General features: G+C 68.5%; 58 protein-coding genes and 1 pseudogene (1 of these 59 only partly in view). 27 read left to right on the top strand and 32 right to left on the bottom strand.

Going from position 1 to position 54288, the window contains the following annotated elements; genetic code table 11:
- Positions 1-147, bottom strand: the beginning of a protein-coding gene (locus AC3A56_RS15575; protein ID WP_487770950.1) for an ATP-binding cassette domain-containing protein. 1620 nt of this gene lie to the left of the window's left edge; only the first 147 of its 1767 coding nucleotides appear in the window; its start codon is at positions 145-147; the stop codon falls past the left edge of the window.
- Positions 144-1277, bottom strand: coding sequence for a phosphoenolpyruvate carboxykinase (ATP) (locus AC3A56_RS15570; protein WP_487771025.1), 1134 nt, complete (start codon positions 1275-1277; stop codon positions 144-146). Before AC3A56_RS15570 ends, AC3A56_RS15575 begins: the two co-directional genes overlap by 4 nt.
- A 151-nt stretch (positions 1278-1428) precedes the next feature.
- Between AC3A56_RS15570 and AC3A56_RS15565 the strand changes: the two genes are divergently transcribed.
- The 3 genes from AC3A56_RS15565 to AC3A56_RS15555 are packed head-to-tail and all read left to right on the top strand — an operon-like array spanning position 1429 to position 5078.
- A complete protein-coding gene (locus AC3A56_RS15565; protein ID WP_487770949.1) occupies positions 1429-2943 on the top strand; it encodes a B12-binding domain-containing radical SAM protein in 1515 nt (504 codons plus the stop codon).
- The gene (locus AC3A56_RS15560) at positions 2918-4135 is read left to right on the top strand and encodes a nucleotidyltransferase family protein (protein ID WP_487771024.1); all 1218 of its coding nucleotides are present in this window, start codon (positions 2918-2920) and stop codon (positions 4133-4135) included. Before AC3A56_RS15565 ends, AC3A56_RS15560 begins: the two co-directional genes overlap by 26 nt.
- Before the next feature lie 13 nt (positions 4136-4148).
- On the top strand, positions 4149-5078 hold the full coding sequence (locus AC3A56_RS15555; protein ID WP_487770948.1) for a class I SAM-dependent methyltransferase: 930 nt from the start codon (positions 4149-4151) through the stop codon (positions 5076-5078).
- Here AC3A56_RS15555 and AC3A56_RS15550 read toward each other — a convergent pair.
- The 15 genes from AC3A56_RS15550 to AC3A56_RS15480 all read right to left on the bottom strand — a co-directional run bounded on the left by AC3A56_RS15550 (position 5040) and on the right by AC3A56_RS15480 (position 20168).
- Complete coding sequence (locus tag AC3A56_RS15550) at positions 5040-6185, bottom strand: glycosyltransferase family 4 protein (RefSeq protein ID WP_487770947.1); 1146 nt, start codon at positions 6183-6185, stop codon at positions 5040-5042. The genes AC3A56_RS15555 and AC3A56_RS15550 overlap by 39 nt on opposite strands.
- Positions 6182-7318 (bottom strand): glycosyltransferase family 4 protein, encoded by a 1137-nt coding sequence (locus AC3A56_RS15545; RefSeq protein ID WP_487770946.1) that lies wholly within the window; start codon positions 7316-7318, stop codon positions 6182-6184. The genes AC3A56_RS15550 and AC3A56_RS15545 overlap by 4 nt, the downstream gene beginning before the upstream one ends.
- A 2-nt stretch (positions 7319-7320) precedes the next feature.
- Complete coding sequence (locus tag AC3A56_RS15540) at positions 7321-8832, bottom strand: B12-binding domain-containing radical SAM protein (RefSeq protein ID WP_487770945.1); 1512 nt, start codon at positions 8830-8832, stop codon at positions 7321-7323.
- Between the two features lie 46 nt (positions 8833-8878).
- On the bottom strand, positions 8879-9580 hold the full coding sequence (locus tag AC3A56_RS15535; protein WP_056714335.1) for a class I SAM-dependent methyltransferase: 702 nt from the start codon (positions 9578-9580) through the stop codon (positions 8879-8881).
- A 2-nt stretch (positions 9581-9582) separates the two neighbouring features.
- The gene (locus AC3A56_RS15530; protein WP_487770944.1) at positions 9583-10803 is read right to left on the bottom strand and encodes an amidohydrolase family protein; all 1221 of its coding nucleotides are present in this window, start codon (positions 10801-10803) and stop codon (positions 9583-9585) included.
- A gap of 4 nt (positions 10804-10807) precedes the next feature.
- Positions 10808-11692 carry a class I SAM-dependent methyltransferase gene (locus tag AC3A56_RS15525; RefSeq protein WP_487770943.1) on the bottom strand — a complete coding sequence of 295 codons (885 nt, stop codon included), beginning with the start codon at positions 11690-11692 and terminating at the stop codon, positions 10808-10810.
- 159 nt (positions 11693-11851) lie between these two features.
- Complete coding sequence (locus AC3A56_RS15520) at positions 11852-12688, bottom strand: Wzz/FepE/Etk N-terminal domain-containing protein (RefSeq protein WP_487770942.1); 837 nt, start codon at positions 12686-12688, stop codon at positions 11852-11854.
- A gap of 10 nt (positions 12689-12698) precedes the next feature.
- Positions 12699-13868 carry a hypothetical protein gene (locus AC3A56_RS15515; protein ID WP_487770941.1) on the bottom strand — a complete coding sequence of 390 codons (1170 nt, stop codon included), beginning with the start codon at positions 13866-13868 and terminating at the stop codon, positions 12699-12701.
- The gene (locus AC3A56_RS15510; protein WP_487771023.1) at positions 13865-14812 is read right to left on the bottom strand and encodes a glycosyltransferase; all 948 of its coding nucleotides are present in this window, start codon (positions 14810-14812) and stop codon (positions 13865-13867) included. Before AC3A56_RS15510 ends, AC3A56_RS15515 begins: the two co-directional genes overlap by 4 nt.
- Positions 14812-16065, bottom strand: a complete 1254-nt coding sequence (locus tag AC3A56_RS15505) for an O-antigen translocase (RefSeq protein WP_056766880.1) — start codon at positions 16063-16065, stop codon at positions 14812-14814. The genes AC3A56_RS15510 and AC3A56_RS15505 overlap by 1 nt, the downstream gene beginning before the upstream one ends.
- A complete protein-coding gene (locus AC3A56_RS15500; protein ID WP_056766879.1) occupies positions 16062-17201 on the bottom strand; it encodes a DegT/DnrJ/EryC1/StrS family aminotransferase in 1140 nt (379 codons plus the stop codon). The genes AC3A56_RS15505 and AC3A56_RS15500 overlap by 4 nt, the downstream gene beginning before the upstream one ends.
- Positions 17201-18133, bottom strand: a complete 933-nt coding sequence (locus tag AC3A56_RS15495; RefSeq protein ID WP_487770940.1) for a GNAT family N-acetyltransferase — start codon at positions 18131-18133, stop codon at positions 17201-17203. The genes AC3A56_RS15500 and AC3A56_RS15495 overlap by 1 nt, the downstream gene beginning before the upstream one ends.
- On the bottom strand, positions 18133-19074 hold the full coding sequence (locus AC3A56_RS15490; RefSeq protein WP_487770939.1) for a hypothetical protein: 942 nt from the start codon (positions 19072-19074) through the stop codon (positions 18133-18135). The genes AC3A56_RS15495 and AC3A56_RS15490 overlap by 1 nt, the downstream gene beginning before the upstream one ends.
- 6 nt (positions 19075-19080) lie before the next feature.
- On the bottom strand, positions 19081-19746 hold the full coding sequence (locus AC3A56_RS15485; protein ID WP_487770938.1) for an acetyltransferase: 666 nt from the start codon (positions 19744-19746) through the stop codon (positions 19081-19083).
- Positions 19731-20168, bottom strand: a complete 438-nt coding sequence (locus AC3A56_RS15480; protein WP_056715508.1) for a sugar 3,4-ketoisomerase — start codon at positions 20166-20168, stop codon at positions 19731-19733. The genes AC3A56_RS15485 and AC3A56_RS15480 overlap by 16 nt, the downstream gene beginning before the upstream one ends.
- A gap of 245 nt (positions 20169-20413) precedes the next feature.
- On the opposite strand from AC3A56_RS15480, the gene AC3A56_RS15475 reads away from it, so the two are divergent.
- The 5 genes from AC3A56_RS15475 (at position 20414) to AC3A56_RS15455 (ending at position 25328) form a co-directional block, all read left to right on the top strand.
- Entirely contained in the window at positions 20414-21772 is a 1359-nt protein-coding gene (locus AC3A56_RS15475; RefSeq protein WP_487770937.1) for a cytochrome C, read from the top strand.
- Between the two features lie 122 nt (positions 21773-21894).
- Entirely contained in the window at positions 21895-22719 is an 825-nt protein-coding gene (locus tag AC3A56_RS15470; RefSeq protein WP_487770936.1) for a TorF family putative porin, read from the top strand.
- 76 nt (positions 22720-22795) lie between these two features.
- Positions 22796-23380, top strand: a complete 585-nt coding sequence (locus AC3A56_RS15465) for an RNA polymerase sigma factor (protein ID WP_056715517.1) — start codon at positions 22796-22798, stop codon at positions 23378-23380.
- A complete protein-coding gene (locus AC3A56_RS15460; protein ID WP_056715519.1) occupies positions 23377-24027 on the top strand; it encodes a hypothetical protein in 651 nt (216 codons plus the stop codon). Before AC3A56_RS15465 ends, AC3A56_RS15460 begins: the two co-directional genes overlap by 4 nt.
- Positions 24024-25328 (top strand): S8 family serine peptidase, encoded by a 1305-nt coding sequence (locus tag AC3A56_RS15455; RefSeq protein WP_056715522.1) that lies wholly within the window; start codon positions 24024-24026, stop codon positions 25326-25328. Before AC3A56_RS15460 ends, AC3A56_RS15455 begins: the two co-directional genes overlap by 4 nt.
- A 96-nt stretch (positions 25329-25424) precedes the next feature.
- Here AC3A56_RS15455 and AC3A56_RS15450 read toward each other — a convergent pair whose 3' ends face one another.
- The 3 genes from AC3A56_RS15450 to AC3A56_RS15440 form a co-directional block, all read right to left on the bottom strand.
- Positions 25425-26297, bottom strand: a complete 873-nt coding sequence (locus tag AC3A56_RS15450; RefSeq protein ID WP_056715525.1) for a YihY/virulence factor BrkB family protein — start codon at positions 26295-26297, stop codon at positions 25425-25427.
- A 34-nt stretch (positions 26298-26331) separates the two neighbouring features.
- Positions 26332-26817: a DUF421 domain-containing protein gene (locus AC3A56_RS15445; RefSeq protein WP_056715528.1), complete on the bottom strand. Its 486-nt coding sequence runs from the start codon at positions 26815-26817 to the stop codon at positions 26332-26334.
- Between the two features lie 105 nt (positions 26818-26922).
- Positions 26923-27084: a hypothetical protein gene (locus AC3A56_RS15440; protein ID WP_157599009.1), complete on the bottom strand. Its 162-nt coding sequence runs from the start codon at positions 27082-27084 to the stop codon at positions 26923-26925.
- Positions 27085-27246: 162 nt separating this feature from the next.
- Here AC3A56_RS15440 and AC3A56_RS15435 point away from each other — a divergent pair.
- Positions 27247-28117 (top strand): annotated as a pseudogene (locus AC3A56_RS15435) (DUF72 domain-containing protein).
- A 9-nt stretch (positions 28118-28126) separates the two neighbouring features.
- On the opposite strand, the gene AC3A56_RS15430 reads toward AC3A56_RS15435, so the two are convergent.
- Positions 28127-28510 (bottom strand): hypothetical protein, encoded by a 384-nt coding sequence (locus AC3A56_RS15430; protein ID WP_487770935.1) that lies wholly within the window; start codon positions 28508-28510, stop codon positions 28127-28129.
- 197 nt (positions 28511-28707) lie between these two features.
- On the opposite strand from AC3A56_RS15430, the gene AC3A56_RS15425 reads away from it, so the two are divergent.
- The gene (locus AC3A56_RS15425; RefSeq protein WP_487770934.1) at positions 28708-29181 is read left to right on the top strand and encodes a PA2171 family ribosome-binding persister protein; all 474 of its coding nucleotides are present in this window, start codon (positions 28708-28710) and stop codon (positions 29179-29181) included.
- A 214-nt stretch (positions 29182-29395) separates the two neighbouring features.
- Positions 29396-29782, top strand: coding sequence for a hypothetical protein (locus AC3A56_RS15420; RefSeq protein WP_487770933.1), 387 nt, complete (start codon positions 29396-29398; stop codon positions 29780-29782).
- On the opposite strand, the gene AC3A56_RS15415 is transcribed toward AC3A56_RS15420, so the two are convergent.
- Positions 29779-32907, bottom strand: coding sequence for a PAS domain S-box protein (locus AC3A56_RS15415; protein ID WP_255357987.1), 3129 nt, complete (start codon positions 32905-32907; stop codon positions 29779-29781). The two genes, AC3A56_RS15420 and AC3A56_RS15415, sit on opposite strands and share 4 nt — an antisense overlap.
- Positions 32908-33092: 185 nt before the next feature.
- Here AC3A56_RS15415 and AC3A56_RS15410 point away from each other — a divergent pair, with 185 nt between their 5' ends.
- From AC3A56_RS15410 to AC3A56_RS15390, 5 genes are all read left to right on the top strand, one after another.
- A complete protein-coding gene (locus AC3A56_RS15410) occupies positions 33093-33869 on the top strand; it encodes a DUF72 domain-containing protein (RefSeq protein ID WP_056715546.1) in 777 nt (258 codons plus the stop codon).
- 102 nt (positions 33870-33971) lie between these two features.
- Entirely contained in the window at positions 33972-34712 is a 741-nt protein-coding gene (locus AC3A56_RS15405; protein WP_056715549.1) for a DNA-formamidopyrimidine glycosylase family protein, read from the top strand.
- A 3-nt stretch (positions 34713-34715) separates the two neighbouring features.
- On the top strand, positions 34716-35678 hold the full coding sequence (locus AC3A56_RS15400; protein WP_487770932.1) for a cation diffusion facilitator family transporter: 963 nt from the start codon (positions 34716-34718) through the stop codon (positions 35676-35678).
- A 108-nt stretch (positions 35679-35786) separates the two neighbouring features.
- Positions 35787-36266 carry a DUF421 domain-containing protein gene (locus AC3A56_RS15395; protein ID WP_056715552.1) on the top strand — a complete coding sequence of 160 codons (480 nt, stop codon included), beginning with the start codon at positions 35787-35789 and terminating at the stop codon, positions 36264-36266.
- A 25-nt stretch (positions 36267-36291) separates the two neighbouring features.
- Complete coding sequence (locus tag AC3A56_RS15390; RefSeq protein ID WP_487770931.1) at positions 36292-36879, top strand: alpha-ketoglutarate-dependent dioxygenase AlkB; 588 nt, start codon at positions 36292-36294, stop codon at positions 36877-36879.
- Between the two features lie 24 nt (positions 36880-36903).
- Here AC3A56_RS15390 and AC3A56_RS15385 read toward each other — a convergent pair whose 3' ends face one another.
- On the bottom strand, positions 36904-37116 hold the full coding sequence (locus AC3A56_RS15385) for a hypothetical protein (RefSeq protein ID WP_056766846.1): 213 nt from the start codon (positions 37114-37116) through the stop codon (positions 36904-36906).
- An 80-nt stretch (positions 37117-37196) separates the two neighbouring features.
- Entirely contained in the window at positions 37197-37385 is a 189-nt protein-coding gene (locus AC3A56_RS15380) for a hypothetical protein (RefSeq protein ID WP_487770930.1), read from the bottom strand.
- Positions 37386-37533: 148 nt separating this feature from the next.
- Between AC3A56_RS15380 and AC3A56_RS15375 the strand changes: the two genes are divergently transcribed.
- The 5 genes from AC3A56_RS15375 to AC3A56_RS15355 all read left to right on the top strand — a co-directional run bounded on the left by AC3A56_RS15375 (position 37534) and on the right by AC3A56_RS15355 (position 40570).
- Positions 37534-37722 (top strand): hypothetical protein, encoded by a 189-nt coding sequence (locus AC3A56_RS15375; protein ID WP_056715608.1) that lies wholly within the window; start codon positions 37534-37536, stop codon positions 37720-37722.
- A gap of 86 nt (positions 37723-37808) precedes the next feature.
- Entirely contained in the window at positions 37809-39191 is a 1383-nt protein-coding gene (locus tag AC3A56_RS15370; protein ID WP_487770929.1) for a cation:proton antiporter, read from the top strand.
- Between the two features lie 204 nt (positions 39192-39395).
- Positions 39396-39527, top strand: a complete 132-nt coding sequence (locus AC3A56_RS15365) for a hypothetical protein (RefSeq protein ID WP_487770928.1) — start codon at positions 39396-39398, stop codon at positions 39525-39527.
- 176 nt (positions 39528-39703) lie between these two features.
- The gene (locus tag AC3A56_RS15360; RefSeq protein WP_487770927.1) at positions 39704-40372 is read left to right on the top strand and encodes a DUF4142 domain-containing protein; all 669 of its coding nucleotides are present in this window, start codon (positions 39704-39706) and stop codon (positions 40370-40372) included.
- The gene (locus tag AC3A56_RS15355) at positions 40373-40570 is read left to right on the top strand and encodes a hypothetical protein (RefSeq protein WP_487770926.1); all 198 of its coding nucleotides are present in this window, start codon (positions 40373-40375) and stop codon (positions 40568-40570) included.
- Here AC3A56_RS15355 and AC3A56_RS15350 read toward each other — a convergent pair.
- On the bottom strand, positions 40552-41178 hold the full coding sequence (locus AC3A56_RS15350; protein ID WP_487770925.1) for a GIY-YIG nuclease family protein: 627 nt from the start codon (positions 41176-41178) through the stop codon (positions 40552-40554). The genes AC3A56_RS15355 and AC3A56_RS15350 overlap by 19 nt on opposite strands.
- An 86-nt stretch (positions 41179-41264) precedes the next feature.
- On the opposite strand from AC3A56_RS15350, the gene AC3A56_RS15345 reads away from it, so the two are divergent.
- Positions 41265-41897, top strand: coding sequence for a flavodoxin family protein (locus AC3A56_RS15345; protein WP_487770924.1), 633 nt, complete (start codon positions 41265-41267; stop codon positions 41895-41897).
- Between the two features lie 31 nt (positions 41898-41928).
- Here the strand turns inward: AC3A56_RS15345 and AC3A56_RS15340 are convergent, their stop codons facing one another.
- Together AC3A56_RS15340 and ku are read right to left on the bottom strand one after the other, a co-directional pair.
- Entirely contained in the window at positions 41929-42162 is a 234-nt protein-coding gene (locus AC3A56_RS15340; RefSeq protein ID WP_056715573.1) for a hypothetical protein, read from the bottom strand.
- 126 nt (positions 42163-42288) lie between these two features.
- Positions 42289-43245: a non-homologous end joining protein Ku gene (ku, locus tag AC3A56_RS15335; protein WP_056715577.1), complete on the bottom strand. Its 957-nt coding sequence runs from the start codon at positions 43243-43245 to the stop codon at positions 42289-42291.
- Positions 43246-43453: 208 nt separating this feature from the next.
- On the opposite strand from ku, the gene AC3A56_RS15330 reads away from it, so the two are divergent.
- Both AC3A56_RS15330 and ligD read left to right on the top strand, forming a co-directional pair.
- Positions 43454-44461 (top strand): SDR family oxidoreductase, encoded by a 1008-nt coding sequence (locus AC3A56_RS15330; protein WP_487770923.1) that lies wholly within the window; start codon positions 43454-43456, stop codon positions 44459-44461.
- 12 nt (positions 44462-44473) lie between these two features.
- Positions 44474-47017: a DNA ligase D gene (gene ligD, locus AC3A56_RS15325; RefSeq protein WP_487770922.1), complete on the top strand. Its 2544-nt coding sequence runs from the start codon at positions 44474-44476 to the stop codon at positions 47015-47017.
- Positions 47018-47038: 21 nt separating this feature from the next.
- Here the strand turns inward: ligD and AC3A56_RS15320 are convergent, their stop codons facing one another.
- A complete protein-coding gene (locus tag AC3A56_RS15320; RefSeq protein WP_487770921.1) occupies positions 47039-47587 on the bottom strand; it encodes a type 1 glutamine amidotransferase domain-containing protein in 549 nt (182 codons plus the stop codon).
- Between the two features lie 260 nt (positions 47588-47847).
- Between AC3A56_RS15320 and AC3A56_RS15315 the strand changes: the two genes are divergently transcribed.
- On the top strand, positions 47848-48471 hold the full coding sequence (locus AC3A56_RS15315) for a UdgX family uracil-DNA binding protein (protein WP_487770920.1): 624 nt from the start codon (positions 47848-47850) through the stop codon (positions 48469-48471).
- Positions 48468-48608 (top strand): hypothetical protein, encoded by a 141-nt coding sequence (locus tag AC3A56_RS15310; RefSeq protein ID WP_204109532.1) that lies wholly within the window; start codon positions 48468-48470, stop codon positions 48606-48608. The genes AC3A56_RS15315 and AC3A56_RS15310 overlap by 4 nt, the downstream gene beginning before the upstream one ends.
- 58 nt (positions 48609-48666) lie before the next feature.
- Here AC3A56_RS15310 and AC3A56_RS15305 read toward each other — a convergent pair whose 3' ends face one another.
- The 4 genes from AC3A56_RS15305 to AC3A56_RS15290 form a co-directional block, all read right to left on the bottom strand.
- Positions 48667-49728: a DNA topoisomerase IB gene (locus AC3A56_RS15305; protein ID WP_487770919.1), complete on the bottom strand. Its 1062-nt coding sequence runs from the start codon at positions 49726-49728 to the stop codon at positions 48667-48669.
- Positions 49729-49835: 107 nt separating this feature from the next.
- Positions 49836-50366, bottom strand: coding sequence for a single-stranded DNA-binding protein (gene ssb / locus AC3A56_RS15300; protein ID WP_487770918.1), 531 nt, complete (start codon positions 50364-50366; stop codon positions 49836-49838).
- Between the two features lie 162 nt (positions 50367-50528).
- A complete protein-coding gene (locus AC3A56_RS15295) occupies positions 50529-51512 on the bottom strand; it encodes a DedA family protein/thiosulfate sulfurtransferase GlpE (protein WP_487770917.1) in 984 nt (327 codons plus the stop codon).
- A gap of 107 nt (positions 51513-51619) precedes the next feature.
- Positions 51620-52822, bottom strand: coding sequence for an MFS transporter (locus AC3A56_RS15290; RefSeq protein ID WP_487770916.1), 1203 nt, complete (start codon positions 52820-52822; stop codon positions 51620-51622).
- 131 nt (positions 52823-52953) lie between these two features.
- Between AC3A56_RS15290 and AC3A56_RS15285 the strand changes: the two genes are divergently transcribed.
- A complete protein-coding gene (locus AC3A56_RS15285; protein ID WP_487770915.1) occupies positions 52954-53955 on the top strand; it encodes a polyprenyl synthetase family protein in 1002 nt (333 codons plus the stop codon).
- The last annotated feature ends 333 nt before the right edge of the window (positions 53956-54288 follow it).

Genomic DNA, 54288 nt, shown 5'->3' with positions numbered 1-54288 from the left:
GAGGCTGCCGGCCAGCGCGCTGGCCAGCGACAGCAGCACGTAGGCCGCGGTTTCCACCGTGTCGACGCGCGTGAACGTGCGTACCAGCGACCGCAGCATGTCGTAGCTGCGGTCGCGCGCCGGCCGTGCTTCGGCAGACCGCTTCATGCGGGTGCGCCGACGGCAGGCAGCAGTTGGCGCAAGGCATCGACCGAAGAACGCGGATGGCGCCCGCGACGCAGTTCGTGCACGCCTTGCGCGATCAGCTGCTGCTCGAAACGATGCCAGCCGGGCTGGCCGGACGCATACGGCTGATCCGCGCGCAGTCGTGCGGCGATCTCGCGGGCGGGAATCGGCGTGAGCAGGGCGGCGGGATCGTCGGCCAGCTGGCTGGACACGAACACCGCGCCGGCCAGCGCCAGCGGCTGTGGCGCCAGCCGGCCACGGGCCTGCCTCAGGTCGGCCTCGAATTTCTCGACGCCGCTGCGGCGGCGGATGACTGGCGCGCTCGCCACCCAGCGGCGGCTGCGCTCGTCATCGACGAACCGCAGCGCATCGGCCTGCACGTGCAGGAAGTTGGCGACGCCGGTGGCCAGCATGCGTTCGGGCTGCACGAAGACGGCATCCTCGGCGAGGAAGTCCAGGCCGAGCAGCAGACTGTGCAGAGCCAGCGTCGACTTGCCCGCGCCGCTCGCGCCCAGCAGCAGGACGCCACGCCCGTCGCGGCCGACGCAGGCGCCATGCAGCGGCACCAGCCCCAGTCCACGCGTGGCCAGGGTGAACACCGCGAACTCGATGAGCTCGTAGCGCAGGTGGTAGGGGTGCAGCAGCATGTCGTCCGAGGCCACCACCAGCGCCTGCCGCTGCGCGGGGTCCAGCACCACGTAGTTCGCGGCGTCCATCACGCCGCAGATCAGGCCCGCGCCGGACTGCACCTGCACCGGCGGGGGTTCGGCCGTGGGTGATGGAGCCGGCCGCGATACCAGGCGCAGCTCGATGCGGAACGCCGCATCGGCCACCGGCAACCGCTGCGACGGCAAACCCGCGTAGGCGGCATCGACCAGGGCGAGCAGCGCCTCGCTGCCGCTCTTGAAGCGGAAACGGCCGCCCAGGATCTGTCGCTCCACGCAGGACACGGGGCCGCGCCGCTCCTCGAACGGGTCGGCAGGGATTTCGTGGACACCGGCGCAGGGAGTCAAGGTCATCGTCTCGATCAGGGTCCTGGTGGCGCGCCATGGCGAGGCCGAGGCGCCGCACGTAGCGGGCGTCTTCCTGCTGAGTGTCGCCGCGGGCGGCAAAGGTTGTGCCTGCACACCCCTGCGGACTTTTTTGCCGCGCGGGGCAACCGAAGCGGCGCGCTGGCGCACTCACCGGCAGCCAGCGCGGAAGCGGGAGCCGACGCGGCCCATGGCTGCCGTTGCTTCCCACGATGATCGAGGCCTCCAGCAGATGCTCAAGATTCAGGTCGGCCACTCCTACTTCCTGGCTTACGACCCGAAGCAGTGGGAGCGCGGCAAGCCTTATCCGCCGCTCGCCACGATCCAGGTCGCCGCCCTGCTGCGGCAGATGGGGCACCAGGTCGCGCTGTTCGACGCGATGCTGGCCACGGGCGTGGAGGACTACCAGGCCGCGCTGCAGAGCACGCGGCCGGATGTGGTGGTCCTCTACGAGGACAATTTCAACTATCTGACCAAGATGTGCCTGGGCCGCATGCGCGAGGCGGCCTGCCAGATGATCGCCGAGGCCCGTGCCGACGGCGCGCGGGTGATCGTCGCCGGCTCCGACGCATCCGACCACCCGGACGCCTTCCTGGCGGCGGGCGCGGATGCCGTGCTGATCGGCGAAGGCATCGCGGCCCTGATCGAACTGGTCGGGCGGCTGCAGCGCGACCCGGCCATCGACACGCCGCGCTGGGTCGCGGGCATCGCCGGCGTGGCCACGCTGAGCAACGGGCAGACACAGCTGACCCGCGTGGGCGTGCTGCCGCCGGACCCGCGGCTGGTCGGCCATCCCGCCTGGGACCTGGTCGACGTCGAACGCTACCGCGCGATGTGGCTCGAACGGCACGGTTACTTCAGCCTCAACATGGCGGCCTCGCGCGGCTGCCCGTTCCGCTGCAACTGGTGCGCCAAGCCGATCTGGGGCAACCACTACAACCAGCGCAGCGCCAGCGACGTGGCGGCGGAAATGACCTACCTGAAACGGACATTCCAGCCCGACCACATCTGGCTGGCGGACGACATCTTCGGCTTCCGCGTCGACTGGGTCGGCGAATTCGCCGCGCACCTGGCCGACGCCGATGGCTCGGTGCCGTTCACCATCCAGACCCGCGCCGACCTGATCAGCGAGCGGATGGCCGCGGCGCTGGAACACGCCGGCTGCGCCGAGGCGTGGATCGGCGCGGAGAGCGGCAGCCAGCGCGTGCTGGATGCGATGAACAAGGGCACCCGCGTGGCCGACCTCATCGCCGCCCGCGCGCGGCTGGGCGAACACGGCATCCGGGTGGGCTTCTTCATCCAGCTCGGCTATCAGGGCGAACAACTCGTCGACTTGCTGGCGACCCGCGAGCTGATCACGCAGGCCGTGCCGGACGACATCGGCGTCAGCGTGTCGTATCCGTTGCCGGGCACGAAATTCTACGAACAGGTGAAGGCCCAGCTCGGCGCGAAGACGCATTGGCAGGACAGCGGCGACCTGGCCATGATGTTCCGCGGCGCCTACGACTCGGACTTCTATCGTCACGTGCGCGACCTGCTGCACGAGCAGGTCGTGTTGCAGCAGTCGAAAGCCGCCCAATCGCCGCAGCAGCATCGTGAAGCCCGCGCGGCGTTCGAGGCGCGATGGGTCGCGCTGATCGCCGACGAGCGCGCGCACCGCAGCGAAGACGCCACCGCCCCAGCGCCCGCGACGACGCCCGACCATGCCGAACCGGCCCGCCATGCTGCCACCGCTCAACATCGTTAGGGCGGGCCTGCGCCGCACCACCGAGGCGCTCGCCGTGGAGCTGGCGCTGTCGCGGCCGGGCGGCGTCACGCCGCCGTGGAGCGAACTCGAATGGCAGCTGGCCGCGGCGGTTGCCGCCGCGCACGGCGTGTCGCCGCTGCTCAGCCAGTGCTCGACCTGGCAGTGCCCGTCGTGGCGCCGGTTCCTCGACAGCCAGCGCGAGCATGTCGAACTGCGCCATCGGCGCATCGGCACCCTGCTGCAACGCATCGACGCCGCCGCGCGCGCCGCCGGGCTGGCCGTCGTGCCGTTGAAGGGTTCCGCCCTGCATGCGCTGGGACTCTACGCGCCGGGCGAACGACCGATGGCGGACATCGACCTGCTGGTGCGCGAAAGCGATGCCGCGGCGACGATCGCCCTGCTGCAGGAGCTCGGCTACGTGGAGTCGTTCGTGCAGTGGAAGCACCGCGTGTTCAAGCCGGCCGAGGGCGCGCCCGTTCCCGGGCTGGGCGAACACCGCGACACGCCGGTCAACATCGAGCTGCACACGCGCATCCAGGAGCGGCTGCCGGTCTCCACCGTCGACATCACCGGGCAGACCTATCCGCGCGTGCCGCAAGCGGGCTTGAACGACTACCCGTCGACCGGTGCACTGATGAGCCACCTGCTGCTGCACGCGGCGGGCAACATCTGCGGTCGCAGCCTGCGCCTGCTGCACCTGCATGACATCTCGCTGCTGGCCACGCGGATGGTCGCCGCTGACTGGGACGTCCTGTGGGAAGCCGCCGAGCCGCCCTGGTGGGCGCTGCCGCCGCTGCGGCTGGTGGCGCGCTACTACAGGAACGCGGTGCCCGACGCGGTATTCGCCCGGCTCGAACGCGACTGCCCGCGCCTGCTGCGCACGGTCTCGCGGCGCCAGACCCTGACCCGGGTGTCGTGCTCGGAGCTGTGGCTGCATGCGCTGCCCGGCATCGAGTGGTCGCGCTCCGTGGGTGAAGTCGGGCGCTACGTCAGGAACCGGCTGCGACCGACGGAGGAAGCGATCCGGGAACGGGCCGACATGGTGCGGACCCAGTTGTGGCTGCAGGACCAGAGCTGGGTCACTACGAACCATCTGCGGCGCATCCTGACCTGGCTGACCCGGCCGGTGCCGCGGATGGACACCTTGTACGCGGTGCGCGCGGCGCTGGACTCCGCGGCGCCGGCGCCCTAGGCGCGACCCGCCCATGACCGGAAAGCGAGCCGCGACGGATGCACGACGGTGGGACATCCGGCTGCGCTGTCCCCGTTGCGGCAACGCCATCGACACGCCGGACTGTGCGAACTGCGGATTTTCCATCGCGATGGACGATGGCATCGCCCACGCGCTGCTGCCGGAATCGGCCGCGCGCCTGGCCCGCTTCATCGCGGATTACGAGCGAATCAGGACGTCGGAAGGTCGCGGCAGCGAAAGCGAGGCGTTCTACCTCGCCCTGCCCTACCGCGATACCACGGCAAGGGATCGCGACCAGTGGCGGATGCGTGCGCGCAGCTACGACTACATCGTGCGGCATCTGCTGGCAGGCAGTCGCGTGCTCGACCTCGGTGCGGGCAACGGCTGGATGAGTTATCGCCTGGCACTGGCCGGGTATCAGCCGGTCGCGGTCGACCTGCTCACCAACGATCGTGATGGGCTGGGCGCGGCCCGCCATTACCGGACGCGGCTGCGGACACTGTTCCCGCGCTTCCGGGCCGAGATGCGCCACCTGCCGTTCGCCGACGCGCAGTTCGACGTCGCGGTGTTCAACGCCTCCTTCCACTACGCCGAAGACGCCGAGGCCTGCCTGCGCGAAGCGCTGCGCTGCGTGAAGGTCGGCGGCATGCTGATCATCGCCGACACGCCGTGGTACGCCCGCGACGAAAGCGGCCGGCAGATGCTGGCCGAGCGTCGCGAATTCTTCCTGCGCCGTCATGGCGTCGCGGCGGACGCGATCGCCAGCCTCGGCTACCTCACCGACGAGCGTCTGCGCCACATGGCGGACGCGCTGTCGATCCGCTGGGAAGTGCATCGCCCGTGGTACGGCCCGCGCTGGGCGCTGCGCCCGCTCATCGCGAAACTTCGCGGCCGCCGCGAGCCATCAAGGTTTCGGCTCTACGTCGCCCGCAAACCGGGCTGATGCCCGCGCGTCCGTGCACAGGTGGCGGTACAGCGCCTCGAACAGTCGCCCGGTGCAGTCGGCGTCCTCCGCCAGCGCCCGGTGCTGCGCGGCCCCGGCCATGCGCTGGCGCCGCGGTTCGTCGGCAAGCAGCGCCCCGATCGCATCGGCCAGCGCGCCCGCGTCACCGATGGGCACGCTGCACGCTGCCGCGGGCGACCACTCCACGAAGTGCCCGACCGCCGTGCCCACCGCCGGCACGCCGGCCACCGCGGCCTCCAGCAACACCAGCGGGCCGGTCTCGTGCAGCGACGACATCACCAGCAGGTCGGCCGCCTCCATCAGCGGACGCAGTTCGCGTTGCGTCCGGAATCCGAGAAATTCGACGCAGTGTTTCAGTCCAAACTGTTCGGCCAGCCGTTGCATCTCGCCCTGCAAGGTGTCCACGCCGACGATCTCCATGCGGAACGCCAGCCCGGCGTTGCGAAGAACGGCCAGTGCGCGCAGCAGGGTCGGCTGATCCTTCACCCGGTTGAGGCTGGCGACGTGGATCAGCCGCGCCGGCCCGCCGCGCCGCGCGCGCGGTGCGAGCGGCGGCCACGCCTGCAGATCGACGCCGAGCGGCGCGCGTTGCGCCTCGATGCCGAGCGCCCGCAGTGCGTCGATGATCGGCGCGCTGGCGGCCGTGACGACATCGGCGACGCGCAGCACGCAGGCCTCGCGCAGGCGTCCCTTCCATTTTCGGCGTCCGCCGTAGTCGATCGCGTGCAGCGCGACCAGCTCGCCGCCGGCGACATGCACCAGGCTGGGCAGCCGCAACAGTCTGGCCGCGGCCACCGCGACCAGGCTGCACGAACCGGAGAAGATCGCCTGGACCACGTCGAACGGCGCGCGGCGATGCTCGGCGCGGATCGCCGCGATCGCGCGCCACCGGGTCCAGCCGCTGCCGATGTTGTGGATGTTCGCGCCGGCGAGTTCCCAGCGACCCGGCGCAGCTTCCTGGTGCAGCGCGAAGACATGCACCTCGTGCGTGCGCGCCAGCCGTTCGATCAGCGCCAGCAAGGCCGGAATCACCCGGACCTCGCCGCTGCGATCCACCCCGCCCGGCAGCACCAGGGCGAGTTTCACGACGCGCTCCGGCGCCGCTCGGCGTGGACTTGCGCATAGGCGTCGGCCCATTGCCGGCCCACCGCGGCGAACGACAGCGCGGCGTCGAAATGCGCGCGCACCTGCGCTGGCGATGGCCGGCTGGCGGCGGCAGCGACCAGCGCTTCGGCCAGTTGCGCCGCATCACCACAGGGCCACAAGTGGCCGACGCCACTGCCGCCGAGCAGCGCGCGGAAGGAGGGAATATCCGTGACCACCGGCGTGACGCCGCAGGCCAGCGCTTCGAGCACGGCGTAGCCGCAGCTCTCGGCGCGGCTGCCCGAGACAAACAGATCCGCCGCGCGCATCAGCCCCTCGACCTGCGCGTGCGCCACCTTGCCCAGCAGATGCACGCGTTGGGCAAGTTGCGGATCGCGCGCGATGCGCGCCTGCACCTCGCCGAGCAGCGGCGCGCTGCCGAAGGCGCACCACAACTGCAGGCCGGGCAGTTGTCGCGCCGCCAGCGACACGCCGTCGAGCACGCTCAACGGGTCCTTGCCGGGATTCAGGTGGCCCACCCACAGCACGCAGGGATCACCACGAAGACCTGTCTGTGCGCGCGCATCGGCGCGACTGCCCAGGCTGAAGCGGCTGCTGGATTCGGGTATCGCGAAGTGCCGTGTATGCGGCCCGAACAGCCCGGCCCGGGTGAACGGTCGGGCCAGCTCGGGCGCGGTGAAGGCCACGCCGGCCAGCGCCGCATACCAGCGTCGCCACGGCGAACGGCGCCACCAGTGCGGCGGCCGATCGGCGTGGTCCTGCAGGATGATCGGCAGCCGCGGCAGGCATTGCGCAATGGCAAAGGCATCCTCGGCGAAACCCAGGCTGTGCCCGTGCAGCACGTCGGCGTCGATGTCGCCGAGCAGGCTGGCGAAACGGCGGCCCCGGTTGGTCGCCGTTTCCAGTCCACGGATGTCGACGAAGTGATAGTCGATGCCGTTGCGGGTGATCAGCTCTTCCCGCGCCGCCGCCTGAACCACCGACACCCGGGTGCCGGCGCTGGCCGCCGCCTCGGCGACGTCCACCAGCGAGTGCCACTGCTCAAGCACCTGGTTCGGCGCGAGGTCCTCGGGGGCCGGCAGGAAGTTGAGCTGCGCGACGTGCAGGGCCGCCATCGCTACGCGCCGGTGATTTGCGGCGTGCGCAGTTGCACGAAGCGATTGGCGATGTTGAGTTCCCACGGATGGTTGTAGCGCCGATGGCGATAACGCCACGACGCCATCGCGCTCAGGCTGCGCTTGGCCCAGTGGGGTGAACGCACATCCTGCACGGTGGGATAGCGACAGCGCAGCACGGTGACGAAGTCGTAGATGCGCTGGCGCAGCTTGTCGCTGAGCCACGGCGCATCGGCATGGCAGGCGTAGTCCACCCAGCGACGTTGCGTCCATTCGTCCGGCGTGGAGGGAAACACCACCGGCTCGCCGTGAAGGTCGAGCAGGGGCGCGGCAGGATGCTTGCCGCGCTCCTTCTCGTGCTTGCTGCCCTCCGGCAGCGGCGTGTAGATGTAGGTGATGATTTCCGAGGCGGGATTGATCCGTTTCAGTTCGCGGATGAACTCGAAGGTCAGTTCGGTTTCCTCTTCGGTGTTCACCGGCGGCGCCAGCATGAAGGAGAACTCGGGGATCACGCCGTGGCGCTGACACAGCTCGGCCACCGCCAGGGTCTGGTCCGGCCGCGTGCCCTTGCGGATTTCCTTGAGCATCGCGCCGCTCGGTGATTCGGCGCCGATGTAGGCCATGCGCAACCTGCTCTTGCGCACCAGTTCCCAGGTGCTTTCGGAAAGCTTGAGCAGGGCATCGGCGCGTGCGAAACACCACCAGGGCATTTCGAGCCGGGCCATGATCTCGAGCAGCGGGATCATGTCCTGTTCGCGGTCGAAGAAGTTGTGGTCGTAGAACAGGATGGAATCGGCACCGAGTTCGTACTTGAGGTAATTCAGTTCGCGCTCCAGCCGATCCGCCGGCGGCAGCGAGGTCGCACCGCCGAACATCGCCGCCACGCCGCAGAACGTGCAGCGGAAGCGACAACCGATCGAGGCCTGGTGCACGGCGGTACGCCGGCCGAGAAAGGTGCTTGCCAGATACTTGTCCGGGTCGCCCAGCTTTTCATACGGCAGCACCAGCGCGGCATCGCCGTGCCGGAAGCTGCGATTGGGGTTGTGCACGACCTCGCCATCGCGGCGCCAGGACAAGCCACCGATCCTGGCCAGCGCCTCGTCGCCGCCGCCGCGGGCCAGCGCCGAGACCAGCTCGACCAGGCTTTCCTCGCCCTGCCCGCGCACCGCGTAGTCCACATAGGGCGCAGCCAGCGTGGTGTCGGTATACAGCGTGGGGAAGTAGCCGCCCCAGATGATCGACATCGACGGATGATGCTCGCGGATCGCCTTCGACACGGCGATCGCCGGCGCCAGCTGCGGGCCGCCCATGATGCCGATGCCGATGGCGTCGTAATGCTGTTTCCCGGCGGCGGCCAGGGTCGCGTTCACCAGGTCCCGATCGATGTTGCCGTCCACGATGTGGCTGTCGCCGAAGCGATCCAGTGCCGCGGCCAGGTTCAGCAGCGACAGCGGAAAGCGCGGACGCGTGGTGACCGTCGGGTTGACCAGCAATGTACTGGGGCGATTAGGCATGGGGCGATCAGGCATGGGGCGATGAGTCATCGGACGTCTCGGGTATTCAAACCGGCCGCCGCAGCCGGAACACCAGCGCCACGGGAACCTCCAGCGCGGCGCGGTCGAAGCGCGCCGTGGCGGGGATGTCGGCCGGATCGAGCATCGGCTCCAGCACCTGCTCGATGCGCAGCCCGAGCGCGGCGCAGGCCGCGTGCCAGTGGCTGTACAGGTGCTGGGTGTGCTGCACGGCGTAGTGCCGGCCGTCCGACTTGAAATCGCGCAACCAGCCCAGCGCGTGCCCGATCGGATGCACGTCGCTGCACAACAGCGTGCCGCCGGGCCGGGTTACCCGGCACAGCTCGGCCAGCGCTCGCTGCAGATCGTCGAGATGGCCGACGACCAGGCCGCAGAGGGTCAGGTTCGCTCGCGCGTCCGGCACGGGCAGCGCCGCCAGGCTGCCCTGGATCAGGTCGACGTCCGCGGCGGCCTGCAACGCGGCCAGCTCCGCGTCGGCGCGCGCGAGCATCGGCGCCGACAGGTCCACGCCGATCACGCGCGCCGCGCCGCGGCGCAGCGCGTGCAGCATGTAGCGCCCGCTGCCGCAGCCGACATCGAGCACGGCCGCTCCATGCAGCGTGTCCGGCATCAGCGCGAGCATGGCGCGCTCCTCCGCCCGCATCACCGGGTTGTGGGCGCGGGCAGGATAGCTGGATGCCCACAGCGCATACGCCTCGGCCGGCATCAGCATCGAAGGACGCGGCCGCATGGCTAGCCGGCCTCCATGACGAGGTCGCGCGCGCGGTGGGCGGCAGCCAGTTCGAGGCCGGGTTCGAGCGCCACCAGCGCCGCTTCGGCCAGCGGTTTGGCCAGCAGTTTCGGCTTGCCGTCCAGCGTCACCGGCACGGTTTCCATGCCGGCGACGTCGAACCATTCGGCGAAATCCGGATCGGCGATGCGCGGCACGCCGTGGCGCACCACCGCACGGATCTCGCTGCGCCCGAGGCCGACCAGGCCGCAGCGTTCGTCGCCGCCGCGATCCTCGACGATCACCAGGTCCGCCGGCGTTCCCGCTGCCAGGCTGCCGCTCGAAGGCAAGCGCAGGATGCGCGCGGCGTGGCTGGTGACCAGGCCGAGCAACTGGTCGGGACTCAGCTCGCCGCGAACGGCGATGCCGCGCATTTCGTCGAGCAGGTCGCGGGCGCCGCTGAGCCGCGAGTCGCTGCCCAGTGCAAGCCGGCCCGCCGCGCACAGCCGTCGCGGGTCCAGCGAGCGGCCGAGCAGGTTGCGATTGCTGGTCGGACACCAGACCACCGCCGCGTCGCGCTCGATCACCCGGTCGATGTCCTGCTCGCCCAGGCCGACGCCGTGGACCAGCACGCTGTTCGCCGCCAGGCAGCCCATCTCGTCGAGCCGGGCCAGCTCCGCCTGCGCGATCGCGTCGGTGCCCTCGGCCAGGTGGATCAGCCAGGGTCGGTCGGCGGGCGTGGCGGCGAAGCTCGGTTGCACCGGCGGACCGTAATCGGGCCAGCCCAGCGCGTAGCTCCAGCCGTAGTTGCGCAACAGCGTCACCGGAAAATTCGACTCGTCCAGCACCGGATGCCAGGGATCGTGATGCACCACGCAGGTGCTGCCGGCGAGCAGGTTCTTCAGCGCGCCGTGGCGCAGTCGCAAGGCCTTCGGTACCTGCAGCGCGGCAACCACCGCGGGCTCCGCGAAATGCTCACGGAAGGCGGCGATCCAGGCATAGCTGTTGGGGAACGGCGCGCTGGATGGCAGCGGCGGCACCGCGTTGACGTGCAGATGTTCGTGCGCGTTGATCAGGCCGGGAAAGACCAGGTGGTCGCGCAGGTCGATCCGGTACGCCCGCGCCGCCAGCGAGGAACCGATCCGTCCGGCGCGGATCGGCAGCGGCACGCGCGAGCTGGCCTGTGCCGTGACCGAGACGGCCCGGCACAGGCTGACGTCCATCGCGGCCTGCAGGAAGTCCATGCGCTCAGCGCCGCCGCATCACGATCAGGAAATGGTCGCCCATGTCGCGCAGCAGCGGCAGCGCGCCCAGGCGGTCGTCGAGCCGGCCCAGCCGTTCGTACCAGCGGCGCCGGCGACGGTAGTAGTCCACCAGGTACGGCGGCGGCATGAACAGGCTCAGCGCGCGATAGCCCTCCAGCGAAAAGTGTTCGGCAAACGCGCGATAGAACTCGCGCGGCAGGTAGTAGCGGGTCCAGATCGTGTGACGGTTCATGCCCACCGCCGTCGCGCCCCGCGCGGCGCGCACGCCGGCACGCCGGAAGCGGCCGCGCAGAGCGTAGTGCCCCAGCTCCCACGGACAGATCCGGCCCATCACCGAAAACACCAGGCTGCCGCCGGGGCGCAGCAGGCGCGCGCATTCGGCCGCGACGGCGGCGAGATCCGGTACGCAGTTCAGCGGGCCGAAGTTCGAGTAGATGCCGTCGAACTCGCCCTCGAGCCGATCGAGCTGCTGCACGCCCAGATGCATGGCCGTGACGCGCGACTGCAGCGCCGCTGCCGCCGCCCGTGCCCGCGCCCGCTCGACCATCAGCGGCGACCAGTCGGTGGCGACGACGTGAAAGCCGCGCCGGGCGAATTCGAGCGCGTCGATGCCTGTGCCGCAGCCCAGGTCGAGCAGGCGGGCGCCGGGCTTCACCTCGCTGTGCACGACATCCCACAACGTCGTGCGCATGCGCTGGATCAGTTCGTTGTTGCCGCGCGGTCCGTCGTAGTCGGCGGCGACACTGTCGAACGCGCGCTGCGTGTCGAGCAGTTGCGCCTCGTCCAGCGGCGCGCGCCGCGGAGGATGGCGGACGCTGCCGGCAGGTGCCTCGCGCCGCCCTGTTTCCAGCTTGTGCCATCCGCGCATATCGAACCCACTCCGTTCCACCGTGATGCAGCCGTCCATTCGCCACGCCATCCGCGCACCCGTCACGGAGCGGTCCCGGCAACTTCATGGAGCTGATCCGTGAGTGCCGGCCAGCGCCGTTTTGGTTGAATGGCGCCGGCGCCGGATGCATCGCCTGCGTCAGGCGGGCCGCCGCCTTCGTGCCATGACCACGGTCACGAAGGCGCCCAGGAACAGGCCCAGCAGGAGGCCGATGCCCCAGGTCAGTTCGGGATTGGGAAACGCCTGCTTGTCGGGCACGTAGGCCGGCCACATCATCGACGTGCTGTAGGTGTAGGTGGGCCCGAGACGTTCCAGCAGATCGATCCGCCCTGCCCGCAGGCCGCGGATCTCTTCGCTCTTGTTGGCCAGCAGCAGGCTGGCCAGCATCGGGTTCTGCACGTCCTTGCTGTCCGCCCCGCCCTGGTTTCCCGGCATCGCCGCCTGCCGGTAGCGGGCCTGGTCGGCCAGCGCCGTCTGCAGGTCGGCCTCGAGCTGGCTGAGGCGCGCCCGCGCCGCCTTCAACGGCACCTCCTCGAGTTGCCGATGGACCTCGCTCAGCCGGGCGACCGTCGCGTTGGCCAGTTCGATCGCCTGCTGGCGCGAATACGCCCGCACCGTGAGGCGGATCAGCGGGCCGGCATAGGGCATCGGCTCCAGCTTCAGGCTGTTGCGATAGAGCCTGGCCACCGGCGAGGTGTCGGCGTAGCCGGCGCTTTTCAGGATCTCGTTTTCGAACGGCACCCGTTCCAGCCGCTCGATCACCCGCAGCAGCGGCTCGACCTTCGGGTCCTGGCCGGACATGACCTGCCCGACCTGGCCGATCTGGATCCACGCGGTCGCCTGCCATTGCCGCTTCACCGTGTGCGCGAAGACGTAGGTGCAGGCCAGGGTCAGCAGCAGCACCCCGACGAACCACATCCAGCCACGGGTGAAGATCCGCCACAGATCGATCAGATAGATTTCGTCTTGTTCCATGGTTCTGCGCTCAGCGGGAAGAGGAAGGGAGAAAGGTGTGCGCGGCCGTCGCGGGCACCGGTTCGGGCGACCGCCGGTTCGGCAGCCACGCGGCGAAAACCTGCAGGACCAGGCACAGGCCGATGAAGCCGGCGTTCGTCCACGTGTAAGCCTGCGGCGCGAACGGCGCCATCACGCAGACGTAGGAAACCCGCAGGAAGATCAGCAGGGAAAACAGCGGCACCGTGGGCCGCAGGCGCTGCACGCTCCACAGCAGCATCGCGTACAGCCCCACGATGGAAACCACCGCGCCGAACGGGCCGAGCGCCATCAGGAACGGGAAGAACTCCGTGCCCACGTTGATGTTCGACGCATCCAGCGGGATCGTCGTGCCGGCCGTCGCGACCGAACCGCTCAGCGGCACGACCTGGTGGATCAGGAAGTCGGCGTTGAGGTAACCCTTGGCCAGGATCGCGCTGAAGTTGTAAGGCCCGGCGCTGACGTAGAGCAGCAGCCACTTGATCCCTTCCGGCGCCGCGCGGTACATCGCGCCGAACGGCAGGGTGACGTGATCCAGCGGCCCCGAGCGCAGCATGCCGAGAACCGAGAAGACGCTGACGCCGACGAAGCCCAGCAGGCCGACGGCCTTCCACGGCAGGGGCCTGGCCTCGTCCCGCCGCAGCATGATCAGCAGCGCAAACGCGAACACCGTGGCGAACACCCGGTTGCGATCGATCACCAGCACCGGGAACAGGAAGCCGACGGCGATCAGCGTGTTGCGCAGCCAGCGGTTCCTCGCGCACAGCAGCCCGATCGGCGGCAGCACCCAGCACATGTCCGACACGTGCCGGATGTGTTCATGGCCGCCTTCCATCACCGCGTAGGCCGACGGATTATTGAACAGCGGGATCGGGAACAACGCCAGGTCGAGCAGGCAGAAGGCGGCGACCAGCCCGGCCAAGGCCAGCGCCACGAAGGCATCGCGCGTGCCGCCGTAGCGGCGGGCGCGGAACCGCGCGGCCGGCGGAATCCTGACCCCCGCCTGCACGTCGAACAGCAGGATCGCCGCGGCCATCACCGCCAGCAGCAGCACGCCCGGCAGGTAGTCGAGCGGAAGCTCGTAGGTGAACAGCGTCACCGCGCAGGCCAGCAGCAGCGGCAGCGCGAGATACGCCGAGGGCAGGCACACCAGGCGTTTCATGTCGCCTCCGCGCGGTGGTTCGCCGAGGGCGACGCCAGCCTCGACATCGCGGCCAGCCAGGCATACGCCAGCAGGTGCGCGGCCATCGGCAACGGCTGCCGCTGGAGGAACGAGATCTTGGCCCCGATGTAGTGCGACTGGGCCTGCAGCAGGGTCTTGTACGGTTCGTCGAACAGGCAGGCCCGGCGCTGCGCCACCTGCCGCGACTCGGCCAGGTTGGCGATCCGGGTCGCGGTGTGTCGCGTCTTGCTCAGGTTTGCCCCGTGGATGCGGTAGGCGCAGACGCTGACGTCGATGAAGCCCAGCGCATCCGCTGCGGCCAGGCGCAGGAACAGGTCCCAGTCCTCGATGCGCAGGCCTTCGCTCCAGCGGTCGACGGTGTCCAGCGCGCTTCGTCGCATCAGCGCCACCGGCCCGCCGATGGCCCAGTGGCTGATGATGGCGCGGCGGATGCCGTCATCGGATCGATACAGCCGCTTGTCGGCACGGTGCAGCACGCGCATGCCGCTGTCGTGCATCCGGTTGCCATGCTGGTCGACGACGACCGAGTCACCGATCACCGCGCCCTTGTCCGGATGCGCCAGCAGGTAGCGCATCTGGGCGTCGAGTCCGCCGGGCAGCAGGTAGTCGTCGCTGGCGCCCGGGCGCAGGAAGTCGCCGTTGGCGCGCGCCGCCAGTTCGTTCAGCGTCGCCGCGATGCCGCGGTTCTCCCGTCGCACGTACTCGATCGGGATGTCCATGCAATGCATCGCCACCCAGTCGGCGATGCGCTCGGCGGTGCGGTCGGTGGAGCCGTCGTCGATGACGATGAGCTCCTTGGCCGGATACGGATCTTCCAGCACGCTGTCCAGGCAGCGCTGCACGAAGCGCTCGTGGTTGAACGCCGGTATCAACACGGACACCAGCGGCATCGCCGCCACGTCCCCCGGCACGTCGCCGTCCATCATCGCAGACCTCCCAGGTAGCGCCGGGCCACCAGCAGGTTGAAGCCCAGATACAGCAGGTAGTTGAGCGCGAACGCATACATCGCACCGACCAGGCCGAAGCGCGCGGCAAGCACCCAGACCAGCACGACATAGCTGGCGGCGAACACGCATTCGGAAACGACGAACAGCTTCGTCATCGCCTTGGCCAGCATCAGGTAGGAAAGGATGAAGGAGGCGATCTTGATCACGTCGCCGACCAGCTGCGGCCCGTACAGCGCGTTGGCGGCGGCGAAGTCCGGCGTGAACAGCAGCCGCGTCACCCATTCCCGTGCCGCGTAGACCACCGCCGCCAGCACGACGACCGCCGGCAGCAGGATGCGGCAGGCGGTGCGCAGTTCGGCCAGCAGGGCCGCGCGCTCGTGCGTCGACGCCAGCCTGGGCAGGTAGTGGATGTTGATCGCCGTGGTGAAGAACAGCAGGTAGGCGTCCGACACCTTGCTCACGGCCTGCCAGTAGCCGACCGGCTCCCAGCCGAACTGCAGCGCCAGGTGATCGCGCACCGCGATGTTGACCAGCGGCGGCAGCAGGGCGGAGCTGAGCGTCATCACCGAGAACGTGGCCAGCCGCAAGCTCATCTCGCGGTCGTAGCGCAGCCGCAGCATGCCGCGGCGGAAGTACGAGCTGCGCCACCACGCCGGCAGGCCCACCAGCAGCCACGACAACTGGCCCAGCACCAGCGCCAGCAGCGCACCATCCAGGTGCTGCCAGCGCGCCAGCCAGACCATCATCACGATGCCGATGAGCGAGCCGCTGACCTGGATGAAGGCCAGCCGGCGCACGTCCATGAAGCCGTTGACCACCGCAAGGACGTAGTTGAGCAGCGCAATGCCGAGCTGCGCGACGGCGAGCACGCGGATCAGCCCGGCGTACTGCGGATCGCCCAGCAGCCATGTCGCGAGCTGCCGGCTGAGCAGCAGCGCCACGCCACCCATCAGGCAGGACGCGCAGAACGCGTAGCACAGCGCGGCGGACAGCAGGCGCGACAGCCGCTGCGGATCGTCGCGGTACTCGGCGACATGTTTCACGATGGCCGCGCCGATGCCGCCGCCGGCCAGCACCGCCAGCAGCGACATCAGGCTCATGAACTGGCCGAGCTTGCCCACGCCCTCGGGCCCGGCGAACCACGCCACCAGCTTGATTGCCACCAGCCCGGCGAGCAGCCGCGCCGCGGTGGCGATGCTGGTGTAGAAACCGGTGCGGACGATGTTCATGCGCCGCGCCCGAACGCGTTGCAGGCGTCGATCACGCGATCCACGTCGTCATCGCGCAAGGTCGGTCCCATCGGCAGGCTCAGCACTTCCCCGCACAGCCGCTCGGTCAGCGGCAGGTGGACGTGCTGCAACGACGGGTACGCAGGCTGCCGATGCACCGGCACCGGATAGTGCACCAGGGTCTGGATGCCCCGCGCGCGCAGATGCCGCTGCAACGCATCGCGCTGCGCGCAGCGCAGCACGAACAGGTGCCAGGCGTGCTGTTCCCCGCGAACCACGTGCGGCAGCCGGATCTGCGGATGGTGGATGCCATCGCGATAGCGACGCGCCACGTGGCGGCGCCACGCCACATCCGCATCGAGATGCTTCAGCTTCACCCGCAGCATGGCCGCCTGCATTTCGTCGAGTCGTGAGTTCACGCCCTGGTAGAGGTGGCGGTATTTCACGTCGGAGCCGTAGTTGCGCAGCGCCGCGATCCGTCGCGCCAGCGCGTCGTCGTCGGTCACCACCGCGCCGCCGTCGCCCAGCGCGCCAAGGTTCTTGGCCGGGAAGAAGCTGAAGGCCGCGGCATCGCCGAACGCGCCGGCCCGGCAGCCGTCGCGCATCGCGCCATGGGCCTGCGCCGCATCCTCGATCAGCAGCAGCCCGTGCTGCCTGGCCAGCGCCTGCAGCGCCGGCATGTCGGCCAGCTGGCCATACAGATGCACCGCCATGATCGCCCGCGTGCGCGGACCGATCGCCGCTGCCACGCAGGCCGGATCGATATTGAACGTCGCCGCGTCCGGCTCCACCGGCACCGGCACCAGCCGGTTCTCGCTGATCGCCAGGAAGCTGGCGATGAAGGTGTTGCCGGGCACGATGACCTCGTCGCCCTCGGCGAGCAGGCCGAGTTCCCGGTAGCCGCGCAGGATCAGCGACAACGCATCCAGCCCGTTGCCCGCGCCCACGGCATGGCGCACGCCGCACCAGGCGGCGAACTCCCGCTCGAACGCCGCCAGCTCCTCGCCCAGCACATACCAGCCCGAATCGATGACGCGCGCCGCCGCGGCCTTCAGCTCGTCGGCGTAACGCGCGTTGACCTCACCGAGATCCAGGAACGGTACGTCGACCCGGCGGGTATCCGCGATGGCGTCCATCACAGCGGCCACTCGTAGACATCGTGGACGATGGCGCGCGCGCCGAAATATTCCTTCTGCGTGACCAACCCGCCGTTGAGCACGGTGCCGGCCTGCTCGGTGGAGACACCGAAGGAAAAGTGATGCCGGTCCGCATACGTGTCGCCGATCAGCGCGGCGAGCAGGAAGCTGAGCGCATCGAGCGGCCGCCCCTGCTCCGAGGCGGCCAGATACTGGGTGTGCACCACGCGGCCAAAGTCGTAGACCAGGGCGCCGGCCAGCAGCACGCCGTTCCTGCGCGCCTCGTGCAGCACGATCTGCCCGGGGAAGCGCGCCTGCAGCAGGCGCAGCTCCTCCAGGCTGTGGGTCGGTGCGACGTGGTGCCTTTCCAGCACCTTCACCAGCAAGGCGTGGAAGTCGGCCGGGTCGGCGCCGACCTGCAGGTCGATGCCCGCCCGCGACGCCTTCCTGACCGAACGCCGGCGCGCCTCGGTAAACCGGAACGGCTCCTGCAGGGCGATCACCGACGACAGGTCGCGACGGATCAGCCGCGCGCCCATGCGTTGCAGGGCGTACAGATCCTCCTCGGCCGGATACGCATGGAACACATGGGGCACCGCCTTGTAGACGAGGCGCTCCACGCCGAGCGCTCGATAGTGCCCGGCGATCTGCCCGAACACGGCCAGCGTCGCTTCGGCGCGCAGGGCCTGGCTGCTGATCAGCCCGGCGTAGGTGAGGCCGCCGTGGCTGGTCGCCAGCTTGCCCGCGAGGTTCGCCGGGAACACCGCCACGACTTCGCCATCGCGCTCGACCAGCACGGAGGCGTCGACGAAGCGGTCGGCGTGATAGTCCATGTAGCCGCGCCGATGCAGCAGGTTGCCGTTGCGCGAGCGCGCCACCAGCGCATCCCAGGCGCTCGCGTCGGTAGGCGCATAGGGCCTGATGGTGAGCATCACGCGCCACCCTCGACGGGGGACAGGCGCGCCTCGGCCACGCCGAAGCCGTCCACGCCCATGTCGTTGCCGTTGTAGAACATCAGCAGCTTGTCGCGCTGGCGGATCAGCGCGGGATAGCAGAGGGTGCGCGAGTCCCAGCCGCTGGCAGAAAGCGTCAGCCCCAGCGACTCGTCATGGCGTTCCCAGTGGATGCCGTCGTCGCTGCAGGCCACGCCGGGAAAGTATTCGCCGGTGAGGTTGCCCCGGGTGAAGTACATGAGGTATCTGCCGCCAATCCGATAGACGCGCGGCCGACCGATGCGATACTCGCTGCCGCGCGGCAGCAGGCAGACCTGGTCTTCGCGGGGCATGACGCGTAGATCATCCGTCTCCGCATGGCGAATGTGGTAACGCGGAAACGGCTGGCCGCCGATGGTTTCCCAGTCGTCGCCCACGGCATACCACAGCCGCCAGCGACCGTTCTCGTGGAGGGCCGCATGCACCGCACCGATGGTGCTGCGACCGGGCGCCCGATCCAGGATCGGCGTTTCCTGCACGCGCCGAAAGTGATCGCCGCCGTCGGTCGAGACAGCCAGGCCGGTGAAGGCCAGGAACTTGGCCCGCGCCACGCGCTGGAAGCCGACGTAGAACATGTGCAGGCCGCCCGGCGCGTCGACCACGTCGCCCAGGATCATCCCGTTGTCGTCGAAGCAGCCGGGGCGGCCGATGTCGAGCACCGGTTCGGCACCGACCCGCACGATCGTCGCCGGATCGTCCGCCCGCACGTCGACGTGGCCGATGCGACTGACGCCTTCGTCGTCGCGAAACCCCGCGTAGACGCGGATGGTCTCGTCGTCGAGGCGATACGGCGTGGGCGTGAGCGCGGAGTGGCGCATCCAGCCGCCCACGCCCTGTCGCGCGGTTTCGAACACAAGCCCCTTTTTCCTCCACGCGTACATGCGCGCTCAGAGCTTCACGTCGAAGCTGGACTTGTCCGGCACGGCGCGCGCGGGCGAGCCCACGTAGATCCGCCCCGGCTCGGTATCGCGCGTCACCAGCGCACCGGCGCCGATCACGTTGTCGGACGCCACCCTGACGTGGTCGTTGAAGGTGCTGTTCACGCCGATGAAGCTGTTCGCGCCGATCTCGCAATAGCCGGAAATGACCGCGTGCGAAGCGATGAACACGTTGTCGTTCACCACCGTGCGATGGCCCACGTGGTTGCCGCTCCACAGGATGCAGTTGTTGCCGACGCGCACGAACGGCTGGATCACGTTGCCTTCGAAGATGAAGCTGTTCTCGCCCACCTCGGCGTTGCGCCACACGAAGGCGCGCGTGCTGACATAGGTGGCGAGCCGATAGCCGCGGCGCTTCATGTCGAGGTAGAGGCGGGTGCGCAGGCGGTTGAGCTGGCTGGAGGGGACGGCGACAAACACGTCCACCTCGGCCGGCGGGTAATCCGCCTCGAGTGTTTCGAAGGCCACCACGGGACGCCCTGCCAGCGCCGGCTGCGCCAGGTAGTCGCGCTCGACACTGAAGGCCACCACGTCGTGGTCGCTGTCGTGCTCGAAGTATTCGCAGGCGATCTCCGCGAACTCGCCCGCGCCGATGAGGACTAGCGGCCTTGGCATGCCGTCATGCCCTCCAGCTGCGCGGCGCCGTTGACCTCGCGCTGGAAGTCGCCGTAGTCGGTGATGTAGTCGTCCGGGTCGTACGGATGGTCGGCCAGCACCATCAGCACGCAGTCGTCGCTGAAGTCGTACAGCTCGCGCCACACCATGCTGCCCAGCAGCAGGCCACGCGCGGGGTCGTCCAGCACGACCTCCGCCACGCCGTTGCCATCGTCCAGCAGGAAGGTCACCGATCCGCGTACCGCCACCGCCAGCTGGTTGAGGTGGCGATGCGCGTGCCGGCCACGATGCACGTCGCGCCCGGTGGCGAAGATGTAGTACACGCGGCGGATCGCGAACGGCACGTTGCCGTCCTGCTCCAGCGCGACGAGCATGCCCCGGCTGTCGCCATGTTTGTGCAACTGGACACACTGGATTTCCATGTTTCAGGCCCGGCTGCAAATCATGGGATGACGACTTACATCGCTGAGTGCCGCCTGGCCGGACAAAGGTTGCGTGGTGCATCGAAGGCGCGAACGACGACGCCTTGCCGACGCCGGCGCAACCTTTCGCGGCCGGCTCGGCACTTACCCGCATTCCTGCAGCGCGGCTGGCATGACCGGAGCGCCGGCGCTGACGGGCACATGACGCTTCGTTCATCGCCGTCCGATCACGACAAGGAAATCCCATGCTGCCTTTCCTGAACCGACCTGCGAACCGCCGTCCCCTGAACCCGTGGCTGTTGCGCGGCCTCGCGCTGTTGCTGCTGGTCGCCGGCAACAGCGCGCAGGCGACTCCCTCGTTTGCCCGGCAGACCGGCTACGTCTGCGCGGTCTGCCACGCCAGCGCCTACGGCGGCGGCGACAACGGCCCGGCGCTGACGCCGACCGGCATGCGCTTCAAGATCAACGGCTACACCGAGGCGAACATCCCCGGTGCACTGCCGCTGGCCGCGCAGCTCACGCTGGCGCATACCAACCCTGCCCGCGGCGAGGACCGGACCCGGCTGACGGAAGCCGACATCTACCTGGCCGGACGACTGACCGATCATGTCGGCGGCTTCGTCAAGATCGAGACCGACAATGTCGGCGGCGGCAAGTACAACACCAAGCTGAGCAACCTCGACCTGCGCTTCGTCGCCAAGTCGCTCAAGCTCGGCGGCAAGGACCTGACGCTCGGCGTGAGCGTCAACAACAACCCGGCCTTCAACGATCCGCTCGCCGTCCTGCCAGCCGCTTCGACGCTGGGCCCGCCGGGAGTCACCGGCACCCTGCTGAATCTTTCCAGCCCCGCCGCACCGGCCAACCACGTGATCGGCGCCACGGTCTACGGCCTGTATGACTCGAACTGGTATGGCGAAGTCGGCACCTACAACTCGCTGCAGCCGTCGGTGCAGGATCGCCTGGGCTATTCCCTCGGCAGCGACCCGGGCAGGCTCAGCGACACCGGGTATTTCCGCTTTGCCTACATGAAGGAATTCAAGACCCAGTTCTTCTCCGCCGGCGTGGTCGGCTTGTCGACCCGCCGCCAGCGTCCGCGCCTGGGGCCGGCCGACGACATCACCGACCTGGGTTACGACCTGAGTTACCAGTACCTGGGCAACCGGCAACACATCGTGCAGCTCAGCTACGTGAACATCTTCGAGAAGCGCGATTACGGCAGCACGCCGCCCAGTCCGGTGGTGCCGGGCCTGCTGGCGCTGTCGCACGGCGACGCCCGCGACCAGATCGCCACCGCCATCTATACCTTCAAGCAGAGCTACGGCATCGCCGTGTCCCACATGGTCAGCACGGGCTCGCGCGATCCCGCCCGTTACATCCCGTATGGCAGCCCGGACACCACCAGCAATCTCGTCAGCGTGTTCTGGGTGCCTTTCGGCAAGGAGTCCTTCAACTCGCTGGCCAATCTGAGGATCTACGGCACCTGGTTCCGCTTCAGCCGGTTCAACGGCGCCGGCACGAACATCTTCGGTGCGCCGCCCGGAGCGCCGGCGACCAACGCCAGGGACCTGGACGCCTTCACGATTTCCGTGAGCGCGGCGTTCTGAAGGGCGCGGGCGACACCGGCGGGACATCCATCGCTCGCAAATCGGTTATAAGGCAGGCATGCCCCGGTGGTGCGGCAAGACCACCGGAGGCAACCCCGCCCGGTCGAGCGACTGACGAGACGATGTGGTTCAAACGCATGCAGCCCGATGCTCCTGCTGCCACGCGCCGCGACCACGCGCGTTCGCGGCACGGCCCTGCCGTCAGCGGCTCCGCCCGCAGCCGGGCGGGTCTGCTTGTCCTGGCCATCGTCGGCTGCCACCCCGCGCCGGCGCATGCCGGGTCGTCCGCCACGAACGGCACGGTCGCGCTCAGTTCGCAGCTGGTCGACCGCGGCCTGGCGATCACGCCGGCCACGCCCATCATCCAGGCGGCCGTTTCGTGGGCGTCGCCGGCGGGCTGGTCATTGGGCCTGTCCGGCAGTACCGAACTGCGCTCGCCACGACGCATCACCCAGAGCCTGCTGCAGGGGTCGCGCTCCTGGTCGCTTTCCGGCGACTGGCAGATGCAGGCCAGCGTGCTCTACTACCGCCACTCCGGCGACGCCCGTTCGACCGCCTACGACCGCGGGGAGGCGGGGATCAACTGGCTCTACCGCGACACCCTGACCTTCGGCGTGTCGGCCATCCGCCTCATCGGCGCGGGCGACCGCCGGACGCGTGCGGCCGCCGACCTCGATGTCCACTGGCCGCTGACGGAGCACCTGTTCCTTTCCGGCGGCGCCGGCGTGGCGCACGCTCCGCCGGTGCGTTACAGCTATAGCCGCTACCGGCACTACCGCTACCACGATCGCGAAGGCTTCTACCGCTACGGCCATGTCGGCCTGATGTGGGTTGACGGGCCATGGCGGGTCGAACTTGATCGCGTCGCCACGGACCTGGAGTCGTCGCGCTCGACGCCGGACCCCGGCGCATCGCCGTGGATGGCCACCATCTCGCGATCCTTTTGATGCGACGGCAACCTTTTGGGGCTGAAACGTCACCTACGCACTGACCGACCGGGGTCCGACCGCAAGCTGCGAAGCCATGAACGACGCTGATACCGATGCCGACACCGCCGACCGCATGCTGCTCCAGCGCATGGCGGCGGGTGACCGCGCCGCGCTGGCGGTGCTCTACCGCGGCTACCACGGCAGGTTGTGCCGCTTCCTGTCCCGTCTGACGCGGCGCGCCGATGTCATCGAGGAAGTCATCAACGACTGCTTCTGGATCGCCTGGCAGAAAGCGGACAACTTCCACGGCGACTCGCGGGTTTCCACCTGGATCATGGGCATCGCCTACCGCTGCGGCCTGAAGGCCCTGCGCCAGCATGGCGACGAACCGGTCGCGGACGACGCCGTACCGGAAGACCGCGTCCCCGCCCACAACCCGGATGAGGACCGCGAGCTGCGCGACTGGCTGGGCAAGGGACTCGTCCACCTGTCGGTCGACCAGCGCGTCGTGATCGAACTGGTCTACGGCGTGGGACACTCGCTGGACGAGGTGGCCGCCATCATGCAGTGCCCGGTCGGCACGGTGAAGGCGCGGCTGTTCCATGCGCGCGTGAAGTTGCGCAACGTGTTGCCCTCCCTGGCTGGCGACTCGCCGATACGTGAAGAGAGCGTGCCATGATGTTCCAGACAAATTCCGGCCGGGACTGCGCCCGCGCCTGGGAAGCCATGCCCTGGGTACTGCAGGGCAGCGCCCCGCAGGAACAGGGTGAATCACTGATGAGCCACCTGGTGCATTGCGAGGCGTGCCGCACCGAGTTTGCGCGGCAGAGCCGGCTGCAGCTGGCGCTGTCGCTGCCCTCGGACATTCCGCTGGACGCCAACGTGGGACTGAAGCACCTGCTGGGTCGCCTGGATGCGCCCGCCCCGCTGGAAGCGCCCGCCCGCTCGCGCACCGCAGGCTGGCTGACCCGCGCCCTGGTCGCCGCCGTGCTGGTCCAGGCGATCGGCCTCGGTGCGCTGGGCATGCGACTGTGGTCCGAAGACGCCAGCCCCCGCTACCGCACGCTCAGCGAATCGCCCGTGCCCGGCACGCCGGGCTCGATCGCAGCGGGCTCCATCCACGTCGTGCCCGACGCCGGCATGAAGCTCGCCGACTGGGATGCGTTGCTGCATGCCCTTGGCCTGCAGGTGGTCGCCGGTCCCAATGAGGTCGGCGCCTATACGGTCGTGCCGCGAGGCCCGAACTCGACCCGGCAGCACGTGCTGCAGCAGCTGCGCGCCACCCGCGGCATCCGCCTGGCCGAACCGGTGACCACCACGCCATGAAATGCGGCGTCCTGGTCCTCGCTGCCGCGATGGCCCTGAGTGCCTGCGCGCGCCTGCCGTCGGTGGCGTCGGCCGGCGATCACGCCGCTCCGGGCCGCGCCACGCTGGCCAGCGTGTCTACCATGGACAGCCAGCGCGACATCGTGCTGGCGGTGGCCAATCCGCTGGCGCCGCCTGCCACGCACGCGGGTTCCAGCCTGCTCGGTTACCTGCCATCGGCGAACTACGGGATCGGCCAGCGGGCGGCATCGACCCTCGCGGCGCTGAAGAAGATCTATGGCTGGCAGGAGGTGACCGGCTGGCCGATCAAGGCGCTGGACGTGTACTGCATCGTGCTGACGCCGCCCCCCGGCATGTCCCGCGACACGCTGCTCAAGGCGCTGGCCGCGGACGCCCGGGTGCGACTCGCCCAGCCGCTGCAAAGCTATTCGACCTACGCCGACCCGCCGCCACCGGATGCCCGTCGATACAACGATCCCTACGCCGACCTGCAGCGCGGCTTCGTCGAGACCGATGCCGCCGTTGCGCACAACCTCAGCCGCGGCGACGGGGTTCGTGTCGCGATCATCGATACCGGCGCCGACCTGGCCCACCCCGACCTGCAGGGGCGCATCGGCGACACGCAGAACCTGGTCGACGCGGACCGCACGGCGTTCGACCGCGACAACCACGGCACCGAAGTCGCCGGGGTGATCGCCGCCACCGCCGACAACCACCGGGGCATCGTGGGGATCGCGCCCGGCGCGGTACTGAGCGTCTACAAGGCCTGCTGGTATCCGCCGGTGCCCGGCGCGGGCGCCCGCTGCAACACCTTCACCCTGGCCAAGGCGCTGGCGGCGGTAATCGACACCGATACGCGCATCATCAACCTGAGCCTGGGCGGCCCCGCCGATCCCCTGCTCGACGAATTGCTGAGCCGTCTGCTCGAGCAGGGCCGCATCGTGATCACGGCGATGCCGCCGGACGGCAACGTCGGCGGATTTCCCGACCGCGCGACGGGCGTCATCGTGGTGCGCACCAGCCGTGCGACGGAGGCGCCGCCCGGCGTGCTGAGCGCCCCGGGCAGCGACATCCTCACCACCCAACCCGGCGGCGGCTACGACTTCACCTCCGGCTCGTCGATGGCGGCGGCACATGTCAGCGGCATCACCGCCCTGCTGCTGGCGATGGCCCCCGCGCTGGATGCACGTTCGGTCCACGACCTGCTGCTGCAGAGCAGCCGCGTTTCCGACGGCATGCTCCAGGTGAATGCGGCGGCGGCCATGGCGCGCCTGCGCGAGAGGCGGAAAGCCGGCCGCTGACCCGGACCGCCACATCAGCGAGGCCGTGATCTTGCGCCCCGCGCGTCGTGTCGCCTGCGGGCATCTTCGCCGGCACCCACGGATGGACACCACGGCTCAGCCGCTGCGTATTTCCCTGTCGTTCGAACGTTCCGCCTGCTGCTCGGGCCGCGCCTTTTCGCCGCGGGCGGCGGACAGTCCGTGGGTGAGTTCGGCGCCCATCAGCACGATGGTCGAGGCGTAGTAGACCCAGGTGAGCAACACCACCAGCGCGCCCGCCGGCCCGTAGGCGCCGCCCACGCTGGCGTGGCGGATGTACAGGTCGATCGCGTACTTGCCGGCGATGAACAGCACGGTGGTCAGCAAGGCGCCGCGCCAGGCATCCGCCCACGCGATGCGCGCATCGGGCAGGACGCGATACATCGCGCCGAACGCCGCGATGAACACCAGCAGCGAAATCACCTGCTCGGCGATGCTCCAGATCCACGAATCCGTCGGCACGAAGAAGCGGATCAGCGTGCTGACCACGAACGACACGATCAGCAGGAAGGTGACGCCGACCAGCAGCGCGATCGCCCGGGCGCGCGCCCACAACCAGGCGGTGATGGCCTTGCCGGGGCGAGCCTGGACATCCCAGATGACGTTGAGCGCGCCCTGCAACTGGGCGAAAACCACCGAGGCACTGAACAGCGTGATCAGCAGGCCCACCACCCCGGCGACGTTGCCCAGCGTCGGCCTGGACTTCGCGTTCTGCAGCACCAGGGTGATCGCGCCGGCGGCCTTTGCGCCCAGTATCCCGGCCAGCCCGTCGGTCAGCTGTTGCTGCCACTCCGGCCGCAACGCGGCCAGCAGCCACAGCAACAACACGATCAGCGGTGCGAACGACAGCGCGGAGTAAAACGCGATGGCCGCCGCACGGGTCAGCAGCGCGTCGTCGCCGATCCCTCCGATCGTCTTGCGCAGGATGCTGGCCAGTCGCGACAGCTGCATGGACTTCCCCGGTGGTTGACCGTTGGCGGCGCGTCTACGCAGAGCGCTTCTTCTTCAGCACGCTGAAGGAGCCGTCGCTTTCCAGGTACATCGCCCTGACCTCGTCGAGCCGCTCGACGTCGGACAGCCGCAACTGCGCTTCGATCTCCTGCTCGGTGAGGTTTTCGCGGCGCATGTTGCCGCGCTGCAGGCGACCGTGGCGGATCATGAGCACCGGCGGTGCGTCGGTCAGCCGCGAGATCAGCGCGTAACGGCAACCCAGGTAATCCAGCAGATAGTTCCAGCAGACCAGGGTGGCGATCAGGGTCGCGCCGTCGGCCACCGTCTGGCCGTCGCCGATCATGGCGTTCTGCGCCGCGTCGCCCAGCAGCACCACGAACAGGATGTCCGCGATCCCGGCCGATCCCGCGTTGCGGCGCAGGACGAAGCGGAAGATCACGAACAGGAACCAGTACATCAGGCTGCCCCGGACCAGTATCTCCAGGGGCGACATGCTGAACGCGAGAAAGGACATGTTCATCGGTCTGTCCACGGATGGACGCGAGTTCGTGCGGCCCCACGCGGGCATCCGGCGGCGACGGTCACGGCCGGAAACATGAAGCGGATGCCGGCGGGCATCGACGGATCAACCCGCACCCGTCTTGCGGCGGGACTCGCTGTCGATGTCCTGCTGGTCTTCGCGGACCTCGCGGTCGCGCTCTTTCTGGTTGGGGGCGTCCTTCTTCGCGACATCGTCGTCGTTGCGATCGCCGTCGCCATGCCTGCGGTTTCGAACCGGCTCGACCATGTCTGCGCTCTCCTGTCGAAAGCTGCACCTTGCACGCGGTCGCATCAAGAAAGGGTGACCACAAACCGCCCCCCAATCCGGTACCCGGCACCACCCGTCTTCATCATCGAACCACGGCCGGCGCGGTAGCGTCATCACCCATCGATGACTTGTGGAAGCTCCATGGCCAGACTGCGCATCGGCATTTCCGGCTGGCGCTACGCGCCATGGCGTGGAAGGTTCTATCCGCAGGACCTGCCGCAGCGACTGGAACTCCACTACGCCTCACGCCAGCTCGACACCATCGAGATCAACGGTTCGTTCTATTCGCTGCAGCGCCCCGACAGCTGGCGCAGCTGGTATCGCGACACGCCGCCCGGTTTCGTCTTCGCCGTGAAGGCGCCACGCTTCATTACCCACGTGCGCCGGCTGCGTGAGGTGGACAAGCCCCTGGCCAATTTCTTTGCCTCCGGTGTGCTGGAGCTGCGCCAGAAACTGGGACCGCTGCTGTGGCAGTTTCCGCCGAACCTGAAATACGACCACGGGCTGTTCGATGCCTTCCTGGCCTCGCTGCCGCGCGACAGCCAGTCCGCCCTGCGACTGGCCAGGCAACACGACCATCACGCCCGCTTCGTCGGCGACCTCTCGCCACGACGCAATCACTGCCTTCGGCACGCCATCGAAACGCCACGACAGCTTCAGCAATCCGGCCTTCATCGCCCTGTTGCGCAGGCATCGCGTGGCCCTGGTGGTCTCCGACGCGGCCACGACGTGGCCCCAGCTGCATGACCTGACCGGAGGCTTCGTCTACATGCGCATGCATGGCGACCAGGTCCTCTATTCCAGCGGCTATTCCGATGCCGCACTGGACGGATGGGCCCGACGCATCCGCGCATGGATGAGTGGCGGGCAGTCCGCCGACGACGGCCATCGCGCCAGCAGCATGCCCCCGCCGCCGCGGAAGTCGCGCGACGTGTACTGCTACTTCGACAACGACGCCAAGGTGAAGGCGCCGTTCGACGCGATGAAGCTGCGCCGGCGCCTGCGGGCCTGACAGTCGCCTTCAGCGCACCGTGAAGCGCTCGCCGTACTTGTCGGCGTGGGCGATCAGATAGGCGTTGAAGAACTCCTGGTCGCTGTAGCCTTCGCCCCGTATCCGCTCCAACAGGTCCGGGTCCATCTGGGAACGGATTTGTGCCAGGTCGTGACGGCGTCCTTCATGGACGATGCCATGACCCTTGGCGGCGTCCGTCGCCTCGACCTCGGGCACCTTCGCCGGCACGAAGGGCGAAACCGGATCGCTGGCCGGGAAGGTTTCTTCCAGCGCCTCGTCCTGGTTGTCGCTTTCCCTGGCCTTGCGTTGCGCACGCATGGCCGGCGTTTCCGGCGCGGCCGGGGTGTCCTTGCAATCGGGATGTGCCGGATCTTTGCGGTCATGACTGGACATGGGCGTCTCTGCTGCGGGAGGGGATCGCAGCGTGCCGGCCGGGCGGTTAAATCCCGATGTGCGTTCTGTCTAGAGCATGTGCCGACGAATCCGCGCAAAGGGAAAGCTCGGCGGGCGTGACGCCGTCTGCGCAAACCTTGCACGACCCATTCACCGGTGGGTGGGCATTGTCGGTTTTCCCCCAACCGGAGCTCCCCATGGACGCGATCACCCTGCTCAAGAACGACCACGATGCGGTGGAAAAGCTGCTCGACGAACTGGCGCAAAGCACACCCCGCGGCGTCAAGAAGCGCACCGAACTGCTGGAGAAGATCCGGGTGGAGCTGAAGGCCCACACCACCATCGAGGAAGAGATCTTCTACCCCGCGTTCAAGGCCCGCGGCGACCAGTCCGATGATGACAAGATGTACTTCGAGGCGCTGGAGGAACACCGGGCCGCCGGTGACCTGGTGCTGCCCGATCTGCTGGCCACGCCCGTGGGCAACGAGAAGTTCTCCGGACGCGCCAAGGTGCTCAAGGAGCTGGTGACCCACCACGCGGACGAGGAAGAGAAGGAGATGTTCCCCCGCGCGAAGAAGTTGCTCGACAAGGCGACCCTGGCTTCGCTCGGCGAAACGATGGCGATGCGCAAGGCCGAACTGGTCAAGCAGTTGAAGTCGGATCGGGGATGAACCCTTCCCACCGCGTCTGATGGATCGCGTGGTGCCGTCGATGGCCTTCAGCACCGTTCGTCCGCTTTCCCCTGGCTACCCGACGACCCGATGACCGCGCCGATGACCGCAGCGGCGCGAACCCATCGCGCAATTCCGCCCGGCATGATCAGCATTCCGTTTTCCTCGGGAAGGCTTACACTCGTCAGGAAATGCACGAGCGCTGGGGCCGGGGATGATGTCGTTCGAAAAAGGAAAGCGGATCCTCGTGGTCGAGGACGATCCCGTCGTTGCCATGGTGGTGGAAGACAGCTTGCGCGACATGGGGTTGGAGGTGTTCGTCGACCTCTCGCTCATCGACGCGCTGGGCGACATCGAGAGCACCGACTTCGATGCGGCGCTGCTCGACGTGGGGGTTGCGTGGCGAGACCGCGCATCCGGTGATGCTCGCGCTGCAGCAGCGGAGCGTGCCATTCATGGTGATGTCGGGCGGCGACCTGCAGGCACTGGCGGTGGAGTTCCCCGGCGTCCGGATGATGTCGAAGCCGCTGGACATGAAGTCGCTGTGCACGGCCGTGCAGGATCTGCTGGCCTGATCCGCTGGGTGGCCGTCGGCGTTTAGCTGACTGACGGCCCATGCGATTCAGAGCAGACCCCTGTCCGGGAATCCCCCAGCATCCTGCGCAGCCGGCTGGCCAGCGCCTCGACGGTGAACGGCTTGGTGATCAGCTCCATCCCCGCGGCAAACCCTTCGGATGCCGAGGCGTCGGACGCGTAGCCGGTCATCAGCAGGACTTTGAGGTCGGGCCGCAGGGCCCGCGACGCATCGGCCAGGGCCCGACCGTTCATGCCGGGCAGGCCGATGTCGGAAATCAGCAGGTGGACGTCTTCGCAGGACCTCAGCGCGGCCAGCCCTGCTTCGCCGTCGGCGGCCTCCAGCACCATGTAGCCCAGTTGATGCAGCACCTCGACCACCACGTGGCGCACCACTTCTTCATCCTCCACCACCAGCACGATCTCGCCATGGCCGGGCGTGGCCGGCGCGTGCCGTGTCGCCGGTGAGGTTTCCTGCCCGGCCTCGTCCAGGTGATACGGCAGATACAGCACCACGGTGCTGCCCTGGCCCGGCGTACTGCGGATGTCGCAGTAGCCGTTTGACTGCCGCGCAAACCCGTACACCATCGACAGGCCCAGTCCCGTACCCTGGCCCACCGCCTTGGTGGTGAAGAAGGGCTCGAACGCGCGGTCGATCACCTCGGGACTCATGCCGGCGCCGGTGTCGACGACCTCGATGCAGATGTAGCGGTCGCTGTTCACTTCGTGCCACTGGCGCGTCTTGACGTCATCGACGGTCACGTTGCGCGAGCGGATGATCAGCCGGCCACCCTCGGGCATCGCGTCGCGGGCATTGATCGACAGGTTCAGTACGGCGCTTTCGAGCTGGTTGGGGTCGCACAGCGTCGGCCAGAGGTCGGGCGCCAGATCGAATTCCAGGCCGATCTGTTCACCCAGAGTGCGTTGCAGCAGGTCGGCCATCGACAGCATCAGCGGATTGGCCTGTACGGGTCGCGGGTCCAGTGGCTGGCGGCGCGAAAAGGCCAGCAGCCGATGGGTCATTGCCGCCGCGCGGTTGGCCGAGTTCAACGCGCCATCGACGAAACGCGTCACCTCGCCCGTCCTGCCCGCATCCACCCGCAGCTGGATCAGGTCGAGCGAACCGATGATCCCCTGCAGAAGATTGTTGAAGTCGTGGGCAAGCCCGCCGGTCAGCTGGCCCACCGCCTCCATCTTCTGCGCCTGGCGCAGTTGCGCCTCGATCAGCACCTTCTCGCTGAGGTCGCGGATGAAGATGTTGGTGCGGTAGCCCTGGTGCAGGGACAGCGAGCTGACGCTGATCTCCACCGGAATCCTGCGACCATCACGACTGACCATCTCGATCGGCCGCACGGCCGCGCCCGAGGCACCCCGCGCGGACGGCGAGCGCAGGCTGTCCTCGAAACGCTGGCGGTCCGGCTCCGCCACCACCAGGGCGGACAGCGGCTGGCCGATGGCCTGTTCCCGCTGCCAGCCGAACAGGCTTTCCGCGCGCGGATTCCAGCGGACGATCAGGCCGCCCTCGTCCAGTTGCGCGAAGCCGTCGAGCGCGGTGTCGATCACGCCGCGAGCCAGGTATTCGCTTTCCACCAGCGCCGTCTCGGCCTGCATCCGCTCGGTGACGTCGCGGGTGATCTTGGCAAAACCGATCAGCCTGCCGCCGTCGTGGATCGGATCGACCACCACGTTGGCCCAGAAGCGGCTGCCATCCTTGCGCACGCGCCACCCTTCCGCGTTGTAGCGTCCTTCGCGGCGGGCGGTCTCCAGGGCGGCCGCCGGCATGCCCCTGGCACAATCCTCGGGCGTGTAGAAGCGGGAGAAATGCGTGCCGATGACCTCCTCGGCGGTGTATCCCTTGATGCGTTCGGCGCCGGCGTTCCAGTTGGTGATCACGCCCTGCGGATCGAGCATGTAGATCGCGTAGTCGATCACGCTGCCCACCAGCAGGGCGAAATTGCGCTCGCTGCGATGCAGGTTCATCGACGTCGTTTCCGCCACCCGGATGCGTTCGGACACGCGCTGTTCCAGCCGGGCGTTGCGCCCCTGCAGGGCTTGCTCGGCTTCCTTTTGTCCGGTGACGTCGAGCAGCATGTTCACGCCGCCGCTGAGGCTGCCGTCGTCATCGAACAGCGGCGTGGGGTAAGTCGCCAGCGTGAGCCGGCTGCCATCGGACCGTTCGGCCACCACCATCTCGCCGTGCAACGGCCGTGCCTCGCGGAGCGCGATGGCCATCGGATACTGCTCTTGAGGCAGCGGCGTGCCGTCCAGTCCGGAAAGCTTCCACGAGGCCGCCCAGTTCTCGCCCAGCGAGGGGCGCCATCCGGCGAGATCGATCGCCGCCTCGTTGAAGAAGGTGAGCCTGCCTGCGGCATCGGTGGTGTAGACCGCCACCGGCAGGGCCTGCAGCACCTGGCCGGAAAACTGCTCGCGCTTGCGGATCGTCCGGCTCAGCTGCTCCTGCCCGGAGACGTCGACAGTGAAGCAGCGCGAGTGGACGAACTGGCCATCGGCAAAGCGGCCGCTGGAGCTGATCTGCACGTGCCGCACGCGACCGTCCGCACCCACCAGCCGGGCCGGATACCGGTCCACCGATTCACCCGCGCGAACCCGTTCGAGCAGCCGGGCCAGGTGGTCGCCGTCGGCATCGAACTCGCCCAGCTTGTGGCCCACGTATTCGTCGCGCCGGTAGCCAAGCAGGTCCAGTTCCGTCCGGTTCGCGCGCAGTATCGTGCCGTCCGCCGCGACCAGGCGCAGCCCCACCGCGCCGTTCTCGAAAAGGTCCTCCGCATCGTCGCTGGCGCGAGCCAGCTGGAAGCACTTCAGCAGAACGCCGGAAGGAAGCTCGCCGCCCATCACGGCCGACACGCTGAGCGAAGCGCGCAGTCGCTCGCCGGCGGCGGCTTCCAGCACGATGTCGATGTCATCCGCAGCATCGCTGGCCTGTGCTGCATGCGGCGATGCCCCGGCCGCGGTCCACAACGCGTGGTCGCTGCCGCCGATCCGCAGGGCATCACCCCACAGCCGGGCGGCCTTCGCATTGCAGGCAAGCACCACGCCGCTGCCATCGCACAGATAGGCAGGCATCGGCATCGCCTCCAGCAATGCCTGGAAAGATCCGGTGAAATCCCCGCCCGCGGCAACCGTCCCAGCCATTCGGATAACCCCATGCCCATGTTTCATGCTTGTCGATCCGATTCGAAGACTCACCCACGGCGTGGTGTCGCCGGGTCGCGCGAGGCATTCACGACCCTCTCACGCGGCGTCTTCAATCTTCGATCTTCAACTATAACGCCCGCCCTTCGCGCCCCGCCAAGCATGCTGCCGTGACTGTTCACACGATGTGTCGACCCGAGCTGTTGATCGGCTGCGCCGGCTGGTCGATCCCTGCCGCCCACGCCGATCGCTTCCCCGCGGGAAGCAGCCATCTCGAACGCTATGCGCAGCGCTTCAACTGCGTGGAGATCAATTCGTCGTTCTATCGCCCGCATCGACCGGCCACATGGCGTCGCTGGGCGGCCAGCGTGCCGCGGGATTTCCGTTTCGCGGTGAAGATGCCCCGCACCATCAGCCATGAAGCCCGCCTGCGCCACGCCGAACCGGCATTGCGGGATTTTCTGGCTCAGGTCGATGAGCTCGGCGTGAAGCTGGGTTGCCTGCTGCTGCAATTGCCGCCAAGCCTCGTCTACAAGCCGCTGGAGGTGCTGCCGTTCCTCGATCAGCTGAGGCGCCTGCACGCAGGCCCGGTGGCCTGCGAGCCGCGGCATCCGTCGTGGTTCCATCCTGCCGTGAGCCGCGCCTTGCGCGAACGCGGCGTCGCGCGGGTGGCCGCCGATCCCGCCCGGCACCCTCGCGCTGCCGTGCCGGCGGGCGATCGCCGTCTGCAGTATTTCCGTCTGCACGGCTCGCCGCGGATCTATTACGACGCGTATTCCGAAGCGGCCCTGCGCCGGATCGAGCGCCGCCTGCGACGCCCCGACCCGGAGCCTGCCCGGCACTGGTGCATCTTCGACAACACGGCACTGGGTCACGCGGTAGCCAACGCGCTGGAGCTGAGGTCGCGACTGGGCGATGCCACGGACGTGAGCACGTCCGCGCGTGTACCGGACGTGCGATAGAAGAAAGCCACAGGAAGTGGTTTTCTTCACAGGCTCCGGGCGCTTCACCTTTCCTGCTCGTTGCCCGTTGCACGATGGCCATCCTCATGTGCGGAAGCATCGATGCCGGAAGGTCCTTCCATCGTCATCCTGCGCGAACAGTCAGCCGCGTTCGCCGGGCGCACCATCCGGCGCGCCACCGGCAACGCGAAGATCGACCTGCAGCGCCTGCCCGGTCGCCGGGTGCTGGCCTTGCGCAGCTTCGGCAAGCAGTTCCTCGTCGAGCTGTCCGGCGAGCTGAACGTGCGCGTCCACCTGCTGATGTTCGGCAGCTACCGCATCGACGAAGAACGGGACATCGCGCCGCGACTCGGCCTGGGTTTCGACGAGGGTGAGCTGAACTTCTACAACTGCTCGGTGCGTCTGCTGGAGGGCAGGCTCGACGAGTTGTACGACTGGCGCGGTGACGTGATGTCGGAGCACTGGGACCCGAAACTGGCCAGGGCGAAGCTGCGCGCCATGCCGCACACCCTGGTGTGCGACGCCCTGCTCGACCAGACCGTGTTCGCCGGCGTCGGCAACATCATCAAGAACGAGGTGCTGTTCCGCATCCGCGTCCACCCGCTTTCCACCATCGGCGCGCTGTCGCCGTACAAGCTGGCCCAGCTGGTGGAGCAGGCCCGCGTCTACGCGTTCGAATTCCTGGCCTGGAAAAAGGCCTTCGTGCTGGCCAGGCACTGGCTGGTGCACAACCGCGGGCGTTGCCCGCGCCACGACATTCCGCTGCAGCGCGCGTACCTGGGCAAGACCCATCGGCGCAGCTTCTTCTGCCTGCGCTGCCAGAAGCTGTACACGGACGACTGACCGGTGCCCGCGTCCGGCTCGCACAAGGTGGTCCTTGTCGCCCTGGGCGGCAACCTGATGATCGCGATCGCCAAGTTCGTGGCTGCCGGAATCACCGGCAGCTCGGCGATGCTCAGCGAAGGCGTGCATTCGCTGGTCGACACGGTCAACGAATTGCTGCTCCTCTACGGCTTGCGCCGCGCGGCGCGGCCAGCGGATCGCACCCACCCGTTCGGCTATGGCAGGGAGCTGTATTTCTGGAGTTTCATCGTGGCCCTGCTGGTGCTGGCGATGGGCGCGGGCGTGTCGTTCTACGAGGGCGTGATGCACATCCGCCAGCCCGAACCGGTCGCACGGCCGTTGATGAATTACCTGGTGCTGGCGGTGTCGTTCGTGTTCGAAGGCAGCTCGTGGTGGGTGGCGCTGCGCGAGTTCCGCGCGCGCAAGGGCAGGCTGGGTTATTTCGAGGCGTTCCGCCTCAGCAAGGACCCCGCCACGTTCACCGTGCTGCTGGAGGACAGCGCGGCCTTGCTGGGTCTGCTGGTGGCGCTGGCCGGGCTGGTCAGCGCGCAACTGCTCGCCCAGCCCGTGCTGGATGGCGTCGCCTCGATCGGCATTGCCGCCGTGCTGTCGCTGTCGGCGCTGCTGCTGGCCCGCGAGACCAAGGGACTGCTGATCGGCGAACCCGCCCATCCGGTGGTGGGCGAGGCGATTCTCGCCATCGCGGCGGGCGACGCCGGCGTGCGTTGCGCCAACGGCGTGCTGACCGTGCAGATGGGGCCGAGCCAGGTGGTCGCCACGCTGAGCGCCGAGTTCGAGGATGCGCTGACCACGCCGCAGATCGAGGCCTGCATCAACCGCATCGAGAAGCAGGCCAAGCAGGCCCACCCGGAAATCGTCTCGCTGTTCATCAAGCCGCAGACCGCCGAAACCTGGCGCGCGCGGCGCCACATGATCGAGGCCGAAGGCCGGCACCGGGTCCCGTGAAGCAGCACCACGCCGATAGCGCCGACGCACGCCTTGCCGTTTCTTCACGCTGTCTGGCGCCATCGCGGCGGTAGCCTCGTGCACCCGTGGCCTGCAGGAGTCGGTTCGATGAATTCGCTGATGCACTTGTCCATGCCATGGTGGCATTTCGCGCTGCGTGGCGCGGCGGTCTATCTCATCCTGCTGTGCCTGCTGCGCCTGGCCGGCAAGCGCTCGTTCGGCGAGATGTCGGCTTTCGACGTGGTAGTGCTGATCCTCGTCGGCGGAACGATGCGCACTTCCATCATCGGTTCGGATACCTCCTTCCTCGGCGGCATCATCGCGGTGGCCAGCATCCTGGCGGTCGATCGCGGCCTGGCCTGGATCTGCACGCGCAGCGCCCCGCTCAATCGCCTGGTCGAAGGCTGGCCGTCCATCCTTGCCCGCAACGGCCAGCGCAGCCCGGAAGCCCTGCGCCGCTGCAATTTGCCCGAAGCGGCGTTCGAACGGGCACTGCATGCTGCGGGGCTGGAGAACGAAGCCACCGTCATCACCGCGCGACTCGAACCCAATGGGCGGATCACCCTGATCCGCGAGCACCAGTCGTGATCACCGGAATAGCGAGCACGCCGCCATGGCGCAACTGAGCCTGTTCGACCGTGGCCCGCAACGGCTGCTGGACGACGCCAGCGGTCGCATCGTGCTCACCCCGGAGCTGGTGGATGGGGAGACTGCGGGGCGCTGGTTCGAGCAACTGCAGACCGGCGTGCAGTGGAAGGGCGGGACGCGACTGATGTACGAGCGCGAGGTGGACGTACCGCGCCTGCGAGCCCATTTCCGGCTGAACGATCCCGCACTGCCCAAGGCGCTGCAGGAGGCTCGCGACGTGACGACCGCCGCGGTCGGCGCGCCGTTCGACAGCGTGGGACTCAACCTCTATCGCGATGAACGCGACAGCGTCGCGCCGCACAACGACAAGCTGGCCGACCTGATGCGCGGCGAGCCGATCGCCCTGCTCTCGCTGGGCGCCACGCGCCGCCTGACCGTGCGGGCCAGGCAGCCGCCGCGCCGGGTGCTGCACATCGACCTGGAAGCCGGCAGCCTGCTGGTGATGAGCTGGGACACCCAACTGCACTATGACCACGCGATTCCCAAGCAGCGCACGCCGGTGGGTCCGCGCATCAGCCTGGCTTTCCGCGTGCGCGGCGAGCACCTCGCGTGAGGCGCCATCCGCCAGCGCCCGCGTCTAGCGTTCTCCTTGCTTCGCGCGTTCGCCTTGCTTCGCGGCTGGTTGCTTCGTGGCCGGGCGCCGCCGCGGGATGCGGCGCGAGGCGTCCGGGTCCGCTGCGTCGGGCAGGTGTTTCTGCCATTCGAGCGGCTCGGGAATCGGTGGATGACGGCCGTCCAGCACCGGCGGCACCGAGGACGGCGAATGGCTGCATGTGGGGTCGGCTTTCATGTCGATACTCCGCGTGGCAAGGTTTCGAAACCATCGATGCGCGGCCGCGGCGGAACAGCGCCCGGAGCGCGGGGACCGGATCACGCACGGGTGGGCGGTTGCGGCGGATCGGCCGGTGGATCAGGCGGCGGCACTTCGGGCTCGGCCGGGGCCTGGGGCGAGGGTTCGCTGGGATCGGGATAGGTGGGCGGCGGCGGATCGGGCGGCCGGTACTCGGGATCGCCTGGTGTGTTGGCGGCCACGGCTGCGGCTGGACGGTATGGATGCATGACCGGTCTCCCGTGCGAGGTGCTGCCGATCCTCGCCTCTTGCGCGCCCAGCCCGCGTGATATTCATGCAATGCCTTCGTGAGTGCCGTCGCCCGGGCCGGCCTCGCGGCTGGATCGAAACTCGGGCATCCGCCACGAGGACTCGCCGATGACTCCGCTGAACAAACTGCTGCGACGCGAACTGGCGATCGACGATCGCCGTTACACGCTGAGCATCGATCCCGCCGGGCTGAAGCTGGTGGAAAAGGGACACCGCAAGGGCGTGACGCTCGCCTGGAAGGATCTGCTCAACGGGGACGCCGCGCTCGCGGCGGCGCTGAAGGCGTCGCTGTCGTAGCGGCGGCTTGCTCTTCGCGCCCGCGTTTGCCGCGAATTTCATGGCGGGGAAGACATGCTCGTGCAGCACCCTCGAACGGCCGCTCCATGAACCTGCTTGGCTGGACCGCATCCATCGGATTCCTCCTGTTGCTGATGTCGCTGGCGTCGGGCTGGATCAGGCATCTGCCGGTGACCACCTTCAGCCTGTACCTCGCCGCCGGCATCGTGGCCGGCCCCTGGTGCCTGAAGCTGCTGGACATCGAGCTCACCGCGCACGCGCACGGCATCGCCCGGCTGACCGAGATCGCGCTGGTGGTGTCGTTGTTCATGACCGGGCTGAAGCTGCGCCTGGGCTTTTCCGATCCATCCTGGCGCACCGCCGCGCGACTGGCCTTGCCCGCGATGGTGCTGACCGTGGCAGGCGTAGGCGTGGTGGCGCACTGGCTGTTCGCGCTGCCGTGGCCACTGGCCATGCTGACTGGCGCGATCCTCGCGCCCACCGATCCGGTGCTGGCCAGCATGGTCGCGGTGGACGACGCCAGCGATCGCGATCGCCTGCGCCTCGCGCTGTCCGGAGAGGCCGGCCTGAACGACGGCACCGCCCTGCCCTTCGTGGTGCTGGCCTTGCTGTTGCTGGGCGGCCATGGCTCGGCCAGCGCGCTGGGAAAATGGCTGGGTCAGGACTTCGCCTGGCCGCTGGCCGGTGGCCTGGGCATCGGTTTCGCGCTGGGCTGGCTCATCGGCTGGATCGGCGTACGGATGAAGACCGCCAGCGCGGACGTCACGCCGAACGATGTTCTGGCGCTGGCCCTGATGGCGCTTTCGTATGCCGCGGCCACGGCGCTGTCGGCCTCGGGTTTCCTGGCCGCCTTCGCCGCGGGACTCGGCCTGCGCCATGTGGAGCTGCACGTGGTCAGGCGCCATCCGCATCCGGACCTGGGCAAGGACGACGGTCGCGGGACGGCAATCCATCCGCCAGCCGAAGTGCTCATCGATCCCCGCAGCCGCAATCCGGAGCAGGCACGCAAGCCGGTGGCGTCGATGGGCATGGTGCTCTCGGACGCGCTGTCCTTCGGCGATACGCTCGAGCGCCTGATCGCCGCCGCGCTGGTCTTCCTGCTCGGCGCCGCGTTCGCCAACCACTGGCACCCGGCCGCCACGCTGCTGGCGCTGCTGCTGTTTGCCGTGGTGCGACCGCTGGCGATCTGGCTGGCAACGATCGGTTCGCAGATCCCCCGTTCGCGACGCCTGCTGATCGGATGGATCGGCATCCGTGGCATCGGCAGCCTGAACTACCTGGCCTACGCCGCCACACATGGCCTGAGTCCGGCAGCGACATCGGTGGTGGCGGAATTCGTGATCACCACGGTGGTGCTGAGCATCGTCCTGCATGGCATCACCACGCCGCCGCTGATGGCGTGGCGGCAAGCCGGCATGCATGGGCGTTGCGCATCGACGTCTTCCGTGAACATCTCGCGCGAGTCCTGAACGCGGGTGTTTCATCCACGTTCCGGCGACGCTTTGATTGCGATGCAATCTTCATGCGGGCTTGACAATCAGGGGTCAGCTCCATGCTCGCCAGCCGGGTTCTTCTGGTCGAAGACGACGCCGACATTCGCGAGCTCGCTGTGCTGTTGCTGGATCACGCCGCCTGCGAGGTGATCGTGGCGGCAGCCGGACGTCGGCGTCCTGATGAGCGACATGCACCTGGGTCGCGGCCAGATGGAAACTTCGTTCATCCGCACGCTGCGCGACGATGGCCTGCGCAGGTCCATCGTGCCCACCTCGGCCAACAGTGAGCCTTCGCCGAAGCGCGCGAGCTGAACGCGACATCCTGCCCAAGCCCTGCGGTCGACAGACTCTGCTGTCGGTGGTCGCCATGGCCAGCGCCAGTGGTATTCGAGGCTCCGCCCGTCATCGTCATTGCACGCAGGCATCACGCCCGCTTCCCGTGGCAAGCGGTTTCATCAACGCTCCCCATGCAAACGAGGAAGCCCATCATGTTGATGCGACCCTTCATGCGAGCGGCGGCTGGCCTGCTGCTGTGCGGCCTTGCCTTCGCCGCCTGCGCACAGTCCGGCCGCGACAAGACCCCACTGGTTGCCAACGCCGCGGACAGCAAGTTCATGACAAGCGCCGCCAGCGATGGCATGGCCGAAGTCGCGATGGGGCAGCTTGCGCTGGAAAAGTCCTCCCAGGCCAGCGTGAAACAGCTGGCCCAACGCATCGTGGACGACCACACCATGGCCAATGACAAGCTACGGGCGTTGGCGCAGGCCAAACAGGTCGCCCTGCCCGCGGCGCCGGGCGACGAGGCGCAACAATCGGCCAGCGCCACGAAGGCGCTCGACGCGAAGAAGTTCGACAAGGCATGGGCCGCGACGATGGTCAAGGATCATCAGAAAGCCGTTGCGCTGTTCACCGCCGAAGCCCGGCGAACGCAGGACCCCGAGGTGCGCGCGTTTGCCCAGGCCACCCTGCCCACGCTGAAGACGCACCTGGAGCTGGCGCGTCAGCTGCAGGATCAGCTGGACATGCCTGCCGCACGGGACGATGCGATGAGACACCGCGCCGCCATGGACGCCAGCTTCGACCACACTCGCCCGGCTGGCGCCACCACGGCCGCCACGCCCGCGGCGGCCGGCTCGACATCAACCGGGAGCCACTGAATGAACACGACCGACAAGCAGCGTTGCGCCCATCCCGCCTGCACCTGTGCGATTCCCGCCGGTGACGCCTATTGCAGCGAACACTGCCGCAAGCGGGTGGAATCGCCCACCTCCGACCAGTCCTCGGGCTGCCAATGCGGCCACGCCGAATGCCGGGGCAACCAGGCGACGCCGTCGGCTCAGCGCGAGCCGAAGTAGTCGGCGCTGCGATACCAGTCCAGCACTTCGACGGGCACCAACACGGACAGATCCATGCCGAGCGCCGCGCAGGTGTCCAGCGTATCGCGCAGCGCAGCGGCGCCGCGGCTGCTGCCCGCCATGGCCGGCGCGTTGAAGTATTCGTACTCCAGCGCATCGAGCATGCGCGCGGACCAGCCGAACAGCGCTTCGGCGCGTTCGTCCAGGCGCGCCCGCAGCCACGTGGCCAGCGGCGCGTGCAAGGTGTAGCCCTGCTCGTCGCGCAGCCGGTGCGCCAGCGCCTCGGCTTCGGGCGCGATGCCGCGAAACCATTCGGTATGCCCCGCCGCGGCCTGGCGCACCACCAGCGGCGCCGGCGCCCGCTGTTCGGCGAACGTGGTGATGAACAGGCGCTCGACCTGGCGGGCCTCGCGCAGGCGTTCGGTGTCGATCAGCAGGCCGCGATCCAGGTCGAAGAACTCGAAGAAGCGCCGATGCAGGGTGCGGAAGCGCTCCAGCGGATCGCGCGAGTAGCCGACCTTGAGGATGTCCTCGTGGCGGCACGGCAGCACGTAGACGAAGGTGCGTCCGCGGCTGACATGACGGGTGGGAGGCGCTTCATCTTCCAAGGGATGTCCTGCTCGCGCGTTCATCGGAGCGTGACAACGCCCGCCCTAGTCTCGGTCGTCATCCCCCAGGCTGCAAGGCAACGATCATGGAAAAACGCGGCGAATCCGCAGCGTCCGGACTCAGCGCATTCGGCATGAACTGCACGCTCAAGCGCGGTCCGAAAACCTCCTCGACCCAGAAAATCCTCGACCAGGTCCTGCAGGGCCTGCACTCGTTCGGCGTCGACATATCCGATACCCGCGTCGTCGATCACGACGTCAAGCCGGGCGTGAAAACCGACGAAGGCGACGGCGACGCGTGGCCTGCACTGCGCCGCAAGGTGCTGGATGCCAACATCCTGGTGCTCGCCACGCCGATCTGGATGGGCCAGCCTTCCAGCGTGGCCAAGCGCGTGCTGGAACGGATGGACGCGTTCCTTGGCGAAATCGATGAACAGGGGCGCTATCCCACCTTCGGCCGCGTCGCGGTGGTCGCCGTGGTGGGCAACGAGGACGGCGCGCATCACGTGACCGCAGAGCTCTACCAGGCGCTGGCCGACGTGGGCTTCACGATCCCCGGGGGCAGCTCCGCCTACTGGGTCGGCGAGGCGATGGGCAGCGTCAACTACGTCGATCTCGAGAAGACGCCGCCGAAACTCGCCGACACGATCCGCACGCTGGCCTGCAATGCCGCGCATCTGGCGGGCTTGTTGAAGCAACATCCCTACCCGGCACCGTGACGGCTTTGGCGCGCGGCAGCGGCGGCGTTGCTCAGGTGGCATCCGACGGGGAATGACCCGTGTTGGCGTGACCCGTATAAGCGGCCATGTCTGCGTCCCTGCCCGCTTTCACGGGCGGGTCTTTCGGCCGGTCCGGGGGCGTGAGCTCCTGTCCGTCATCGCCTTCCCTGCGCTGCCGCCCCGTGAGCTGGTCCGCCCCGCCCAGGGTATCCCTGCTGTTGCCGGTGTCCGCAGCGCCGGCCTGCGGCAGATTCGTGTTGCCCATGGTGTTTCTCCGTGCGACTGAAAACCAGGGCAAACAGTATGGCGCTCCCGTCGTTGCCGAAGCGTGCATGTCGAGGGTGCATCTGCCGGATGGATCGACGCGTCGTCGGCATGCCCGCACGAACGCTCAACCTGCCTTGCGGGTTGCCGCGCGCTTTTTGGCAGGCGTTTTTTTAGCGGCGGACTTCTTCCCTGCCGTCGACTTGCCCGCCGGCTTGTCCGTGCTCTTGCCGCGGGCGGTTTTGCCGGCGGATTTCGCCGCGGTCTTCTTCGCGGGCGTGCGCTTGTTGCTTGCCAGGCTCTTCTGCAGCAGCGACATGAAGTCGACCACGTTGGTGGTGGCGTTCTCCGGCATGTCGGCTTCGTCTTCCGATTCGGTGGTCACCACACCCTTCGACTTCATCCGCTTCTCGATCACCTTGCGCAGGCGGTCGCGGAATTCGTCGCGGTACTCGGCCGGATTCCACTCGTCGCTCATCGATTCGATCAGCTGTTCGGCCATCTGGATCTCCCTGGGCGAGATCCGGTATTGCGACGCGGCGCCTTCGGGAATCTTGTAATCCTCCGCGTCGACCAGCTCCTGCGGATAGCGCAGCAGCATCAGCACCAGCGCATTGCCGCGCGGCATCACCGCGGAAAGATATTCGCGGGTGCGGATCACCACCCGCGCGATGCCGATGCGGCCGGTGCGCTTGAGCACTTCGCGCAGCAGCACGTAGCCCTTCTCCGCCTTCTTGCCGGGCACCAGGAAGTACGGCTTCTCGAAATACTCGGGGCCGATCGAATCGGCCTCGACGAAGGCCTTCACGTCGACCACCTCGCGTCCGTCGGCGGCGGCGGACTTGATGTCCTCCGGCTCCAGCACGACGTAGCTTCCCTTGGCGTATTCGAAGGCCTTGACGATCTCCTTCCACGGCACCTCTTCGCCGGTTTCGGCATTGACGCGCTCGTAGCGCACCGGCGTGTTGCTGCGGCTGTCCAGCATGCGGAAATGCAGGTCGACGCTGCGCTCGCCGGACATCAGCGACACGGGGACGTTGAGCAGGCCGAACGAAAGGGTTCCGGTCCAGATGGGACGTGCCATGCGGGCGCTCTCCGGCGAGGGTTGGTTGGACCAGAACGCCGGCGCGTCGCGTTCCCACGCCGACGGCGGCACAACCTGGCGTTGAGCGCGGACTATCGCGGGGCGCGCGTGGACGCGCTGTCAAATGCGCCCTGACCCTTGCTTCACCTGTGGCGTACGCCGTAGCCGCTAGCGTGGTTTCCGTCCCCACGCAACGGAGTACCGAACCATGGCAGCAACCACGCGCACCGCCAAGGCGGCCAGGGCGACGGTGGAGCGCCAGCGCGCGATCCAGGCCGCGACCGATCGCGACGACCAGCGCAAGAAGGCGTCCAGAGGTCCGGCGTCGAAGAAGTCGGCTCCGCAAAAGCCGACGGCCACAACGAAGAAGCCGGCAAACCCGCTGCCGCGGCAGCACCAGAAAAAGCCCGGCAGCGAGCAGGACCTCGACCCGCGCCCCCAGTTCATGGCGCCCAACTACGCCGGCTCGGGCAAGCTGGCCGGCATGTCCGCCCTGATCACCGGCGGCGACTCCGGCATCGGGCGGGCGGTGGCGGTGCTGTTCGCCCGCGAAGGCGCTGACGTGGCCATCGTCTACCTGAGCGAGCATGCCGATGCCGAGGAAACCCGCGACTATGTCGAGGGCGAAGGCCAGCGCTGCCTGCTGATTCCGGGCGACGTCAGGGACCCGGCGTTCTGCCGTAAGGCGGTGGCGAAGACGGTGAAGGCGTTCGGCAAGCTGTCCGTGCTGGTCAACAACGCCGCCTTCCAGGAACATGCCGATTCGATCGAGGACATCACCGACGCGCATTTCGACGAGACCCTGCGCACCAATCTGTACGGCTATTTCCAGATGGCCAGGGCCGCCTCGCCGCACCTGGGCAGCGGCTGCTCGATCATCAACACCGGCTCGGAGACCGGGCTGTTCGGCAATGACAAGCTGCTCGACTATTCGATGACCAAGGGCGGCATCCATGCGTTCACCAGGGCGCTGGCCTCGAACATGGTGTCGCGCGGCATCCGGGTGAACGCCGTCGCGCCCGGCCCGGTGTGGACGCCGCTGAATCCCGCCGACCAGCCCGCCGAACGCGTGCGCGAGTTCGGCAAGTCCAGCGCGATGGGTCGCCCCGCACAACCGGAGGAACTCGCCCCCGCCTACGTCTTTCTCGCCGCGCCCTCGTGCGCCAGCTACATCTCCGGCGCGGTGCTGCCGGTGATGGGCGGACCGACCAGCTGATCCGGAGCGATCATGGGCAACCTGCGGGATTACCAGCGCAAGCGTGACTTTTCGAAGACGCGCGAACCGGCCGACAACGCAGCGGGCAAGGCCAACGGCCGGGCCATCTTCGTGGTGCAACTGCATCACGCCAGCCGCCGCCATTTCGATTTCCGCCTGCAGGTCGGCGATACGCTGAAGAGCTGGGCGGTGCCCAAGGGTCCGAGCTACGACCCCGAGGTGAAACGCCTGGCGGTGGAGGTGGAGGATCACCCGATTTCCTACGCGGGTTTCGAGGGCGACATCGAACACGGCTACGGCAAGGGCCACGTCGACCAGTTCGATCTGGGCGTGTGGACCACCGAGGGCGACGCCGAGGCGCAGTTGCTGAAGGGTCACCTGCGCTTCGAGCTGTTCGGCAAGCGGCTCAAGGGTGGCTGGCACCTGGTGCGCAGCGGGCGCAAGGAGCGCCAGCCCGCGTGGTTCCTGATCAAGGCGAAAGACGCGTTCGCCGGCGACGTGGAAGCGGACGACCTGCTCGATGCGAAGATGACCCGCAGCACCCGTGCCGCCTCGAAAACGCCGGCCACCCGGGCAGCCGCGAAGAAGTCCACCGCGCGCAGGAAGGCCGTGCCGAAAGGAAAGAAGGTGCCGCGACTGCGCCTGGCCAGGGCCGCCGCCGCGCTGGACGGCGCGCGACCGGCTACGCCCGGCGCGGAATCCTTCAAGCCCGAGCTGGCGCGCCTGCGCGAGTTTCCGCCCGAGGGCGAGCACTGGCTGCACGAGGTGAAGTGGGACGGCTACCGCATCCTTGCCGCGATCGCCGACGGCGAGGTGAAGCTGTGGTCGCGCAATGCGCTGGCGTGGAACGATCGCCTGCCCGACATCGTGCAGGCGCTGGAATCACTGGGGCTGCAATCCGCCCGGCTCGACGGCGAACTGATCGCGCTCGATCCGCGCGGGCACAGCGACTTCAACGGCCTGCAGGCGACGCTGTCCGGCGAGGCGCAGTTGCCGCTGGTCTACATGCTGTTCGACCTGCCCTACCTCGAAGGCAGCGACCTGTCGCGGGTAAGCCTGCTGGAGCGCAAGGAGCTGCTGCAGCAGCTGCTGGCCCACGCACCGAAACACCTGGCCTTCAGCAGCCATGCGATCGGTGACGGCGAAGGCGCGTTCCGGATGGCCACCGAGCAGCAGCTGGAAGGGATCATCTCCAAGCGCGTGGATTCAGCTTACCGGCCCGGCCGCGGCGACGACTGGCTGAAGATCAAGCGGCTGGAAAGCGACGAGTTCGCGGTGGTCGGCTACACGCCGCCCAAGGGCAGCCGCAGCGGTTTCGGCTCGCTGCTGCTGGCCAGGCCCGACCCGTCGGTGAAGGACGGCTGGGTGTACGTGGGCCGCGTGGGCACCGGCTTCAGCGACGAACAACTGCGGCAACTGGGCAAGACGCTTGCCGACAAGGGCAGCAGGAAGCCCACCGTGAAACTCGCCGCGATCGACCCGTTGCTGCGCGACGCGCACTGGGTCGAGCCGAAGGCCGTGGCCGAGGTGTATTACCGCGGCATCGGCAACAAGAACCTGTTGCGCCAACCGAGCCTGAAAACCATGCGTACCGACAAGACCGCCGCCGACCTGACCGACTCCGACCGCACCGCTTCCGCGCCCGCCGCCAGGACGTCCACTCGTCGCAAGCGCGCCAGGGCCGCCGACATCACCATCACCCACCCCGATCGCGTGGTGTATCCCGAGGACGGCATCACCAAGCAGGAAGTGGCCGACTACTACGCCAGCGTGATGACATGGTTCCTGCCCGGCGTGGTGGATCGGCCCACCTCGGTGATCCGTTGCCCGGAAGGCACCGAGAAAGCCTGCTTCTTCCAGAAGCACATGATCCAGGGACTGAAGCACGTGGGCAGCGCGAAGCTGAAGGAAGAGTCCGGCGCCCAGGCCACCTACATCTATCCGCGTGATGCCGATTCGGTGATCGAACTGGTGCAGTTCGGCGCGCTGGAATTCCATCCCTGGGGCGCGACCATCGCGCAGCCGGACAAGGCCGACCGCGTGGTGTTCGATCTCGACCCCGGCGAGGACGTGGCCTGGGATCGCGTGGTGGCCGCCGCGCGGCTGGTGCACAAGCTGCTGGCGCAACTGGGGCTGGAATCGTTCCTGCGCACCACCGGCGGCAAGGGCCTGCACGTGGTGGTGCCGCTCAACCCCGGTTGTCCATGGCCGCAGGCAAAGGGCTTCGCCCAGGCCTTCGCCAGCTCGCTGGCGCAGGCCCATCCGCTGGAGTTCATCGCCACCGCCAGCAAGGCGCGGCGGGGCGGCCTGATCTACATCGACTACCTGCGCAACAGCCGCGGCGCCACCAGCGTGGCCTCGTACTCGCTGCGCGCGCGAACCGGCGCGCCGGTGGCGATGCCGCTGCGCTGGAACGAACTGGGCAAGCTGAAAAGCGGCCATGACTTCGACATCCACTCCACGCCGAAACGGCTGGCGCGCCTGCGCAGCGATCCGTGGGAAGGCATCGACGAGCTGCGGCAGAACCTCGACGAGGTGATGGACAAGCTCGGCTGAATCCCGCCTTCGGCCATGGCCTTAGGCGGTGGCGCCCAGCGCGTCGATGATGGCGTCGGCGAAGGCCGGAATGTCACCGGGCTTGCGGCTGGTGATCAGCTGGCCATCGCGCACGACTTCGCTGTCCTGCCAGTGCGCGCCGGCATTTTCCAGATCCTTGCGCAGCGAAGGCCACGAGGTGACCTGGCGGTTCCTGACCAGGCCGGCGTCGATCAGCGTCCACGGCCCATGGCAGATCGCCGCCACCGGCTTGCCCGCGTCGTCGAAGGCCTTGATCAGGGCGATGGCGGCCGGTTCCAGCCGCAGCTTGTCCGGGTTCATCACGCCGCCGGGCAGCACGATGGCGTCGTACGGTTCGGGCGTGGCGTCTTTCAGCGCCACGTCCACGGCCACCTGCTCGCCCCAGTCGCCCTTGCTCCAGCCCTTGATCCGGCTGGCGCCGCCGGGCGCGATCACGTCGGTCTGCGCGCCGGCCTGTTCCAGCAGGCGCTTCGGCTCGGTCAGTTCGGACTGCTCGAAGCCGTCGGTGGCGAGGATGGCGATGCGGCGACCGGTGAGATTGAAAGACATGACGTGCTCCATGATCGAAAGCCGCAGCATGTTCGACGGGCCGTACAGTCGACGTCGCCTTGCCGTGAGCAGCACGTGACCGGTGCAGGCGCCGAGCGCGTTGACAGCCCATGCACCGGTGGCCTGCGATGGTGCGGACGCGCCGCGGCGACCGTGGCGCGGAAGCTTCGCATCCCCAACCTGCACGGGCACAGCGACATGTCGATCTCACTGCCGATGCGGTTCCGCTCGTGATTGCGCTGGCAAAACCCGTCGGGCACGTGCCCACGGGCCGCCTGGCGACCTTGCGCCGCAAGGCGGCGGATTGCCGCGACTGTCCGTTGTGGCGCCATGCCACGCAGACCGTGTTCGGCCAGGAGCCGGCCCGCGCGCCAGCCATGCTGATCGGCGAACAGCCCGGCGCACAGGAGGACCTGGCCGGCGCACCGTTCGTGGGGCCGGCAGGGCAACTGCTCGACCGGGCGATGGCCGAGGCGGGGCTCGATCGCCGGGCGCTCTATCTCACCAACACCGTCAAGCATTTCAAGTACGAGCTGCGCGGCAAGGCGCGCCTGCACAAGCGCGCGAACGCCGCCGAGCAGGCCGCATGTCGCCAATGGCTGGCGGCGGAACTGGACCGGGTGCAGCCGCGCCTGGTCGTGGGCCTGGGCGCGATGGCGGCGCAGACGCTGTTCGGCAATGCGTTCCGCATCAGCACGCAGCGGGGGCAATGGCGCGACCTGGCCTCGCCGGTGCGCGGACTGGCCACCTGGCATCCGTCGGCGGTGCTGCGGATGCCGCGCGAGGAGCGCCGCCACGCGGCCTACCTCGAGCTGGTCGCCGACCTGCACCAGCTGGCGCTGGCCCTGGCCGCGCTGGCCCGGCAAACCGGAGCGACGCGATGAACCGCCGGCGAGTGGCCTTGCGGGTGTTGCTGCTGGGCCTGATCGCGGTGCTGGCCGCCGGGTTCTACCTGGCCATCACCCACCAGGAGGCGCGTCCGGACGATCGTTCGCCGACGAGCGCCAGCCCGCAGCCCTGAGCCGCCAACGGCGCGGCATCAACGCGTCGACCGTGTGAGCCCCTGCTGGAAGCCGAAGCTAACCGGCACGCAGGAAACGCAGCACCCGCTGCTCCAGCTGGCGCGGATGCGCCGCGACGGCCGGCGGAATCGCCCGCTGCAGGCTGCCGTCCAGCCACCCTTCCAGTACGCGCGGATGGATGTAGGAACCGCGGCACACGGCCGGCGTATTGCCCAGGATCGCCGCGACTTCGGCGACCGCTTTCGCCAGTGCGCTGCGGCGCGCCTGCTCGCCACCCTTGCGCGGCAGCGGCGTGCCGGCGAGGATGCGCGCCGCGTGCACGGTGCCGCCCCAGGTGCGGAAATCCTTGGCGCTGAATTCATGCTCCTGGCCATTGCTGCAGGCCGCATGGAGGTAGTCGTTGACCATCCCCGAATCCACCGGCTGGTGCCGGCCATCGTCATCGATGTACTGGAACAGTCGCTGCCCGGGCAGTTGCTGCACGCGGCGCACGATCCGCACCAGTCGTCGGTCGCCCAGCTCCACCTCGCGCTCCTGCCCGCTCTTGCCCCGGAACGCGAAGCGCAGCCGCCCGCGCTGCGCGCGCACGTGGCGCGTGCGCAAGGTGGTGAGCCCGTAGCTGCGGTTGTCGCGGGTGTAGCAGTCGTTGCCGATGCGGATCAGGGTATCGTCGAGCAGGCGCACCAGCAGGGCCAGCAGCTTGTCGCGAGGCAGGCCGTCCAGGGCCAGATCCCGCCGCACGCGCCGGCGCAACGCGGGCAGCACCTTGCCGAAGGCCATGATCCGGTCGAACTTGCCCAGGTCGCGGTACTCGCGCCAGCGCGGGTGATAGCGATACTGCTTGCGCCCGCGGGCGTCGTAGCCGGTGGCCTGCAGGTGGCCGCGCGGATGGCTGCAGATCCACACGCGGGTATACGCCGGCGGTATCGCCAGCGCGCGGATGCGCGCCAGCTCGTCGCGATCCGTCACCGGACGGCCATCCGCATCGCGGTAACTGAAACCCTTGCCCCGCCGTCGCCGGCTCAGGCCCGGCTGCGCATCGCTGACATGGACCAGACCCATCGCACGCGTTTCGATTCGCGGGTCGGGAGCGTTCGCATGCGCAGGATCTTTGGCCATTCGCGCCGAGTATGCGCAGGCCGGGTCAACGACAGGTGAGCCGCGCCGCGCAAAGAAAAAGCCCATGCAGTGCATGGGCTTTCCGGCTTGCCGCAGGGTGGCGCGGATCAGAACGGAATTTCGTCGTCCGCAAAGCCGCTGTCGGCCGGAGCCGGCGCCTGCCGGGACTGGTTGCCGTAGTTGTCGCCGCCGCGCGACTGCGACTGGCCGCCACCGTAGTTGCCGCCGCCCTGGCGCTGGCCGCCGCCGCTCTGCGGACGCTCGCGCTGGTAGCCACCGCCACCACCGCCGCCGCCACCTTCGTTGCTGCCCAGCATCTGCATCTCGCTGGCGATGATGTCGGTGAAGTATTTCTCGACGCCATCCTTGCCGGTGAACTTGTCGGTGCGGATCGAGCCTTCGATGTAGACCTGGCGACCCTTCTTCAGGTACTCGGCGGCGATTTCGCCGAGGCGGCCGAAGATCTTGATCCGGTGCCACTCGGTGCGTTCCTGCTTCTCGCCGGACTGCTTGTCGGTCCAGGACTCGGAGGTGGCTAGGCTGAAGCTGCAGATGCTGGTACCGCTGCCGGTGCTGCGCAGTTCCGGGTCCGAGCCCAGGTTGCCGACCAGAATGACCTTGTTGATGCCACGTGCCATGGGTGTGTCCTCGGTTGAGCCGGCCGCAAATTTTTCGATGGGTTGCGGGCGGAGTGATGAAACTGGCTGGCCATGATACCTGCGCCGCGGGACGAATCCACCGCCCCGGCCCGGAAATCCGTACGCCAGCGCCGGGGCGGGCTGTCTGCCCCGGGCGGAGGTTCAGGCCGGCAGATCGGCCGTCTGCGGGTCAGCCATCCCGGACGGCGGCGGCAGCCGCTCGATGCCGTAGCCGGCCGCGTCCCAGGCCTCCAGCCCGCCCAGCAGCGGACGTACCCGCCGGTAGCCCTGGCCGATCAGCACCTTGGCCACGCGGGCGGCGGAGACCTCGTTGGGGCAATTGCAGTAGACCACCAGCTCGTGGTCGAACGGGATGTCGTTCACGCTGCGGTCGATGCCGTGCTCGTCCAGCAGCAGGGCGCCGGGCAGCATCCGGGTATCGAGCAGGCGCGAGCCCGGCGCCCGCACGTCCAGCACCACCGGCGCCCGGGCAGACTGCATCGCCTGATGCAGTTCGTCCACCGAGATGCGCGCCATGCGCAGCGTGCGCAGCAACTGCCGGCGCTGCCACCAGCGCGCCAGCACGTACAGCGCCAGCAGCACCAGCATCGCCTCCAGCGCCAGCGTGCCGGCGTTGGCGATCGCGGCCAGCAGGTCGTCGATCTGGGCCGCGAACGCATAGCCCAGCCCGATCGCCACCGCGGCCCAAAGCGCCGAGCCGACGCCGTCGAACAGCAGGAACCTGGAAAGCGGCAGGCCCATCGCACCGGTCAGCGGCGGCGCCACCGTGGCCAGCCCGGGAACGAACTTGGCGATCAGCAGGATCTGCCCGCGCCAGCGCTGGAAGTGCAGCTCGGAGCGCTCCACGCAGGAATCGGGCGACAGCGAAATGCGGCACAGCAGGCGCATCACGCCGCCGCCGTAACGCCGCCCCGCGGCAAACCACACCGCGTCGCTGAGCAGCGCGGCGGCCACCGCGACCGACAACACCGCAGCCACGCTCATCTGCCCGCCGGCCACCAGCGCACCGGCCACCACCAGGGTCGGCACCGCCGGCAGCGGCGCGCCCAGTTGGGTCACCAGCACATTGAGGAACACCAGCAGCACGCCGTATTGCGCCATCAGCGCGATGATTTCATGAGCCATCGGAGCGGTACTCCATGCAGCGAAGTCGCCGTGGCAACATCATTGGGCCGCCGATCCGCCATTGCAAACCCGGCGCGGGCCGAACGCCGGCGGTGCCGGGATGGGCGCTACGCGGGTTGGGCTTCGCCTGCGGCCTGGCGGCCCATCCGGCGCGCGCCGGCGATCACCAGCGGCAGCCACAGCACGGTAAACGCCGCGGCGCAGACGAACACGCCATCCGGCCCGAGCCGGCCCAGTGCCATGCCGCCCAGGGTGCCGCCCACGAAGGCGCCGATGAACTGGCTGGTCGAGTACGCGCCCATCGCGGCGCCGCGCAAATGCTCCGGCGCCAGCCGCGAGACCAGGCTGGGCAGCGCGGCCTCCAGCAGGTTGAAGGCGGAGAAGAACACCGCGGCGGCCACGCCGAACGCGGCCAGGTGGCTGCCCGAGAACGCGAAACCCAGCAGGGCCAGCCCGATCGCCACCACGCAGACCATCACGATGCGCAGGCTCTGCGCCACCTCGCGCATGTGGTGCAGGCTCGCGCCCATCACGAAGGCCGCCACCGTCATCACCGGCAGGTACAGCTCCCAGTGCCGGCTCACCGGCAGGTGCAAGGTGTTCGCCAGCAGCAGCGGCAGGCCCACGAAGCTGGCGGTCAGCAGCGCGTGCAGGAAGAACACCGAGCCGTTCAGCACCAGCATGCGGCCATCGCGCAGCATCGCCAGCACGGCGCCGAAGCCCGCCGCGGCGGGTGCCCGCGCACGTTCCGGCGTGGGCACGATCAGCCACAGCAGGATCAGCGACAACAGGGCCAGGATCGAAGTGGCGCCGAACAGGCCAGGCAGCCCGGCGATCGCCTCCAGCGGCGGGCCCAGGATCAGCGCCAGCAGGAAGGCCAGCCCGATCGACACGCCGATGATGCCCATCGCCTTGCCGCGGTTCTCCTCGGCGGTGAGGTCGGCCACCAGCGCGATGCCGGCGCCCGCCACCGCACCCATGCCCTGCACCGCGCGACCGATCACGATGCCGGTGAGCGTGTGCGACATCGCCGCGATCAGCCCGCCGATGGCGAACAGGATCAGGCCCAGGGTGATCGCCGGCTTGCGTCCGATGCGGTCGGACAGCAGCCCCAGCGGGATCTGCAGCAGCACCTGGCCGATGCCGTAGACGCCCAGCGCCAGGCCGATCATGAAGCCGGTGGAGCCGGGCATCGTCTTCGCGTACAGCGAGAACACCGGCATGATCAGGAACAGCCCGAACAGGCGCAGGCTGATCACGCAGGCCAGGGTCAGCGCGCTGCGCAATTCGGGACGCGAGAGTTTGCTCACCGGAAGTCGGACATCGAGAAAGTCATGTCCGGCATTATAAGGGGAGGCCTTGTCACCCGTTTGCGGCGACATGTCGCGGCGCAGGTTCCTGCAGCCCGTATAATCGCGGTCTACGCCGCTGTGATGCCTCCATGAATTCGATGCCCGCCGACGCTCCCCGACCCGCCGACTTCGCCCAGGTGCGCGACCTCGCCGCCGCCGACATGCAGCGGGTCGACGCGTTGATCCGCCAGCGGCTGTCCTCCGACGTGGTGCTGATCAACCAGATCGCCGACCACATCATCGCCTCCGGCGGCAAGCGGCTGCGCCCGATGCTGCACGTGCTGGCCGCCGGCGCTGCCGGCTACCGCGGCGAGCACCACACCAAGCTCGCCGCGATCATCGAGTTCATCCACACCTCCACCCTGCTGCACGACGACGTGGTCGACGAATCCGACCTGCGCCGCGGCCGCAAGACCGCCAACGCGCTGTGGGGCAACGCCGCCAGCGTGCTGGTCGGCGACTTCCTGTACTCGCGCTCGTTCCAGCTGATGGTGGAACTGGACGACATGCGCATCATGCGCATCCTTGCCGACACCACCAACACCATCGCCGAAGGCGAAGTGCTGCAGTTGCTCAACATCGGCAACGCCGACGTCAGCGAGGCGGCGTATCTCGCCGTGATCGAACGCAAGACCGCCGTGCTGTTCGCCGCCGCCACCGAACTGGGCGGCATCCTCGGCGGCCTGCCGGAAAACCAGATCGCCGCGCTGCGCCGCTACGGCATGGAACTGGGCTACGCCTTCCAGATCGCCGACGACCTGCTCGACTACACCAGCGACGCCGGCACCCTGGGCAAGAACATCGGCGACGACCTCGCCGAAGGCAAGCCGACCCTGCCGCTGATCTACGCACTGGAGAAAGCCAGCCCGGAACAGGCGCAATCGCTGCGCCACGCGATCGAACACGGCGGCCTCGATTCGCTGGACCGCATCATCGCCGCCATCGGCGAATCGGGTGCGCTGGAGCGCACCCGCGAGCGCGCCCTGCAGCATGCCGATGCCGCGCGCGACGCGCTGGCCATCCTCGCGCCTTCGGCGCACCGCGACGCGCTGGCCACCCTGGCCGACTACTCGGTGCAGCGCACGTTCTGAGTCGCCATCGGGGCGCTGCGCGTTTGCACGATGCCTGTTCGTGCGGACGCACATTTGCGCGTCCACATGTCTGTCCGCACATCTGTGGGAACCCATATCCATACTCCCCACTCCGGCGAAGGTCGGCATCGTGCTTGCTGTTGGGGTGACGCTTTTGCCTGCCCTTGTGCATCAGAGCAAAAGCTTTCGTCCTCCTTCGGAGGGCGAGTTACTTCTCTTTTGCTTGTCCAAAAGAGAAGTAACCAAGAGAAAACGACACCCCGCTTGGCGCTTGTTGGGCATCCTGCCCAACAAGTCCGTGAGCCGGGGCCGGGCTTTTCGAGCGGGCTCCTG

Source organism: Rhodanobacter sp. Soil_C_14 (assembly GCF_057657335.1).
Note: the sequence above shows the minus strand (reverse complement) of the source record. Positions and strands in the feature narration are given on the sequence as shown.

What these genes read in the sequence shown, in the direction of transcription:
- AC3A56_RS15395 (WP_056715552.1), top strand. Translation starts at nt 35,787, where the DNA reads ATGAATTCGCTGATGCACTTGTCCATGCCATGGTGGCATTTCGCGCTG.
- AC3A56_RS15480 (WP_056715508.1), bottom strand. Translation starts at nt 20,168, where the DNA reads ATGGAAATCCAGTGTGTCCAGTTGCACAAACATGGCGACAGCCGGGGC.
- AC3A56_RS15450 (WP_056715525.1), bottom strand. Translation starts at nt 26,297, where the DNA reads ATGCAGCTGTCGCGACTGGCCAGCATCCTGCGCAAGACGATCGGAGGG.
- AC3A56_RS15545 (WP_487770946.1), bottom strand. Translation starts at nt 7,318, where the DNA reads ATGGCGGCCCTGCACGTCGCGCAGCTCAACTTCCTGCCGGCCCCCGAG.
- AC3A56_RS15540 (WP_487770945.1), bottom strand. Translation starts at nt 8,832, where the DNA reads ATGCCTAATCGCCCCAGTACATTGCTGGTCAACCCGACGGTCACCACG.
- AC3A56_RS15565 (WP_487770949.1), top strand. Translation starts at nt 1,429, where the DNA reads ATGCTCAAGATTCAGGTCGGCCACTCCTACTTCCTGGCTTACGACCCG.
- AC3A56_RS15425 (WP_487770934.1), top strand. Translation starts at nt 28,708, where the DNA reads ATGGACGCGATCACCCTGCTCAAGAACGACCACGATGCGGTGGAAAAG.
- AC3A56_RS15535 (WP_056714335.1), bottom strand. Translation starts at nt 9,580, where the DNA reads ATGCGGCCGCGTCCTTCGATGCTGATGCCGGCCGAGGCGTATGCGCTG.
- AC3A56_RS15365 (WP_487770928.1), top strand. Translation starts at nt 39,396, where the DNA reads ATGAGCGACATGCACCTGGGTCGCGGCCAGATGGAAACTTCGTTCATC.
- AC3A56_RS15360 (WP_487770927.1), top strand. Translation starts at nt 39,704, where the DNA reads ATGTTGATGCGACCCTTCATGCGAGCGGCGGCTGGCCTGCTGCTGTGC.
- AC3A56_RS15405 (WP_056715549.1), top strand. Translation starts at nt 33,972, where the DNA reads ATGCCGGAAGGTCCTTCCATCGTCATCCTGCGCGAACAGTCAGCCGCG.
- ku (WP_056715577.1), bottom strand. Translation starts at nt 43,245, where the DNA reads ATGGCACGTCCCATCTGGACCGGAACCCTTTCGTTCGGCCTGCTCAAC.
- AC3A56_RS15555 (WP_487770948.1), top strand. Translation starts at nt 4,149, where the DNA reads ATGACCGGAAAGCGAGCCGCGACGGATGCACGACGGTGGGACATCCGG.
- ligD (WP_487770922.1), top strand. Translation starts at nt 44,474, where the DNA reads ATGGGCAACCTGCGGGATTACCAGCGCAAGCGTGACTTTTCGAAGACG.
- AC3A56_RS15510 (WP_487771023.1), bottom strand. Translation starts at nt 14,812, where the DNA reads ATGGACGGCGACGTGCCGGGGGACGTGGCGGCGATGCCGCTGGTGTCC.
- AC3A56_RS15420 (WP_487770933.1), top strand. Translation starts at nt 29,396, where the DNA reads ATGATGTCGTTCGAAAAAGGAAAGCGGATCCTCGTGGTCGAGGACGAT.
- AC3A56_RS15410 (WP_056715546.1), top strand. Translation starts at nt 33,093, where the DNA reads ATGTGTCGACCCGAGCTGTTGATCGGCTGCGCCGGCTGGTCGATCCCT.
- AC3A56_RS15520 (WP_487770942.1), bottom strand. Translation starts at nt 12,688, where the DNA reads ATGGAACAAGACGAAATCTATCTGATCGATCTGTGGCGGATCTTCACC.
- AC3A56_RS15485 (WP_487770938.1), bottom strand. Translation starts at nt 19,746, where the DNA reads ATGCCAAGGCCGCTAGTCCTCATCGGCGCGGGCGAGTTCGCGGAGATC.
- AC3A56_RS15340 (WP_056715573.1), bottom strand. Translation starts at nt 42,162, where the DNA reads ATGGGCAACACGAATCTGCCGCAGGCCGGCGCTGCGGACACCGGCAAC.
- AC3A56_RS15560 (WP_487771024.1), top strand. Translation starts at nt 2,918, where the DNA reads ATGCTGCCACCGCTCAACATCGTTAGGGCGGGCCTGCGCCGCACCACC.
- AC3A56_RS15490 (WP_487770939.1), bottom strand. Translation starts at nt 19,074, where the DNA reads ATGTACGCGTGGAGGAAAAAGGGGCTTGTGTTCGAAACCGCGCGACAG.
- AC3A56_RS15385 (WP_056766846.1), bottom strand. Translation starts at nt 37,116, where the DNA reads ATGAAAGCCGACCCCACATGCAGCCATTCGCCGTCCTCGGTGCCGCCG.
- AC3A56_RS15430 (WP_487770935.1), bottom strand. Translation starts at nt 28,510, where the DNA reads ATGTCCAGTCATGACCGCAAAGATCCGGCACATCCCGATTGCAAGGAC.
- AC3A56_RS15285 (WP_487770915.1), top strand. Translation starts at nt 52,954, where the DNA reads ATGAATTCGATGCCCGCCGACGCTCCCCGACCCGCCGACTTCGCCCAG.
- AC3A56_RS15475 (WP_487770937.1), top strand. Translation starts at nt 20,414, where the DNA reads ATGCTGCCTTTCCTGAACCGACCTGCGAACCGCCGTCCCCTGAACCCG.
- AC3A56_RS15460 (WP_056715519.1), top strand. Translation starts at nt 23,377, where the DNA reads ATGATGTTCCAGACAAATTCCGGCCGGGACTGCGCCCGCGCCTGGGAA.
- AC3A56_RS15310 (WP_204109532.1), top strand. Translation starts at nt 48,468, where the DNA reads ATGAACCGCCGGCGAGTGGCCTTGCGGGTGTTGCTGCTGGGCCTGATC.
- AC3A56_RS15320 (WP_487770921.1), bottom strand. Translation starts at nt 47,587, where the DNA reads ATGTCTTTCAATCTCACCGGTCGCCGCATCGCCATCCTCGCCACCGAC.
- AC3A56_RS15330 (WP_487770923.1), top strand. Translation starts at nt 43,454, where the DNA reads ATGGCAGCAACCACGCGCACCGCCAAGGCGGCCAGGGCGACGGTGGAG.
- AC3A56_RS15295 (WP_487770917.1), bottom strand. Translation starts at nt 51,512, where the DNA reads ATGGCTCATGAAATCATCGCGCTGATGGCGCAATACGGCGTGCTGCTG.
- AC3A56_RS15355 (WP_487770926.1), top strand. Translation starts at nt 40,373, where the DNA reads ATGAACACGACCGACAAGCAGCGTTGCGCCCATCCCGCCTGCACCTGT.
- AC3A56_RS15440 (WP_157599009.1), bottom strand. Translation starts at nt 27,084, where the DNA reads ATGGTCGAGCCGGTTCGAAACCGCAGGCATGGCGACGGCGATCGCAAC.
- AC3A56_RS15505 (WP_056766880.1), bottom strand. Translation starts at nt 16,065, where the DNA reads ATGAACATCGTCCGCACCGGTTTCTACACCAGCATCGCCACCGCGGCG.
- AC3A56_RS15495 (WP_487770940.1), bottom strand. Translation starts at nt 18,133, where the DNA reads ATGCTCACCATCAGGCCCTATGCGCCTACCGACGCGAGCGCCTGGGAT.
- AC3A56_RS15380 (WP_487770930.1), bottom strand. Translation starts at nt 37,385, where the DNA reads ATGCATCCATACCGTCCAGCCGCAGCCGTGGCCGCCAACACACCAGGC.
- AC3A56_RS15500 (WP_056766879.1), bottom strand. Translation starts at nt 17,201, where the DNA reads ATGGACGCCATCGCGGATACCCGCCGGGTCGACGTACCGTTCCTGGAT.
- AC3A56_RS15390 (WP_487770931.1), top strand. Translation starts at nt 36,292, where the DNA reads ATGGCGCAACTGAGCCTGTTCGACCGTGGCCCGCAACGGCTGCTGGAC.
- AC3A56_RS15345 (WP_487770924.1), top strand. Translation starts at nt 41,265, where the DNA reads ATGGAAAAACGCGGCGAATCCGCAGCGTCCGGACTCAGCGCATTCGGC.
- AC3A56_RS15375 (WP_056715608.1), top strand. Translation starts at nt 37,534, where the DNA reads ATGACTCCGCTGAACAAACTGCTGCGACGCGAACTGGCGATCGACGAT.
- AC3A56_RS15455 (WP_056715522.1), top strand. Translation starts at nt 24,024, where the DNA reads ATGAAATGCGGCGTCCTGGTCCTCGCTGCCGCGATGGCCCTGAGTGCC.
- AC3A56_RS15515 (WP_487770941.1), bottom strand. Translation starts at nt 13,868, where the DNA reads ATGAAACGCCTGGTGTGCCTGCCCTCGGCGTATCTCGCGCTGCCGCTG.
- AC3A56_RS15525 (WP_487770943.1), bottom strand. Translation starts at nt 11,692, where the DNA reads ATGCGCGGATGGCACAAGCTGGAAACAGGGCGGCGCGAGGCACCTGCC.
- AC3A56_RS15530 (WP_487770944.1), bottom strand. Translation starts at nt 10,803, where the DNA reads ATGGACTTCCTGCAGGCCGCGATGGACGTCAGCCTGTGCCGGGCCGTC.
- AC3A56_RS15465 (WP_056715517.1), top strand. Translation starts at nt 22,796, where the DNA reads ATGAACGACGCTGATACCGATGCCGACACCGCCGACCGCATGCTGCTC.
- AC3A56_RS15305 (WP_487770919.1), bottom strand. Translation starts at nt 49,728, where the DNA reads ATGGCCAAAGATCCTGCGCATGCGAACGCTCCCGACCCGCGAATCGAA.
- AC3A56_RS15445 (WP_056715528.1), bottom strand. Translation starts at nt 26,817, where the DNA reads ATGAACATGTCCTTTCTCGCGTTCAGCATGTCGCCCCTGGAGATACTG.
- AC3A56_RS15470 (WP_487770936.1), top strand. Translation starts at nt 21,895, where the DNA reads ATGTGGTTCAAACGCATGCAGCCCGATGCTCCTGCTGCCACGCGCCGC.
- AC3A56_RS15415 (WP_255357987.1), bottom strand. Translation starts at nt 32,907, where the DNA reads ATGGCTGGGACGGTTGCCGCGGGCGGGGATTTCACCGGATCTTTCCAG.
- ssb (WP_487770918.1), bottom strand. Translation starts at nt 50,366, where the DNA reads ATGGCACGTGGCATCAACAAGGTCATTCTGGTCGGCAACCTGGGCTCG.
- AC3A56_RS15370 (WP_487770929.1), top strand. Translation starts at nt 37,809, where the DNA reads ATGAACCTGCTTGGCTGGACCGCATCCATCGGATTCCTCCTGTTGCTG.